The sequence below is a fragment of the Flavobacterium sp. N1736 genome (genome assembly GCF_025947065.1).
In the GTDB taxonomy this organism is placed as follows: Bacteria; Bacteroidota; Bacteroidia; order Flavobacteriales; family Flavobacteriaceae; genus Flavobacterium.
Window position 1 is genome coordinate 1 of record NZ_CP109994.1, and the last position, 57,671, is coordinate 57,671.

A 57,671-nucleotide genomic window follows, 5' to 3' on the forward strand; every position below is an offset into this window, starting at 1 on the left:
TTTTCATGATTAAATGGATGGAATAAATACTCTAGAAGATAATGCTAATAATCAGATTAATCCATTGTGGCATGCTCAAGCAGCAGTAAAGGGTAATTTTTTTGATCAAACATTTGTAGACAACAATTTTTCTACGTACAGTTCTGTAGTGATTAGTCAATCAGAGTTTGATACTTATAAATCAACAGGATCAGATTGGTGGATCGTTTGCTCATTTTACCTCCTTTCAGTAACTCAGGAATCTCAAACTTTAGAAAACGGCAATGTAGGTATAGGAATATTGAGCCCAAAAAATAAACTAGATGTAAAAGGTACGATCCATTCTCAAGAAGTAAAAGTTGATATGACAGGTTGGTCTGATTTTGTGTTTAAAAAAGAATATGATTTACCAACATTAGAAAAAGTAAAAAACATATTGCCGAAAAAGGACATTTGGAAAATATTCCTAGTGAAAAAGAAGTTCTCGAAAATGGAATTAATTTGGGTGAAATGAATGCGAAACTTTTACAGAAAATTGAGGAGTTAACACTTTATATTATTCAACAGGAAAACAATAATATAAACAATCAGAGGAGATTGATTTATTGAAAAAAGAAAATCAAAAATTCCAATCGATTCTGGAAAGAGTGGTTAAATTAGAAAATCAATCAAAATAAAAATCTGTTTTATATGAAAAATAAACTAACTTTTATTGCAATAATTGCTTTTTCATTTTCTATAAAAGCACAACTTTATACTCCAAGTGGAACAATCTATGGGACGTCTATTAATAATAATATAGGAATTGGGACTGGTAATACTGTAGCAAAACTTACTATTCAGGCAGGACCGGATGGTTATCCTACACCTTTAAAAGCTATTAGTATTTGTGGACCAAATTCACCGGAAAATGCAAATTCAGCTCAGGATGTAAGTTGGATTTTGCTGCTGCAGGTTCAGCTGTTATAAGAAGTTACAGAGGCGGCGGTTATGATACCTATTTACAATTTTTAACCAACAATGCCAATGATAATTCTTTAGGTAATTCACCTGAGGTTCGTATGCACATTAATGGAAATGGAAATGTTGGAATTGGGACAACAAATCCTTTAGCAAAATTGGCAATTTATAATGGAAATATATTAGTAAAAAATAGATAATGTTGATAATCTTTCTGCTGTAATGATCACGCACTCTGTTAAAGATGCCAATTATACTGAAGTTGGGACAAAAATTGCTACAATTGTACAAAACGCAGGAAGCAATGCTTATGGAATGCAATTTTTTACGATGGAGTCTCATTTAACAGGACAAACAGAGAAGCTTAGAATTTCAGGAAATGGCAATGTAGGTATTGGTACAATAAACCCATTAAACAAACTAGATGTAAATGGAACAATTCACTCCAAAGAAGTAAAAGTGGATATGTTAAACTGGTCAGATTTTGTGTTTAAAAAAGAATATGATTTACCAACATTGGAAGAAGTTGAAAAACATATTGCCAAAAAAGGACATTTAGAAAATATTCCAAGTGAAAAGGAGGTTCTTGAAAATGGAATTAATTTGGGAGAAATGAATGCTAAGTTGCTTCAAAAAATCGAGGAAATAACTTTGTATATGATTGAGATGAAAAAGGATATTACAATTTTAAAACAAGAGAATAAAGAACTGAAATCAGAAATTTGCAGGAAGTAAAAAAGAAAAATATTATTAAACTAAATACCATGAGAAATTTATATTGATTTTAATATTACTTTTTACAGCAATTAGTAATGCTCAAAACTATAATAATATTGTAAATTATTCCATATATGGTACTCCCAGTTATGGCGTAAAAATAAAAACGAATTTGCCGTTCCTTCCAGCAAATCAGATGCCTACTATAACGATAGTAGGTTATAATTATAATACAGCGGAACCTATAAACTTAACCCTTGTTTATTACATTTATTTTAATGTTCTTCATCCGATCCCTCAGCGTATTATTTTCATGAACCAAAAATTTCCTCGTCAGGAAGTTACACTCCGGAAATTTATCTATCTAATGAAAATGGAAAGGTCGTTATTTTTATAAATGATAAAGTTTATTTTCAAAGATTTACAGTTAGTGCTTATGCTACAGGATTAAGTGAGACTAGTGCCTGGTTTCAAGGATGGACAGCTGTTGATGAACCAATGACAGGGACTAAAACGGTCGAAGTTCCATATCAAAATAGATTTAAGGGTAACGTTTATCTCTCTGGAGGAAGTATCTGGAATGCTGCGGGTAATGTGGGGATAGGAACTGAACATCCGGATGCAAAATTAGCGGTTAATGGTACGATCCATTCTAAAGAGGTAAAAGTAGATTCAAATATTCCTGTACCCGATTATGTTTTTGCAAAAGATTATAAATTAAGAAGTCTGCAAGAAGTAGAAAACTATGTAAATCAAAATAGCCATTTACCTGAAATCCCGTCAGCAAAAGAATTCGAGAAAAACGGAATTCAATTAGCAGAAATGAATATGGCTTTGCTTAAAAAGGTAGAGGAATTGACTCTTTATGCGATAGAGCAGGAAAGAAAACGGAGAAACTATTAAAAGTTATTGAAGAGCAGAATAAAAGATTAGAAACCCTTGAAAAATCATCAAAAAAATAAAATTCTTTTCTAGAAAAAAAATTAAGCCACTTCGTTAAATTAGAGTGGCTTTTTTTTGTCTTTTTTGGAGATATTTTTTATTTTTTAGATTCAGTATATTTCCAATCGCTTTAATTCTGCTTCTACAATTTCAAAAAGTATAATTTTAAATTTCTGGTTGATACCTGCCCGAATAATTGTATTTTTGTTTAATACACAGCAAGTAAATAATAGATTAACCGTATCCTACAGTTCGGAACCTGTTTTTTACATTTCACTTAATTCTTTATTGGTAATTATTATCTTTGAACTATGAGCACATTAACAAAACCAAATCATATAGGGCGAAAAATCAGCCGTATTCGTGAACTGAAAGACATGAAGCAGGAAGCTTTGGCACAAGCTTTAGGAACAAACCAACAAGCTATATCTGCTATGGAAAATAGTGAAACCATAGATGAAGAAAAACTTATTGAGGTGGCGAAAGCTCTTGGAGTAAGTGTAGAAGCAATTAAAAATTTTTCAGAAGAAAGCGTATTTAATTATTTCAATAATTTTTACGATAATAGTCAGGGAACTGTAGGGAATTATCATTGTACATTTAATCCATTAGACAAACTAATTGAATCTTACGATGAAAATAAAAAACTTTACGAACGTTTATTGCAGGCTGAAAAAGATAAAGTTGAGTATTTAGAAAAATTAATGAAAGGGAAATAACCTTTAAAAGCAATAAAAAACTCCATTGAAATAATGGAGTTTTTTATTGAAGATTCCAGAGCTTTTTAGTTTGAAATTTCCTCAAAACAATCCGTTTAATGAAGTGGCTTTTGTTTGATTCAAATGGGTGCGAAGTTAGGAGACATTCAGCTTTTCATGAGAAATTTTTGGATAGCGGTAGTATTCTTTCAAAAAAAATGCGGATTTTAATTCGAATCATAGTTCTATAAATATTATAGTAAGCATCCTTGTCGTTATATTTATACGCCATAACTATTGAATATGGCAATGAAGATTCAAAGTCTCCTTTTTCATCGAAGTATATACATAGTCTGGTATATAAATCCTTATTCCCAGAATTTAAAATAATTTCTTTTGTTTCTCTTATTTCAGAATCTTTTAAAATTCCATCATTACATGAACTAAGTAAACAGTTTACGAAAAAACACAATTGTAAGTATTTTGCTTTCATTATTAATCATTAGTTTATTTATTAAAGCACACCAGCTGCGCAAATGTCTCTGACTTTGCGCCATTTGAAACAAATATAATTGAAAAAAATAAACCTCATAAAGTCTCCTGACTTTAAACTAGATTTTAATAAAAACTCAAATAAAATTCAATTACAATTTAATACTTTTTTAATCTTAGTCTTTTATAAATGCAATTAATTGACATCAGTATTATTTGAAAGCTAATTGTAAAAAGTTAAGAACTTTTATGAAATTCACGTTTTAAAGCAACAAAAAAAGCGCAAAGTCAGAGACTTTTGCGCAGCTTTTCCTTTGTATTGAGTTATTTATAATTACTTATTCTTCAACAATTCACCTTTACTGTTGTACAACAATAAGCTTTTTCTAGCTTTTGTATAGCCTCTACTTGCTGATTTTTCTAAATATTTGATGGCTAAATTTCTAGTCTCTGTATCCAATACATTTAAATCTTCAATTGTCTCTTCATCATTACCACTTATATAACTATTAGTTCGATACAAATCGTTATATACATCATAATACGCTTGAGCATATTGATATTTGTTTGCCATTATTAACGACACACGCAAATAATCAGACCTGTGACCGCTTAATGCATAAATCATAGATAGTTCCTTATAGGCTAATGTATCACCTTTATTTACTATTTTGTCCATTAAACTATCAACCTTCTTTTTATCATTAAAATAATCTTGATAAACTCCTAAAGTTGATTTCGAATTATCTTCAATCTTAGGCTTTACCTCTTTATTATCTTTACAATTACAAAAGATAAAACTAACAATAGCCAAAATTATTAAATTTGTTACTTTCATATTAAAACAATTTACCAGATGCCCTATATGTGCTATATAGCATCCTACTGATTTCTTTTCCATTTTGATAAACTACTCTATAACCTTTATTATCATTATATTTGATATTTGAACTTGCTCCATTAATTACAGACTTCCCACTTGCATCATTTCCATACATAACAAAACCATCAAATGCAACAACTGTTGCGTTTGGATGAGCTTTAGATATTTTTTTTGCCATAGATTTATTTCCGGAGCCTCCTTGACATATAAAAAGATTTATTGTAAAAGCCCCAAATCCGCCTTCTATTTGTTTTTTATATGCAGGACTTACCTTTGACATTCTTGTATCAAAATCTTGAGCATTATCAATAAAAGGACCACCCGTTTTATAATCAGCAAAAAAACCTTCGCCTTCTCCATCAACTCCTCCATGACCAAAGACGTCAAAAATCCCATCTCCAATTTGGTAATTTTCTGGTTTATTTTTTTCATCAAATGTTCCAGCGAAATTAGAATGATCACGTGCGAAAAAATTGACTGGTGGTTCACTACCATCATTTGATGTTTCATCGCTTTTATTTTCACTTCCGTTACTATTTAAACCAATACTACCCATGGCATCGCTAAAAGAAACAGTTTTATCACCATCATTATATACTCCTTTATTTCCTTTGTTATGTTCTTCCCAATTATATGTCGCCTGCATTCCATCAGGATCAATAAAAAAGACAGGATTATTAAGTGCGTATGTATAAGGACTAAATCTTCTGGATGTTTCAGCCAAAGGATCAATATTCATCCAGCGACCAATCGCTGGATCATAATTACGTGCCCCAAAGTCATAGAATCCAAGCCCCAGCTCGTCTTGGAGATCCTTGCCGTTGTACTTATACTTCTGAGCTGGATTTGATGAAACGATCATATTATTGTTATCCTTCTGTTTTAATCCAAAAGGATAATAATTGTTTTCTTCCACTATTTCGTTTTGCCCATTTTGTGTTATTTTTTCTATTTTTAACTCATCAAACCATGCACTTCCCTTTACAGTACCAGTGTTGTAATCAAGGGTTATTCTTGAATTTATCGTTTTAATATTGGCTGGTACCGTAACAATCTTTTCAACATATATCCATTCGCCTTTAGTAGTGATGTATTTATAATCATACAGTGTTGTATATTCAGTTTCTCCTTCTTTTTTTCCCATCAGTTCCAATCTGGCACGAGACCATTGTGTTATGTTTTCTAAAAGAACCCATCCTGAAATACGATATTGCGTATCTACAGTATTGTTTACGGCAATCCACTGTGTACTGTGCACAGATCTCGATACGTCTTCCACATGTACATCTATTCTTCCTGAGCGATTACCAGAATGTTTTACAGCTGTGTCAAATGCATCTAAAGCATGTCCCCAGCTGGCACCGGTACCATCCCAACCTGTTGGGTTTTCAAAACTGTCTTGCCATAAAGTCTGAGAATTTGTCTGGCTTGTAATTACACCATCATTGTTATTATCAGCATAACTCAATCTTATATTACCTAAATGATCTTTGTATTGATATACATATTTATAAGAACTGCCAATAGGCTCAATATAACCTTCTGGTTGGTTAATAAATTTTAAAACAGATCCGTTACCTTCTTCAAAATTTTGAACATATTGAAAAGCTCCGGCATAAATAGTTTCTGTTACGTCTCCCTCTTTGTTTACTCTTTTCTTTTGTTTTGTTCCTAAAGCATCATAAATATAATTAATTTTTGAATAATCATCATCTCTAAATTTTATTTCTACAGGAAGGTTCAAATAATTATATAGTATAGCAGTAATTTCTTTATTACTATCAGTACTCACGTTTCCATTATTATCATAAGTATACTCAACAGCAGTATTACTTCCATTATTGAATCCTTCGGTACTGCCTGATACATCTTCTACTTTGGTGAGCTTATTTCCAGTATCATAAGCATAAACCAGATTGTCCATAGTACCAAATAGAGTAGCGGTAGAATTGGTATTCCCTAATCTTAAAATACTCATAATGTTACCATTTTTATCATATTTGATACCTTCGTTATATCTTCCCGGGTTTATGGTTGAATTATCTGTAGCTTGTGTTAACCTGTTTAAATTATCATAATTATAAGTATAATTTCTTAAACTATTGTCAGTATTGGCTGTTCTCCAAAAGGTCTGGCTAATATTGCCATTAAACAATGGAGCTCCCGTTGTTGGAGTGTTATAGTTTATCTGAAAAGCAAATAAATTATTACTAATGTTATTTACATTATTAATACCTTTTAACCAGCCTCTAATATTGTAGCTGTAATCAACGTTTTGTAGTCGTGATTGTGTTGTTGCTTTACCGCCAACACCTTTCGCTATTAGCTGCCCTAAACTATCGTATGCATTATTTGCAATTATTTCCTCCGGCTGATTATTAATAGTTTGTTTTTGTGTTAATGCTCTGCCTGCATGATCATAAGAATAAGTATCAATGATAGTTATCATACCATCACTGTCTTTTTTATGTGTAGAGGTAGTCTGTAGTGTTTTACCAGCAAAATCTAACTGGGTTTTTACTGATGCAACTATATTTAAATAATTATTTTTATTATAATTATAAATAGATCTTCCTTTAGTATCATAATAGCTAACATTGGTTGTCCAGGCTGATGTTCCTAGAATACGTACTTTAGAACAGGTGGCTAGTCCTTTGGCATTGGTAGCAGGTGTAATGCCATATGATATAGCCGCTGTTCCCTGATCTAAATCTATATCAAGATAGTTATCATAATAAGTTATGGTAAAAAGGTCAATTCCTGTATTTGGAAAAACAATATTAGAATAATTTACACTTGTACCGTTAATATTTAAAGCGTCAGCCTGTTTGTTTTCAAATAAAGCTGAACTATCATTTGCCAAGGCTTGTACAGAAGGTCTGGTTATTTGTACGGAATTTATGTATTCACCTGTATATACAGGTCTGCCAAAAGCATCGTATTTAGTAAACATCCATTTGTTGCTGGCTTTTAAATTAGCATCTTGCGAAAGTATCGGTCTGTCTAATTTATCATAAATAATATATTCCCATTCTTTACCAGGCAATTTTTTTTCAACTAGCCTATTTCTTGTATCATATCTATATTGATAACACAATTCTTTTAAAGCAGAATCACTTATTGCTCCTTCGGCTTTAGGGGATAAAACATAAGTTAAGTTTCCATAAATATCATAAATGTAATAGGTATCGTGCTTAACTTCTGTTTGAGATGCATAGTTAGAATAAGTGCGTTTTAAAATAAGTTTTCCTTCTTTATTTTTAAATTCTTCTGTTGTATTATTTTTACCACTTACCCAATTTTCATCTTTAGTTATACTCTTATACAATTGATTATCAGAATAAGTTGTAGTAGTAGAAACAGCTGGAACATAAACACCATCAGAATTTAATGTTGTTGTAACCACATAAAGTTTAACTTCATCAGCTGCTGTTGCACTATTGGTTTGATAGTCTAGTTTTATTTCGTGACCAGAACCTAATGCCCAGTCTTTTCCGGAGAAGCTTGCAATAATACACGATTTAAAGGTGAGTTTTCAAACTTCTTTTGAGAAAATGGGTTAGGAAGCGCATTATCAATATCCTGAGGATAATTTAATTTATAGTAATCAATAGTTCCGGATTGTGCATCAACGCTTTTTCTGTATGATGCAACAGAACCCAAATTATCCATATACGGTAAATATTCTTTTTCTTGTCTACCAATATTATCATAAGCAGTATGTGTAATAATATCTGTTTTATTAGGCGAAGCCTTTATACCAATATTCTGAATTGGTCTGCCTAAGCCATCATAATATACAACACCTTCTATAACGTCAGAATTATTTGCTATGGCATCACTAGACTTTAAACCCGTTTGATATTTGCGCGTAAAAACGAAATTTTCATTGCTTAAAGCAAAAGGAGGAATGTATTCGTCGGCACTAATTTTTGCCCAAAATGTACTTCCGGCCAGTATATAAGTATTAGGGCTAAGTGTAATACTTTGTGTTGCAATAAGGGTTTCATTTCCTGTTACTGTATAAGGTGTATTTATGCTTCCTTTTGTTATTGTTGCCGGAGTTTGAGCTGTCGTATATATAGTAAATAACAACAAAATAATTTGTATGCTATATCGTTTGTTTTTTTTCATCGTAATCTTATGATTAGGTTTTTAAATCCTCTAAATTATAGTCCGTCTTCAGAAAGAAAGTCAGCTTGATAATTTAGATTGTCGCTACTTGATAATCCTTGTTGAAAAGTTATTATTTCACTTTCAAAAGACAAAGGCGGACCCGAATCAAATCTTTTTGTAGCAATACAAATTAATTTTCCTCTCTTTCCGTTTAGCGATGGCGGAATAAAGAAAAGATCTCTAGATTCTAAAGTTCTAATGATTGGAATTTGCTGTCCAGTGTTTTCAATTTTTAAATACCAATTAAAAGTATAACTAGAACTATTTTCTACTTTTTGAATTACAGATTCCCTATCAAATCTATATGCTCCTTTATTCACATAAAAACTAGTATAATATTCCAGCATATACGGAAAAGTTATGAAAGATGGAAAAGCTATAGGAGTAAATATATCTTCATTATGAATTCCGCCTGTTGGTCTAGGAAAATTAAATAAAGGATGTAAGCTAGGGTTAGTAACACCTGTCCAGGTAAAAGTTGTTGGAAGCCATGCCGGAACAGGAATGTCATAAAATTGAAAATTATCGACCCATATTTTAAAATCAGATGGCTCTGGGTTGCCATTATCAATTGTCCACGGAGAATCATTCCAATATCCGGGATCTGCAGGTGTTGTTCCCGAATTATTTCCAATTCCATATCCTGAAGTTTTGCTGCAAACATCACCAGAATAAAAATCAGAAATACTTAACTTATAAAAGGCAGGTAAATTATCATAATCATCCAGCCCGCTTTTAAATTGCATTAAATTGCTTTTTGCCAGATAAATGACAGTCTTTCTAATAGGATCCTCACGATCATAACCTGATGTTATTTTTGCAGAACAAACTATTCTGCCAAAAGTTCCTTCTAAACATTTTGGTATAAAAAAGATATTTGAATATTCCTGAGCTTGCGGAAGTTCTATTTTTTTTCCATCAATTTCCATCCACCACGTTAATTCAATAACTCTGTTTGGTCCAAGAAATTTAGGATTTTCTAATCCTGCAAGGCTAAAAGAATAACCAGACCTTTCGGCATAATAATTACACGTATATTCTTCCAAAGGATAAGGCAGATTTAGTTGTCTATAATCATCAGGTAATGGTGTATAACCCGGGGTATAATGTACACCTGTCTGAGAAGGATTGGGAAAGTAAAACTTATCATGAAGGCTTAAGATGTTTCTTCCTTTGTATGGAGCATCATCTGGTAATTTGTCTTCCCAGCTTACTCCTCTGCCACAAGCTACAGGTATTTTATATGATGTATAATCACCAACTATTACTTGTAAATCAGTATCATAAATTGAATTATCTTCTTCTGATGGAATTCTTATGCTGTTTTGACAATCATTAGGTACGCCATTATAACCATAACAATATTCTTCAATAATATTTTGATCCTGGTCTTTGATTTTTTTAAGGCGATTTAAATCATCATATTCATATGAAATTAAATTTCCTTTTGGATCCACAATTGTTGTAATACCTATTAAAGGTTTGTATATATAAGACGTAACCATTGCACTGCCTAAATTGGTTCTTATCTTTTCAATTTCATTTTTTAATTGTTCTTCTGTATAGCTTTGCAAATACTCAAGAGTTTCAGAATTACTTTTCCCCAATGAAGTCATCACTTGAGAATAAGTTGCATTTTCAATTTTAGCAATAGGTTTAGAGTAGTTATATCCCCATAAATATACGGAATGCGTGTCATTTTTTTTGGATGATTCTATTGAATTACCAAACTTGTCATAATCATGAAACTGGATTTTTTCTTCAAATTGATTAGTCGCTGTTTGTATTCCTTTAAGAGTTTGTATTGCTCTTGGCAGAATCAAAGTTTTGTTGCCTTTAGTAAAACTATTGTATAATACTTCTTGTGAAGTAAGATCTTCCTGGCTTTCGCCTGTTTTGCGTAAAGTTTTTAAAAGCACTGGTTCTGCAATACGATTAGCAGTGACAAGACTTGTCATTAAAGGAGTTGTAAAGTTATGCGGATAACTGGTTTCTTTTATTAAAGAAGTTGTAACTCCGGACTCATTAACGACACTTTCTACTGCTTTTGGCAATGAATATTTTAAATCATAAGTAGTTGTAGTAATATTTTGAACCTTGTTTTGATCGTATTTTGTTACTGTTTTAGTTTCATTAGTTAAATTTCTACTGGCATACACAGAAGGATAAAATGCAAAATCCGGTTCTATTGGTTCAGCATCAAAATGTTCAGAAGGAAAAACTTCTTTCCTCGAAATCCCAACTTTATCAGTAATTTGATCAAAAATATCATATTGATAGCTATTTTTGGTTTCTTCAACCAGAATATTGTTTTTGTCGTATTTTCTAATAAACTTTAGTTTACCAATTAATAATTCAGTATTATTAGTTGTAGGAAGCCTCCATCCATTATTTAAACCAAACTGAATCTTGTTTTTATCATAATCTCTGTATGTAAACAATGGTTGTTCGATTGGAAAATCCTTTCTTGTAGAAAATATCTTTTCCACATAACCGTTATCAGCATTTTCTTTAATCAAAACTCTAGAATATCCTACGTTTGATCCTTCCACTACGTCAAAATCAGTTCTTGAACTTGTAAAAGTATGCAGCACAAGCCCTGTTTGAAGTGAGTATGACCCTATACCTAAGTAAGTAGCTGCTAATGATTCGCTATAGGCATGAGAAATTCCAAGTGTAGGTAAATTATTTAGAATACCAGAAGAATTACCATTAATATCAAGGTAATTATACTTGTGTACTTGTATAGCTCCTTTCGTATCTACCAATTTATGAATTGAAATTCTTAAACCGCCAGATTGAACATTTTGTCCGGTTAAGGAAGAATAAAAATCATTTAATTCATATTCAAATTCCTCTCTGCCACCAGTTGGATATTGTACTTTATTTAAAACACCCGATTTTGTATAAGGTAAAGAAGGCTGTAACGACCTTCCTTGAGTAACAAAACTTGAAGGAAAAATAGGGAAGGGAGAAACTGATAAATCTTTTTTATTAGGGCTGTAATATAATTTAGGAGGAGGAATAAGGCAAGAAGCACAACTCACAGAAGTTACATTATTATATTCACTTGGTACAGGACCATTTGCATATCCTAAATAATCTGTAATAGTTGAACCTCTTTCCGGAAGTTTAATATCATCATTATAAAAAAATCGATATGGAGGTATAACTGCATTGTTTTTTCCTGTTTCCTGTACCGTTAATAGGCGTAGTCTTTTACAAGTAGGTTCAGCGCACTTGTTATTAGAAACCATATAGTCATATTCTAACTTTATCGTTTTTATAATATTGTTATTAATGTCCTTAATAATGATTTTTGATAAAGCATAATCTCCGGGCAAATCTTTTCTAGGCTCTTCATACTTAAATTCAACAGATCCTTCAGCATAATTTATTTTACTTATTCTGTTTAAATTTGGAAACCTAATTTCAGTAGAACTTAAATTTTGAGTCGATTGATTACCACTATTATTTGTTACTTCATAATCAGATGTTTTTCGATATTCAGGATAATTTATAGCATATTTTTCATAGGTAAACGTAACCTCATTGCCCTTGAAATCTTTTATCGAGCTTAACTTATAAGCCATTATTTCCTGAGATGTAAGATCTCTGCTAGATTCTATACTTGCATAGGTAGTAAAAACATCTCGGTTAACATATTGATTTACATCTAATTGATCAAATACATATTGAGTTCCGTTTATATTAGTTATCTCTATTTTATTAACTCCCAGTATTTTTCTTTGTGGCCCTCCATCGAAAAAGCTTAAATCTCCCTGAAATTTAATATTATCTCTAAATTCTGGAAAAAACGGAATAACTGGTGATTTGCCTATTGTAGTTGTAATTTTATTACCCTGATAAGCAATTTCCATTACCGAGGCATCTTTTCTATGGGTAAAGGATGTATTAAGCCCTGGTGCATTTACATAAAATAAATCAGGAGATAAATCTTTTTTTGTAGTTATGATTCCCATATCAAACAATGTGTAGACTTTATCAACACCAGAAGTTATATCGTAGTAATTATTTAAAGAAATGTTTTGATTTTGCAAAAGCCATCCAACTTCCTTGAGTCTCATTCCTAATACAGTACTTGTACCAAGTTGGGAAAATTTTAATCTATGACTGATAGGATCACCTAATGCTCCTTCAACACTAAGCTTAAAATCTTCTATTCCTTTTATTACTTTTGTTACAATTCCGCCTGCATTTAAAGACCAGTTTTGACCAACGTTAGAAGCGGTTTCATCGACTTTAACACCTGTTGAAGAGTAATTTAATTCAATTGGAATATTAATTTGTCCTATTTGAATTTGGTATATTGGAACATTTATACTTGCGGAACCGGTATATTCTCCAACACTTGAAAAATTCACCTGTTTAAAACCGGCTGCATTTGGAGCACCAATTTTTGGAGTAAAAATTTCACTATAAAGTAAATCGTTAAGATTTGTTGATTGAGTATCGGTGCCACCTCCAATTGGTCCCTGATCGATTGGTTCTGTGGGATTATCTCCTCCTGGAACCTGAGTTTGAGATCTAACATTAAAAAAGAAAAAAATAAGAACAAATAAATAATAGTAATGTTTTTTCATAAATTAATCTATAAATTGGTTTTTGGCTTTTAGTAAAATTTGGTTAAATATATATTATATTTCTTTAATTTTAACTTTTAAAATGAAAGAAAAGTTTTGATTATTGTATTTTTAAATAATGTGTTTTTTTTATTTGATTATTCAATAAAAATATAATTTTTAACCAATCTTACTGTTCAATTAAGTCAAAATGTAGAATTATTACTACTGATATGCAACTGGAATTAATATATTGAATGAGGATGAAAGAAGAATAATTATAATCGTTTTTAGTTAACTTTTTGCGTTCAAAAATACTCCGTTAGGCAAATACCTCTTACTTTTGAGAAACTAAAATGATTTAAAGTTTCCAATTTTTATCTTAGTAAATATCAAAGATTGCATCTCTAAAAGACCTTATCCTTGTAACGGCCAAATGAAAGGATTCGTGCGGGAGTGGTAATAATGATTCTGTCTGGAGTAAGACAGTTGTTTGCTAGAGAAACAGTTAAAACAAAAAAACGACTTATAAGTCAATTTTTTGTAAATATATCTACCTTGCTGTATTAACGATTTTAAATAAATAATAAGATGATTTTGGTATGTCTTTTGGATTTGAGTAAATTTCACCAACTTCATATTTAGCATGAATATTTCCTCTTTCATATGCTTTAAATAAATAATAATTCGCTAGATTATTTGATTTACTTGAACTGTCTTTCTCACGTAATGTTAATAGATAATATGTATCAAAATAAGCTTCGCTAAAATCATGTATTTGTGACATCTTTATAGCATAATATAAAAATTCCTCATAAGAATTTAATAAACCATATTGTTTAAAAGCTAACTTATATGAATTTGTATCTCCATAAGTCAAAGCGCTATCCGCAAGCTTTTTAGCTTTTTGTTTTAAATTATAGTATTTTTCATAATTCAATGAGGCTGTTACTTTTTTTAAATTATTCTTTTCCGATTGTTTATTGCACGAAAAAGATAATACAAGCAGTAAAAAAAAATAATATTTATTTTCATGATTTAAATTTTTTTAAATTTTGTTGTTCTAGATCCCGGAACCTCTTTTCTCCTCGCTGACCGAAGTGTTCTTGTTCACGCTGCGCAAAAATCTCTGACTTTGCGGCATTTCAAACAAATATAATTGAAAACATAAACCTCATAAAGTCTCCTTACTTTAAAACTAATTTTCTTAGAATGTTGTTTTCTGAATGTAAAAAATCAAAGCAATATAAGGCCTAAACGTAAAAAATTGAAAGACTTTTATTTATAAGAACATAAAAAAATTGCGCAAAGTCAGAGACATTTGCGCAGCTTTTCATAAGAAACTCTTCGTAGAGCGAGGGGTAATTTGACACTAAAAATCTCGGTTTCTCGTATCAAAATAGCCGATACAGGGAGGGAGTATGCTCTGAGTGCTATTTTTTAAATCTACTGAAATTACCTAGCATTTGCAGGCTAACATGGATTTTATTTTAACAGTTTGGTACACTTTAAAGTGCTATAAAATCAAAAGCCACTCCGTTATGGAATGGCTTTTTGATTCTAATTATTGGCAAGATTGCAAATCTGCAGTATCGTGGTCAAATAGAATACTTATTTAATTTCTATAATTACTGTTCCAATTTCATTTTTTTTGTCATTATCATAAAAATGGATTCTTGCCTTAGTTCCAAGCTTATAAAATCTTCCCGTCGTTGTAATTGGGTTTTCAATTTGACCGTTTTCTAATTTAAACCAAATAATATCGTCATAAGCTGTTGAGTATGTTTTTTTGGTATTCTTATACGCTATCCTTAGTGTCCTACTATTATCGTCAACTATATCATAAGAGAGAATTCCACTCATACCGAAATTCTTTTTAGTTATAGCTTTATCCAACCAAAACTCTAATTCTTCTATTTTCTGATTTATTTGCTTACTACCTGTTATTTGGATGTTTTCCTTAGAAATCTTATTAGAAAAAATATTTTTTTCCTTAGACTCACTAATAGAGGATGAAGGATAAAAATAATAGTTTATGAATTGACCACTATTATGAACAGAGACGCTTACCAAATAATACACTATACCAATTAAAACAATTATCGAGATATATTTAATACTTTTTTTCATTTAAACTTAATTTTTTGTAGGAATTAATTTTTTATCAACATCAGTACCTTTATTACTTTTTTCTATTTCTGCTTGTTTTGAACTAGGACTAAAGTTTAATATTGGTGTTCCAAAGAGACCTTCATTTTTACTAACTTCGCCATTCTTTAGACCTCCAGCATCTAGGGCTTTTTTGATTCTCTTTGTGTACACAGATTACAAATCTGTGCTATCGGGTACGTTACATAATCCAAACGTTACCAAAATTTGCTTTTTAAATAAAGGATTAATCCTATAAATACACTAAACAAGGCAATTCCTGCATAAACTTTTATTATTATAATTAGATTACCATCTATTATGCCCATAATGGTTATTGCAGAAAATATAACTAATAATATTATATTCTCTGGTTTTTTTATCCAACTAATTAATTTATTTTTCATAATATTTTTATTTCTTTATTGACCAGTAGTTTTCTTTTTTTCTGTTGCTTTTGATACAGCCGTAGACGCAGTTCCTGAAGCGGCTGTAGCAGCTGTACTAGCTCTCCTAGCAACATAATTTTCGAGCTTTTTGGTTGCTCCACTAACATTTGCTTTCGCTTTAGAAGCCACATTTGATTTTCCACGAGCTATATTTTTTTCAGTATTAACCGCAGCTGTTAATTTTTTACCAGTTGAAGAGTTTAACGCGCTTTTTTCTAGTTTTTTACCTATACCTGCTGCAAGTCTTCCAGCACCAACATCAATAAGTGTGCTTTTTAACGAAACCTTACCTTCTTTAATACCCTGACCTGCCGCACTTACTCCTGCATCAGTGGCAACATCAACGGCTAATTTTGCAACTCTAGATGCATTTTTATATTGATTTAATGATGATATTCCCCCACTTAATGCACCTGCTCCTGCTGAAACTGCTATTGAGGTCATGCTTACATCTGTCCATGCTTCCGAACCCCTCGCTGACCGAAGTGTTCTTGTTCACGCTGCGCAAATGTCTCTGACTTTGCACCATTTCAAACAAATATAATTGAAAACATAAACCTCATAAAGTCTCCTGACTTTAAAACTAATTTTCTTAGAATGTTGTTTTCTGAATGTAAAAAATCAAAGCAATATAAGGCCTAAACGTAAAAAATTGAAAGACTTTTATTTATAAGAACATAAAAAAATTGCGCAAAGTCAGAGACATTTGCGCAGCTTTTCATAAGAAACTCTTCGTAGAGCGAGGGTTTTATATTTCTTTAGAATTATCATCATTTGATAATTGCACTTTACTTTCTTTATTATACTTTTTAAGTAAAAATTTATAACACAAATACCAAAAAACAACAAACGTAATTAATTGAACAATTATCACTGCAGTGTAATATTTACCCGCAATTAATATTCCAAAACTTAGAATACTTACAGGAAACGTAATTAACAGCACTACTAAAACCCAATCTCCATAAAAAGGAGGATAAGAACACAAAACTGCTATTGTTCCCAAACCAACATATAATAGAGAAAGTAATAATGAACTTCTTTTTGCTTTTCTTTTTAAATTTTCCATAATTATTTACTAGATGGTTGATTATTTACTCCTTTATTGGCTACACTATCCCATAATAGAACTGTACCCAATCCTCCGTTGTAAGGACTACTTAACTGTATTACTGTCTTGCCTGTTGAAAACAAGCCTAAACCAACTCCTAACAGCCCAGCTTGTACTTTTGTTTTTAAATCTACTGGTAAAGTTAATATTGATAATTCTTGTCCCACGAATCTCCAATCTGCACCTATAGCTTTGGTGTCTCCAAAAAGTCCTCCTGCTCCTGCTGTTCCAATATTTGCATACCTCCTGTCATGTCCAATAGCAGGATATTCTGCAAGACTTGAAGGAACATAAGAGAAATCATCAGCCCCACTATATGTTTTTGGATTATTGCCTCCAGGATAAGTTAATCCTAATAGATTTTGTCCAATTGTTCTAGTATCTAAACCATTTGGAGTTAGGTTCTTTTGAATTCCATGCCAAAAATTACCAAATGACTTTTCATCTGCATAACCCTTAATTCCACCACCTTCTTGTTTATATGTAGTAACTGCAAATTCATCTGCTAATGTCGAGCCATCGCTTAATTTACCTTGACCTCCTTCTGACATCTCACCCTCAATGAAAGTACTTTGTTGTGCAAATGTAGGAGAATTGTTCAAAGCATTATTTTCAAATCCTAAATAAGACATAAAACGCTTTATATCCTCTGCTTTATTTGTAGTATATCCACCCGCAGTAGTTTCCCATAATCCGCTTGGGTCTATAAATCTCATAGGATTATTAAAGCAATAACGATTAGGAGTTAAGTCATAAGCTAACTCTGCCAATGGGTCAGGATTTTGCATTCTGCCAATTGCTGGGTCGTATAGTCTAAAACCATAATCGTAAACATTCAGTCCCAGCTCGTCTTGGAGCTCTTTTCCGTTGTACTTATATTTCTGTGCAGTAGCATTACCTTGGTTAGTTACAATATTAATATGGCTGCTCTGTTTTAAACCAAATGGATAATAATTGTTTTCCTCAATAATATTTAAATTTTTATTATAGCTTAAACGTACATTTCCTAAATGATCCTTATATTGGTAAATATACTCATAAACTCCTGAATTATAACGAACATAACCTTCCGGATGCGGAAAAAATTGTAAAACATTATTTTCATATTGAAAGCCTCCTGCATATTGGGTTGTAATACTACCGGCAATTTTTTGTTGTTTTAGACCTTGTGCATCATATTTATAATCTATGCTTCCTGAACTAAAAGATATATTTGTAGGTAGATTGAGGTAATTATAAGCTACAGCTACAATTTCTTTATTACCATCTGCTGTCATATTTCCATTAACATCATAGCCATAATCAATATTGGAACCGCTATTTCCGTTGTTAAATCCCTGAGTATTTCCTGAGCTATCTTCAACTTTCAGTAATTTATTACCATTGTCATAAGCATATGTCAAATTATCAATAGTACCGTAATTTGGAGTATTCAAAATGGTATTTCCATTCCTGAACATTGTCATAATATTTCCATTTTTATCATATGATTGTCTTTCATTATAGCGATCTAGATTGTCTTTTGCATCTATTAAACGATTAAGCGCATCATAGCTGTAAAGATAACTTCTTAAACTTGTATCTGTATGGGCTGTTTTCCATAGAGTCTGGCTTATGTTACCATTAAAAAAAGGAGTTCCAGCTGATGGGGTATTATAATTTATTTTAAAAGCAAACAAAGAACTTCCTATATTATTGACATCATTGATATCTTTAAGCCATCCCCTAGCATTATAATTATAATTGACGGTTTGTACTCCGCCAACAGATTTGGTAATCAGCTGACCCAAGTTATCGTAAGTATTAGAAACAATGATTTCCTGAGGCTGATTATTTATTTTTTGTTTTTGATTCAATGTTCTTCCGATATGATCATAAGTATAAGTGTCTACTATAGTAATATCTGGAGCGTTTGTTTTTTTGTGTGTACTTGTCGTTTCAAGTATTTTGCCTGTAAAATCGAGATTACTTTTGGCAGTATTTTCTGTAGCTAAAAAATTATTTTTATTATAGGTATATATGATTCTTCCTTTTGTGTCATAATAACTTACAGTGGTAATCCAGTTGTTAGTAGCTAAAACACGTACTTTTGAACAAACTGTCATTCCTTTTGCATTAGTTATAGGAGTAATGCCGTAAGATGTAATAGCTGTGCCACCATCTAAATTGATATTAGCATAATTATCATAATAAGTAATGGTAAGCAAATCAGTTCCTGTATTTGGAAAAGCATTGTTAGAATAATTTATACTAACAGTATTAATGTCTAATGGTGTTGTTAATCTGTTTTCAAACAAAACGACACTTCCATTGGCTAAAGTTTGTACCGCAGTACGTGAAGTTTGTGAAGAGTTTACATACTCACCAGTATATATAGGTCTGCTAAATGCATCATATTTAGTAAAAATCCATTTATTTGTAGTTTGTAAAATAGCATCTTGTGTTAAAATAGGTCTGTTCAGTTTGTCATAAACAATATATTCCCAACCTTTTCCCGGTAATTTTTTCTCAACAAGCCTATTACGGGAATCATATTTATATTGGTAACATAAGTTATCCAAAGTAGTCTGATTAGAATCTACAACAGCACTAAATGTACTTCCTGTCTGCGCGTGAAAACCGGGCATTAGCACAATTGAACTGGAAGCAATCAAATTTAGGGTACTGCCATAAGCCACTACTGCTGTTGATGTTAGACTGGCTTGCGCGCTTGAGCTAGCTATTAAATCAACAGCCTTTGGCGGAATTACAAAAGTTAAATTACCATAAGTATCATATACATAATAAGTATCGTGAGGAGTTTCAGTTGAAGTGATCTGCCCATTACTGTCTTTATAGTCAGAAAATGCTCTTTTTAATATAACGCGACCTTCTTTATCTTTAAATTCTTCTGTGGTATTGTTTTTTCCTGAAGTCCAGTTCTCATTTTTGGTAATTGTTTTATACAATTGTAAATCAGTATAGGATCCCTGAACTTCTAAATTTGGAACTTCTTTATTTCCGTTAATAAACGATACTGCAAAACGTTTTACTATATCATTTGAACCATTTGCATTATATTCAAATTTAATGGTATGATCATTATCATTAAATTTATCTAATTTCCATGTAACTCCCGGAGCACTTTGTTCTTTAATTCTGCTAAGAGCTGATGCTTCAAAATACTTTTCAGAAAATGGAGTTGCTTCTGAAGGGTCTATATTTTGAAAATCATCTGGATATTTTGCAGCATAAAAATAACTAAGTTCTAAAATATCACCATAATAATCGGGTACTAAGCTAGTTTCAAAATTCAAACTGCTTGCAGGTCTAGCATAAGAAAGATAATCTCTTTTTTGCCTGCCAAAATAATCATATCCAAACGGTGTAATAATATCTTGTTTATTTCCTCCTGACTGTTTTGCGATACGTTGCAATGGGCGTCCTAAACCGTCAAAATACGTAATTTCCTCAACTTTTTGATCATTCGAGACATTACCCGTTACAGTCTCTACCTGAAAGCTTGTCGATTTAATAAAATTCCTTGAAGTCGTTTGAGCCAAAACCAATAATGGTAATAATAAGGCTGATAAAATATATAGCAACTTTTTCATGTCCATTGGTTTTATTGTTTGTAATTATACTCGTTCTGGCTTAATATATGGCCTGTTGCATCAACTACTTGCTTTAATCTACTGAAGTTATCATACTGATAAAACATGGTATAACCTTTTGTGTCTGTTATGCTTGTTATACCTATCAAAGGATCATAAGTATAAGTAGTTACCATCGCATTTGGTGCCGCATTCCGTAAATTAGTCAAAGCAGTTCGTAAAGTATCTTCTAACGCTGGAGAACTATCAGTATTAGATGCGTCTATCGTAGCAGAAATAATACTTTGAATATTTAAAGCGTCAGCAGCAGTAAAATTTTCCAGTTTTGCTATAGGATATTGTTCATTATAACCCCACACATAATAAGTCGACGGACCATCAGTATAGTTTGATTCCAGTAACTTGCCCTTTGCCGTATAACTGTTAAAATTCATAACAGGCTTATAAAAAGAGCTGTAATTTGTTTCAGAAGCAGGAGAATTAAATTCAGTTTTAGAAATTGTTCTCGGCAAATAAAATCCTGAACTATTGAAATAATCTGTTTTTGTACCTTGCGTAACGATGTTGTTTTTTAAAATAATACTTTCGATTGGTATTCCAATCATATTTTTGTTTACCATAGTTAAACTTGTAGGGTCGGTAAAATCAAAAGCATACTTGAGTTTTTCAGTTATCTGAATATTATCATTGTTATATGAAGTAGACTGTAATAAATCTTTTGAATTATAACTGTAATTCGTCTCTGAAACTATACTTTTTCTATCATTAGTCATTAATGTATTTAATAATTTTGTTTTTAATGGCCATTCCACTATGTAATAATATTGTAAAATTTTTCTGCCCGTTTCAGCATCTCCTGAAGTAGGATCTGGAGTTCCCTTATCCTTAAAGGCTTTTATAATACTACTGCTAGTAGATGTATAATCCAATTCCTCTTTTTCTACTAAGATATTTGCACTACCACCATATGTTGCAAATTTTTCAACAGATTTAGGTAATCCATTTCTGTAATTGATAAAACGAGGAGAATCTGGAAATCTATCGTCAAAAAAATCAGACTCCGTATCATTGTAAAATGTATATCTTGTAGTAGAAGTATCATCTTCTTCATCTAATATATATTCTTCTACCCAATCATAACCAACAAAATTTCCATGATTAAATGAAGACAATGGAGTTTTGGATTCAGAAACTTGTGTACAATAAGCACCATCAATATAAATAGTTTCTGGTACTCCATACCTTTTAAGAGTATGATATAATACAGGTTCTACCAACATATTCCCGACCGGGTATGTGAACCTTCTAATTTTTGCATCCGTTTTTATTTCGCTTATTCTTATTCCGCCAGTTTTATATGGACCAATAGGAGTTCCTGGAGATGGCAAGGTAAATATATCCTGATATAATAATCTCCAAAATGCCAGTACATCCCTTGGGGGCGTATATGCTGTAAATTCATATATGCCTGAATCTACAGTAAATTCTTTATCATTCAATGTTATTTCATTTCCTTGAGCCTGCGGACCAGAACCAAAAACATATGGACATTCATAAGTAAAAAGTGTACTAGATGAGGGACTTATTTTTCTTAACCTGCCAAGAGGATTACCTGCAATGCTGTGATAATTGTAAGTTGGATCCATTAAACCAGTCGAATTTTCTAAACTACCGGTTATTTTTAATGTAGTTGGAGTATTAATTTGAAACGTATATACTTGAGAAGGAGGTATATCTTCATATGGATTTACACTATAATAATTATAAACAGGTAAATCTTTGATGATACTATTACTTGCAGATAGCGTTTCATAAGTGTGCGTTTCAAAATATGGGGAACTAATTGTATTTTGTTCATATTTAAACTCTGCAGCACCTCCGGTTGGATAGTTGATTTTTTTTAATGTTCCTATTATCGTTTTATCAAAATTAGCATCCTTTTTTACACCAGAGTAATTCACATTATTAAGTTTTAATCCTATATAATAATTTTCTCCATATGTTCTTCCATTTTGAAATCCCCAATAATCAACATTTTTAGAATTTTTGGGAGGAAAATCACCTTGATAATATTCAAAGTTATATCCATTATTCAAAGGTATATTTGCATAATATGCTGTATTATATCCGTTTGTTGATGGAGTAGTTGAAGTATATTCAGTAAGTTTATTTAATTTCAGCCTTTTAAAAACATGAGTGTATAGAGAATTTTCTGCATAATCATTATTAAAATAACTATAATCAAATTTGTAACATTTTATTAAAGTATTAGTGCTATTATATATACAAACTGCATCTAATTTCTCGCTATCACCTTTTATATCATATCTCGAAGAAGTAGTAAAATCAATACGTCCAAAATCACCTTCGATTTTCTTTAAACGTAAAGCAGTATTAACTATTTTTGATTTATAATAATATAGATAACTAGAATGATTACGTAAATAGTTTTCACAAGATTCCTGTACTGGAAGATTTTGTGTTTCTACATCATAAGTAAAGTTAATTTCTTTGCCATGGTTTGTAATTATTTTAGTCAAACACCAGCTTGTTATCATTGGATAAGGGCTTTGAGGTCCTGATACGATACCAGTATCGTCTTCCCTGTCGAAAGCTACAAAACTCATTGTTTCATTATCGTATACGGGGTTAGCTACTGTATGTATGTTTTTATTTAGGAATCCGGTTTGTGAATAATTTTTGGTAATCTCCCATCTATTATAAAAATATTGATTTCCTTGAGCATCTGTAATTTTAAATGCAATTGTATTTGTACCAACAGCGTTTTTAACTACTTCTATTTTTAAATTATGAGATTTATCAAATAAAACGGCTCCCCTCGATTTATCTAATATAAATTTACCGTTCATACCAGGTAAATTATAATAAAAAATATCTGGTTCAGAATCGTAAATTAAACGATATCCAGAAGAAGCCTGCCATGGACTGATAATTGGAGGATCAAAATGTGTTTGTAGTATTGAGTTTTGTTCAGGGGCATCATAGTATCCCATTGATATAGGGACGTAATTAGGGTCTGGTTGGGTAATCAAAAAATCATCTGTGCAATTTACACTTCTTGAAATTCTGCTTCCTACATCAAGCGACCAGCCTAAACCAACCCATGTAGCTTCTTGATCTACCCTAATTCCCGATGCATGATAGGTCAGGTTAATAGGCAGCTTAAAATCATCTACGTCTATTTCGTAGAGGGGTATATTAGTGCTAGGCGTTCCGGTATAATAAGATACAGGGTAATCTGCATATTTTGCAAGTTCAGCCGCATTTGGAGTCATTGGAACGACATGTGGATAAGCAATGTCTTGATTTTGAGAATAGGAATTTATTATGGAAATGATTGAAATAAATAAGATTACAATTTTCTTCATAATTTAATTTGAAATATTTATTAATAATGAGGTTTGGTTTGAAATTTGAAAATGTTTAAGATATAGCTTTGGTACAATAGATTCTGATAATAAAATTTAATGAATAATTTTGTGACGAAACAAGTTTAGGTAATAAAATCCAAATTACAACTATAACGATTGAAAAATATATTAACACAATAAATCTTACTTGTCAATAAGTCTTTTATTAAATATTATTTTTGTTTATGCAATAGCACTACTAAGTTGAAACATAGGTAAATACATCGCAACCAATAAAACAGCAACCAAAACCCCAACAAAAAGAATAATGAAAGGCTCTAAAACCGTAGTCATAATTTTAGATTGCTGTACAACTTCCTGATTGTATTGTTCACTGAGCTGTTTGAAAACATATTCGGTTTGGTTGGTTTCCTCGGCTACTTTTACAAGCGATATGATTCTGTTATCAAAAAGAGAATTGTTTTTCAAGCTTGCGCTCAGGCTGTTTCCTTTTAATATACTTTCTTCCACTTTTTCTAAAGCATCTTGAAGGGGAACAAAACGTATCATTTTTTTAACCATTTGAATACTATTTAAAAGCGGCACTTTTGCCGTTGTTAATAAAGTAACTGCTTGTGTAAATTGTGCTAAATATACTTTTGTCATAAAAGGACCAATCACGGGAATTTTGATTAAAAAATAATGCAGTGTTTTTTTGTATTTGGCATTGTCCTTAAAAAATTGAGTTGAGAAAACAAAAAGCACAATTGCAATCAAAAAATAAACACCGTATGTTTTAGTTAAACCCGAAAGTTTGACGATTATTTGAGTCAGAAAAGGCAATTCCATATTGTTTTGTTTGAAAATCCCCTCAAACATCGGCACAACATAACTTAACATAAAAACAACAACCAAAACAGCTGTACTTAATACGATAGAAGGGTAGGTAAGAGCAGCAATTATAATACGTTTTTGTTCATTTTTGCGTTCAAAAAAATGACCAAGTTCCTGACATACTTGTGCTGTTGTTCCTGTTTCTTCACCAATTTGAATAGAATAATATTCGTATTCCGTAAATAATTTTGAGGTTTGTAAAGCATCTGAAAATGGTTTTCCATTTACAACATCGTTCAATATTGACTGAATTAGCTCTTTATCAGCATTCTTTTTTAGTGATTCAGCAATTAGAGATAATCCTTCTTTAAAACTAACTCCCGCTTTTAACAGAACCGATAATTCCTGATAAAAAGCTTGTTTCTTTTTATTGTTAAAACTGTCGCCAAAAAGAGTGATTTCCTTTTTCAACAGGCTTTCTATACTACTCGAATTGTTAGACTGAATAGTTTTTTTGTTTGGGGTATTTTCTATTTTAAAGGCCATCCTGATTCATAAAAAAGGTTACATCATTTTTTTTCGAAACAAATATTTCATAGTCTGGCAGAGTAGTGTTAGCCAACAAACTTAATGCGTCGATGCATCCGTTATTAATTTCTTTTCCTCGAAAAAAGACTTTGCCGGGGATAATTTTTAATTTAATAGTGTCTAGGTTTCTCATGGTAAATTCTTCTTTAAATGAGTACGTTACAGTATCTATTTCAGAAGTCATTATTAAAATTTGTTTTTGATTGTCATACAGTATAGTGTGCGGTTCGTTGAAATCCTGCCATAGTTTTTGTTCAAAAAGAGCAAGTGTGCTTGTTTTATCAAAATTTGTCTGAATTGCATGAATTTGTTTTTGCACAATACGCAAAACACTAAATGCCATACCAACTACAATAGCAGTTATAATCATAACAACTAATAATTCGGCCAGAGTAAATGATTTTAATTTTTTTGTTGCCATATTGTTTGCTGCTTTGAAATTTCTTTTTTAGAAATATTATTTATAGCCGAAATAGAAATTATTTTTTTTGCAGATACAGTTTCTAATTCAATACTAATATCCCAGTCTTTATAATTTTCCTGATATGGTAATTTTATAATCCCATTCTCAATTTCATATTCAATTTCATTGATTCTGGTTTCTATAGCATGCGTGTTTTTAGAGAAAGTATTTAAAACCAGATTATTAAGCACCAAACTTGCAATTACAAATATGATTACGATTAAAACTGTTGCAACCAAAGCTTCAATTAATGTTGCCGACTTTATCTTTTTTAGTATAACCATTGCAAAACTGTTTTTGGTTGCTGGTCTAAAATGATTCCACCATAAATAGCCGGAATATTTTCGTTTTCAATAGTTCCGTTATAAATGTGGTTCACAAAAATAGATCCCGATTGATTGGCTGTAAATTGTTTCGTATAAACACATCCGGATACCGTTCCTCGTAACTCAAAATTACCGTTACAATATACTTGCCCTTTAATTTTCGCATCTTTTTCCAAAACAATTTGCGTTTGAAAATCTGGAACAGTCTTCGTTTGCAAGTAGCATATAACTCCCTTTATGGCGCTATTAGAATCTATAAAAATTTTATTATCCAAAGAATTATTTGAAACTTCATTAGGGCTGCTTTTGTTATCCTGATACAAAACTAAAGCCGAAGGATAATTTAATTGACACGCTTTTCCAACGGAAATTCTTTTTGAAGCAATAGCCTGAAAATTCCCGATAGTTTCGTCTTCAATTTCAATTATGGGAGCAATTAAGATCACATCTTTTAGTAAAGCCGATTTCTTAACCTTAATTCCGGTTTCCGATTTTATAATAATGTTTCCGCTAATATGATTATCCAGAATAATCTCGTTTGCAGAATAATAACTTTTTGTTGACGATTTAAATGAATTTATAATTCTTAAACTGCCTTCTAAACGAATATAATCCTTTTCATTCTCAGGCTTATATGATTTTAAATAGTTTTCAATGTTATCTAAAACAGATTTATTGATTTTTGGCAATTCAGGACCACTCTTCTTAATTGTGCCATAAATAAGCTGAGAACCATAATAACTATTTCCGGCTATATAGCCAGAGTTAACCCCCTGGGTTGGTAAATAAGCAACACCCTTAACTTTTGTATTACCAACAACAGTTAGAGCATTATATGTTTCCTGCAAAAATAGAGTAGGAGATTCTGCTGCTTTAATAAGTGAACCAATAATAGCGGCTTTGGTGAATTTCTTTTTTCGATATTGTGTAATAGTAATTGCTTTTTCAAAAACTCCCCATTGAGATAAATGAGTTTTAATGATTTGATTTTCTTTTTTAATAAAATCAATCTGAACAGTGTCAATGCTTAATTCTTGTTGTTCTAATAAACTCTGTATGCCGATATCCGAAAATTGAATATTTTCAATTGCGCCTTTCGATTGCTCTTTCATATAAACAAAAGTATAAGCATACAAAATGAGCCCGGCTAAAAGTAAAGCGATTAATACTGCTACGAAAACAGTAAATTGTAAAGCACCCGATTTAATTTTTAGTCTCAATCCTGTAGCATTATAAGGTTGAGGTTTCCTTTGTATTTTACATAAACAGATTCTTTATCGCCGCTTTTTAAAAATATCTCATTTTCTGTATCACCAATTTTCATATAATAATTCTTATTGTCGATAATAAGCATGAAAATCTTGGTTTTATCTTTAGTATCAGATATCATTCCTTTATAAAGAATCGTTGGCCAAACTAATGTTTCTTTTGGTTTAGCAGGCTGAGATGATTTCGAGTTATTCTTTTTTAATGAAATAGCAGTTTGTGGTGCATAAGCTTTTCCTAAAAAAGGATCCCTGTAATTAACATTTATGGCAAAAGATTGTCTTTGATTTATTTTAAGCGGTTTTATTGTGAATTCTGAATTGCTTAAAGGAATTGTTTCATCTGATTTTGCAAATGAAAAAACCTGAAATAAAACGGCGCCCCAAACAAATAATACCAGAGGTAAAAGAATGTATATGTTTTTTTTATTTTTCATCGCCACACTATTTTTGACTTAATTCTTTCTCAATTTTTGCAACTCTCAAAACTAAATCCTTTAAGGACTCAATTTCTTTAGTTTGTTCTGCGATTTTTTTGTTTTGTTGAATACTATATAATGTCAGCTCTTCAATTTTTTGAAGAAGTTTGGCATTCATCTCACCCAAATTAATTCCATTTTCAAGAACTTCTTTTTCACTCGGAATATTTTCTAAATGACCTTTTTCATTAATATGTTTTTCAACTTCTTGAAGTGTTGGTAGATTATATTCTTTTTTGAATACAAAATCAGACCAGCCTAGCAGATCAACTTTTACTTCTTTAGAATGGATTGTACCATTTACGGCTAGTTTAGCGTCTGGAGATTTCGTTCCTATTCCTACATTACCACCTACAGGAGCAATAAGTATGTTTTGCTGGTCTGTTCCAGGTTTAACGCTTTGAATATATCCTGCGGAAAACTGATCATCATAACCAAAATACATAAATTGATTTAATGTAGAACTTTTTAATTTTAATGTTCCAATTTCATATCCTATCTGAGAAGATCCAATTATTTCCAGCTTACTATTGGGATTATTTGTACCAATTCCTAAATTTCCATTTAAAATAAAACTGTTTCCAGCTCCCGCTATTTTTAAATTCCCAATTGATTCAACATCACTTTTAGAATCTAAAAGATATCGCCAGCTTTCCCAGGTATCTTGGCTGTAAAAAGCACTTCTGTATTGTATTCTTCCACCTACCCAAGTATTATCGAAGTAAAGTTGAGAAACTAAATGGTTTGTTCTTCCATTTATTTCAAGAAGTGAACCAAATTGAGAAGGTGCATTTAAACCATTATAATTGTCCCATAATTTGATAGACATAGGAGCTATTCCAACCCTTGGAAGGCTATTAAAATCTTTTTGATCCATAGACCAACTTAGACTTTGTGAGTCGAGATAACCATTAAAAGTTTGACTGTGAATTGTTAGATTGTATAGAATTATAATAAGGAGTAATACTTTTTTCATTTAATTATTATTTTAATTTTTCTTCAATTTTAGCCAATCTTTCAAAAATAGATTTAAAAGTTTCGTTTTCTTTTTTCAATAATTCAATTTCTTTTTTAGATTGCTCGATTTCTAAAGATTGGTTATTATTCCTTTTTTCTTGTCCAATTATATAAAGCGTCAATTCCTCAATTTTCTGAAGCAATTTTGCATTCATCTCACCCAAATTAATTCCATTTTCAAGAACTTCTTTTTCACTAGGAATATTTTCTAAATGACCTTTTTCATTAATATGTTTTTCTACTTCGTCAAGAGTGAGCAAATTATATTCTTTTTTAAATACAAAATCTGACCAGCCAATCATATCGACTTTTACTTCTTTAGAATGGATTGTACCATTTACTGCTAGTTTAGCGTCTGGAGATTTCGTTCCTATTCCTACATTACCACCTACAGGGGCAATAAGTATGTTTTGCTGGTCTGTTCCAGGTTTAACGCTTTGAATATATCCTGCGGAAAACTGATCATCATAACCAAAATACATAAATTGATTTAATGTCGAACTTTTTAATTTTAATGTTCCAATTTCATATCCTATCTGAGAAGATCCCATTATTTCCAGCTTACTATTGGGATTATTTGTACCAATTCCTATATTTCCATTAGTGTCTATGGTTAAAGCCTGTTTGTCTACAGCTCCGGATGTAACAACATTAAAGGACATTGAGGCATCTAACAATCTAATATAAGATCCTCCTCTTGCTGGATTTAATAATTTTAAGAGTCCATTTGTTGTGGTATAGTTACTAATATTGTTTCCAATTCCAACTCCTGTGTAAGTTAATCCAGGTTCGCTGGCCCAAAGCATTAGATCAGCTTGGTTTACGTCATATCCTCCTCCTAAGGAATGTAGTAAAATTCTTGAATCATTATGTGTGCCATATACATCTAATTTGTGTAATGGAGCATTGATCCCAATCCCTACATTATTATTTCCAGATGAACCTTGAATCGTACCACTAGGAGTATAGATTTGAGCATTTACAAATACAGTTGAAATTAAAATCACCAAAAATATTAATTTGATTTTCATATTTTTTTATTTTAATTGATTTTCAAGTTTAGAAAGTCTTTGTTGTAATACCTCTATCTCTTGAGATTGTTTGTTATTTTTCTTTTCTTGCTCAATCATATATAAAGTCATTTCCTCCATTTTCTGCAAAAGTTTAATATTCATTTCAGATAAATTGATGCCGTCTTTTTTCATTTCTTCAGCAGAAGCAATTTCAGGCAGATGTTTATTCTCTTTAATAAATTTATCTACAGAATCTAATGAAGGTAAATTATAATCTTTTTCAAAAACAAAATCAGCACCGGCATCAACCGTTACTTTTACTTCGCGTGAATTTATATTTCCTGCAACAGTCAACAATGAAGTTGGATTTGTTGTGCCAATACCTACATAACCATTTCCTTTTATAATAAAAGGAATGCCATAACCAGCACCAACATCCCTAACTCTAAAATAAGTACTTCTCGCAGCATTTTCTGCAGTTCCAAATGAACCCACGTCAATAGTAAAAGCATCTATTAAGTCTTGGCCACCTGAAACAACTAAATTAATTTTTGAGCTATTTATTGTTTTAGCAGTAAAATCAGTAGTTGCATTATTTAGATTTCCGGAGTGCCATATTTTACTCCATCCTTTCCATGCATAATCCCATCTTCCAAAATATAAGTCATTTGTTCCAATTGCATTTACTAAACTTGCATAATTGTTAACATCAAAACCAAAGTTTAGACCTTGATAATAGTTGCCTGTTAAGTGGTTGTTTGTTGGGGTAACTGCAATCCATTGTCCATTTATTCCGGAAAAAGATTCCAGATTTGTTTCTACATTTCGCAATGGAAAATAAGTTTGAGCATTTGCAATAGAAGTAAATAGAATTACAAATAGAAGTATTGACTTTTTCATTTAGATTCTATTTTGAATTATTTTCAATTTTTGCCAAGCGGTTTTCTAGATCAGCAAATTTTTTATTTTGTTGTTCAAGTTCATTTATTTTTTTATTCTGTTCAATCATGTAAAGTGTCATTTCCTCCATTTTCTTCAACAAACTCATATTCATCTCCGCCAGCATTAAACCATTTTTCTCAATTTCCTGAGCAGATGGAATTTCCGGTAAATGTTTATTTTGTTTAATGAACTCTTCAACTTCTTGTAGTGTTTTGAGTTTATAATCTTCGGTAAAAACATAGTCTGGCACAAGTGGTCCCAGCATATCTACACGTACTTCTTGAGTATGGATTTTTCCTTTAACGGTTAATTTTTCGTCTGGTATAGCCGTTCCAATACCAACATTTCCATTCTGAATTGCTTTGATAGCAAGAGAAGCACCGTTTGCAGTAAAGACATCACCTACATATAAATCCCAGTCTGATGTCATTGGAAGAAATCTTGATACGGTTAAATCATTTCCGGTAATATTTGAAGCCGTATATGTGCTGTTTATGTTTATTGAAGTTACTTTTATATAAACAGTAAGACTACTTGTTGTGGTTCCGAAAGTGTTTATTGCTCTAATTCTAAATCTAGGATTTGCATATTCAGTATTACAGTCTACTGTAAAGTTAAGCATAGTTCCCACATATGGGTTATTATTAATGCGTCCGGTTTCCCTCCATATTGCTGGATTTGCATGAGAGATTGATGCAAGATGTGTGGCACCTGATGCAATACTATTTCTTGTATAACTGATAGATATTTGATAATAACCGCTTGCAGAAGCAGATATTGGAGCAACTTTTAAAAATTCAATATAATCGCCAATGACATATCCTGCAGGAAAAGTTACACTGGTTTCATATTCAGTAACATTTAAGCTGCTGGAAGTATAATTTTTAGAAGAGTTTGCTAAAAGCGCCGTAAAACTGAAACAAACTAAAAAGGTAAAAAGTATTGTTTTTTTCATTTATTTAAATAGTTATAAGTTTATTTTTTTAAGATTTCGCCAACTTTTTTTTCGAGAATTTCAATCTTTTTATTTTGCTCAATCATATATAGCGTCATTTCCTCCATTTTCTGCAAGAGTTTAATATTCATTTCAGATAAATTAATTCCGTCTTTCTTCATTTCTTCAGCAGAAGCAATTTCCGGTAAATGTTTATTTTCTTTGATAAATTTATCTACAGAATCCAGAGAAGGTAAATCATAATCATTTTCAAAAACAAAATCAGCTCCGGCATCAACCGTTACTTTTACTTCGCGCGAAGCAATATTTCCTGCAACCGTAAGTTTTGAGGTTGGGTTTAGAGTACCAATACCTACGTTACCATTTGTAAGCACTGACATTTTAACATTATAATTTGTTATTAGATGTAAAGGATGATCACTTTCTGTACCAACAAAACCGCCGCCGCCATACCATTCTTGATTGTGTGAAAAAATACCAACCTTATATAAAGCATTTTCTGCAGTTGCCAGAATTTTTGAATGATGATCACCTGCAACATCTAGCACTTTACCCCAGCCTTGAAGATTTGATGGGGTTATAGTACCAATACCAACATTTCCACTTATATTTTGATCACCAATAAAATTATTAGTTCCTCGAGTTGCCAATTCATTCCAATTGGGGTTAATTGGGTTTAATTCATAACTTGCTGATTTTCTAAAAAATAATCTGTCGTTATCAGAAAAACTTGAAGCAATTTGTAATTCGTGGTTATTTACATCGTTAGAATGCCGAATGACAAATAAATGCTGATAACCACCATAAGTTAAGTCAGGAATTGTTCCTACTGGACTTTGTGCTTCATACAATCCTGCTTTAAGAGGCACCGTAAAATCATTTATACGTAATGACCTTCCGTCTCCAATTTGTTGGGAAAAGGCTGTAATTGTAATCAATAAAGTTGAGGTAATTGTGATTATTTTAGTTTTCATGCCTACTATTTTGAAAGTTTGCTTTTTAATATTTTTATTTCTTTATTTTGCTTTTCATTCTCTTTCTTCATTTCAATCATATAAAGCGTCATTTCTTCCATTTTCTTCAACAAACTCATATTCATTTCCGCCAGCATCAAACCGTTTTTTTCAATTTCTTGTGCAGACGGAATTTCAGGTAAATGTTTGTTTTCCTTAATATAATCCTCAACTTCTTGTAATGATTTTAGTTTGTAATCATTCGCAAAAACATAATCAGGAACTAACGGTCCAGCCATATCAACTCGTACTTCTTGCGTATGGATTTTTCCTTTAACGGTTAATTTTTCATCAGGAACAATTGTGCCAATACCAACATTCCCATTCAAAATAACAGCTAATCGGGTAGTATAAGTTAAACCAGCTGCAGAATTTGAAGGATCGGCAGTCTGAATTTGTAAACCATCCATTCCCGTATCAGTCCCGGCAAATAGTCTTACCCCAAATGAGCTGGCAGTATTTGTATGAGTTATCATTTCTAATCCAGTCCTGCCATTTCCATATTGACCTAGTTTTATTTCTTCAAAATTATATGATCCCGGAAGACTTATTTTGTAGTTTAAATTATTGACAAAATCACCTATTTGTAATACATTTTGTGGATTACTAGCTCCAATTCCGATATTTTTATTAGGTAAAAATGTCATGTATTGATTGTTATAATCAGTACCAATAAAACTGTTTGTAACAGTTGCCACTCCATTTGTGGTAGATCCCAAAGATCCCAATGAAATGTATTTTTGAGTATCATTTTCATTTGTTACATAAAAACCTCTGGCCCAACCTCCGGTTACACCTGGAAAATTAGCCTTAATTTTTATACCATACGCTGGATTATCCGTGCCAATTGAAACGTTATTAAATGTAGTATTTTGTGCTTTTGATGAAATACTTATGCAAAAAAAAACAAGAGTTAATGAAATTAATTTTTTCATAGAAATTTATAGTAAAAGTTAAAAAGTAAGTATAAACAATAGTTGATTTTCTAAAATTAATTAATGGTAAAATTAAAAACGGTACTTCTTGCGCTTTCATTTCCGGCTTCATCAAATGATTTTACAAGCCAGTAATAAGTTCCCACAATAAGAGTTTTATTGTATGGACTTGTAGCCTTGTCCTTAAAATTTAAATTTATTAAAGCGCTCTCTTTATACACATAAATACTATCTCTTTCAGTACTACCGGCAATAGGTGTTCTGCTCCATTGAAAGTTTATATCCGTGCTGGTTGTAGAACTCGCATTTGCAGGACTTGAAAGGGTAGGAGTGTTTGGCGCTTTGCTATCTATCAAAATCGATCTAGAAGTATATAATGTTTGGGCAGTTCCATTACTAGCCCTTACTTTCCAGGTATATTTTCCTTCATCAAAAGTAAAATTCAGCAAAGTTGCCGCAGTACTTTGTTCTTTTACGAGAGTATTGTTTTCATCTAATATTTGAAGTTGATAATCTGCAGCACCAATAATAGGATCCCAAGATAATTTTTGTAAAGCTGTTTTGGTAATTGTATTGTTCGAAGGAGTTAATAAGATCACAGTATTGTTTTGAAAATCATCATTGTTTAAAATCTCAAAACTTCTTTTAGTGTAAGCCGTTTCATAGGCACTATTTACAGCTTTTACCCTCCATTCATATTTTCCAATATTTAATTGTTGAGTAAAAGAGTTTTTTGTAACCAAAGAATCAAGTACTAATTGCTGCGGCGCATCAAAATTTGGAATTGCAATTTGAAGTTGGTATTTGTCTGCACCTTCAACAGCATTCCATGATAAAGTCACACCGGTTGATGAAAGAGCGACATTGTTTCCGGGAGCAACAAGAACAACTTCTTCTTTAGAGATATCATCAACCAATAATATTTCTTCGCAGGAAATAAAACCTAGCATTATTAAAAAAGAAAAATATTTATATAAGGAAATTTTGTTCATAATAAAATTGGATTGTTTTTTAGATTCAAAAACCTATTTGTTAAATGATAAAGACTTACATGTCAAATAAGTCTTTGTTTTTTTTCTTTTTACTTATTTTAGATTGAGTAGTTCCGGCACATTTGCTTCCTTCATTAACAATATCGGCAACATACCAGTTTCCTCTGTCAGAATTCGCCCAGCAAAAAGAACTCAATTGATAAGCTACAATAGTTTCCGGATTTATATCTATGGTATTTACTTTTTTCCCTGATTTAAATAAAGCAACCGCATATTTTTTATACTGATTATTAATTAGATAAAAAGCATCAGCCTGTCTGATTTTTGCAATTTCATCAGTAGATAAACTAATTGCTAAACTTGAGACTATTTTCGATTTTTGAGTATTTATCAAAAGCTTTAAAATATCAGCATTATAATCTGCATTTATTTCATTTACCAATCCTGCAACATCCAGGATTTTTATAGTAACCAATTCAGGTTTAATAGGCAAACTGTCAATAAAAGCAACCTTAGTTTGGTTTTGATTGTATTTGGCTTTTGATTTATATATTTTATTTAATTTTTTATTGTAAGGTACAATACCAATTTCTACACGAATATTATTTTCTAGTTTTGGTAATCCTTTAGTTTCAAATTTATTTTGATTATATGATAACTTAGCTGTTCCAATACTTCCTAATTCAACAACAGAAGATGAAAATTTATACGCTTCATTTTTAATTTGGGTCGTTTGACATGCACTACAAATTAACACTGCCAGAACAACAATTTTTTTTAACATAACGCTGATTTTTAATTAGATAACTTTAATTTCTTTCAATTGAAATAATATAGATTATCGTGTGAATTTTATTATTATAATTTTAATCAATTTTTAACAAATCTAATAAAATAGATGTAATTGATTGTTAAAATTTTAGCTTTCTTTTAAGAGAATTTATTAACTAATAAAAACCTTAAATTTCTTGTTTTTTAAGTCCTTCACTTTGATAATTAACAATGAAATCTATTTTAGGACTAATTTATTAGTGGTATTTTTCTGTTAATTTATTTAAGATAAATAATGGTAAAATCATATATTAGCCGTAAAACTTTTAAAAAAACCAACTGAATTTAACATGAAAAAAATCATTCCATTATTATTTGCGATATTATTATCACAAAGTATCCAAAGCCAAACATTTTCAACCAATGTAACCCCAGTTGGCTGGGAACATAATATTTTGTTTAATGCAACAACCAGGTTTACTGTTACACAACAAGGTCCAACTCAAAATTTAGCAGCGATGTTTGATGGAGGTATGATGCCAAGTTATGTTCCAGGTATTTCAACAGCAAATCCTATGGTAATTCTTATTGAAGGATTACCGGGTTATCACACACAGGCTGGGGCATGGGTTGGCTGGACGACTCGTTATCTGCCGGCAAGCAGGTTTAAGATAGAAGGATATGATACCTATAACGGTGCAAATACATGGAGGGTAATGGCTGATTATTCAGTTGTTGATTATGATAATTACAACTTTTCAACAAAAATTCCAGTTGGAGGCGCTTATACTAAATTAAAATTTACATTCTATGAGGGACAGGGAGGTATTGTAGGTCTTTCAGAATTATTTTTCATACATCCGGAAGCCACATCTCCCTATGCTGGTTTGTTGTCTAGTTCTCTAGGTAATTGGCAAAATAATGGTACAAGCGTTACTTATAATACAGGCAATGTAGGTATTGGTGTTGCGTCGCCAAATAACAAACTTGATGTAAAAGGAACAATCCATTCTCAGGAAGTAAAAGTTGATGCGAATGGATGGTCAGATTTTGTTTTTAAGAAAGAATATGATTTGCCAACACTTGAAGAAGTCGAAAAACACATCAATAAAAAAGGGCACTTAGAAAATATTCCAAGCGAAAAAGAGGTTCTCGAAAACGGAATTAATTTAGGAGAAATGAATGCTAAACTGCTTCAAAAAATTGAAGAACTAACACTTTATGTAATCGACATAAATAAAAAAGTAACGAATCTTGAAAGCAATAATTCAAAACTAACCGAAGAAAATAAAATTTTGACTGGAAAGATTAAGACTTTAGAAAAAGATAAATAATTTTCATTCTTAAAGAAAAACCAAAAAAGCAACTTCATCGGAGTTGCTTTTTTATTTTAATAATTTTCCCAATGCTATCTAAAAAATGTCATTGGTCGAAATAGTATCAATTAAAATGCTCATTTACTTTAAATTTATGTTTTCAATTAGCTAATCACCAAAATTTTAATTCCAATCGTGATGAAAAACCTTTTTCTTTTGCTGAGTTTTTTTTGCATAATAACAACTGTTAATAGTCAGGAATTAGTGAAATCTCCTGAACCATTTGGACCACTTCCAACGCAAAAACAGCTTGATTGGCATGAAATGGAGTTTTATGCTTTTGTGCATTTCTCATTAAATACTTTTACAAATAAAGAATGGGGTTATGGCGATGAATCTCCACAGCTTTTTAATCCAACAAATTTAGATGTTCGTCAGTGGGCTCGTGTTGTGAAAGCTGCCGGAATGAAAGGAATTATTCTAGTTGCAAAACATCATGATGGCTTTTGTTTGTGGCCATCGGCTTATACAGAACGGTCTGTGAAGAACTCTCCGTGGGAAAATGGCAAAGGTGATCTTATAAAAGAGTTAGCAGCTGCTTGCAAAGAATACGATTTAAAGTTGGGTTTATATCTTTCACCTTGGGACAGAAATCATCCTGAATACGGAAAACCAGGCTATATTACCTATTTCAGGAATCAATTAAAAGAATTACTAACTAATTACGGCGATATTTTCGAAATGTGGTTTGATGGTGCCAACGGTGGCGATGGTTATTATGGAGGTGCAAATGAAACCAGAAAAATAAACACGCTAGAATATTATAACTGGGATGAAACGTATAAAATGATTTATGAATTAGCTCCAAAAACTTTAGTTTGGGGAGTTGGACCAGCAGAAGCAAGATGGATTGGAAATGAAGAAGGTCGTGCCGGAAAAACAAATTGGTCGCTTTTGCGTCAGAAAGATGAATTGGCGGGGAAGGTTCATTATACAGAGTTTATGTCGGGGCATGAAGATGGGGAAAAATGGGTTCCCGGAGAAGCAGATGTTTCAATAAGACCGGGATGGTTTTATCATAGTGTTGAAGATGACAAAGTTCGCCCTTTGGATGAAATGGTCGACATTTATTATGAATCTATTGGTCGAAATGCAACTTTATTACTTAATCTTCCTGTCGACAAAAGAGGTTTGGTGCATGAAAATGATGAAGCAAGATTAAAAGAATTGGTTGCCACTATAAAAGAAGATTTTAAAACAGAATTATTGGCAGGAAGTAAAATTACTGCCGATAATGTTAGAGGAAACAGTAATGAATTTGCTGCCAAAAATGTTACGGATAATAATAAAAACACGTATTGGGCAACAGATGACAATATAGAAACGGCATCTATTGTATTTGAATTCGATAAACCCACAGTAATTGATCGTATTCTGCTTCAGGAATATATAAAATTGGGACAACGTGTTAAAGCTTTTACTGTTGAAGCCAAAGTTGACGGACAATGGAAAAATATTACCAGCGAAACAACCATTGGTTACAAAAGAATTTTAAGAATAGACAGAGTCACTGCTTCGGCACTTAGAATAAATATTACTGATTCAAAAGCTAGTATTGTAATATCTAATATTCAGGCTTATAATGCGCCAACTTTTGTTCGTATGCCTGAAATTCAACGTGACAAAAACGGAAATGTTACAATGAAATCTGATGAAGAAAATAGTATTTATTATACCGTTAACGGAAGTAATCCAACCGAAAAAAGTACCTTATATAAAGGAGTATTTAAATACAACAAAGCAGTTCAGATAAAAGCAGTTTCATTCAATAAAGAAGAAAAAATATACAGTGCTATAAAAACGGCAAAGTATGGAATTTCAAAAGAAAAATGGAAAATTGTTGCTGTTTCAAGTGGAGATTTAAATTCGGCCGTTAAAATAATTGATGGAAATCCAAATACTGATTGGGGCTTCGGAAATGAAACCAATAAACTTCCGCAAGAGGTGTCTATTGATATGGGAACTGTTCTTAAAATTAGCGGATTTACTTATGTTCCGCAGCAAGTAGGAAACAATCTTAACTTAATTTCAAATTATGAATTCTACACCAGTTTAGATAATGTAAAATGGACATTACAATCTGAAGGTGAGTTTTCGAACATTAAAAATAATCCAATCGAACAAATAAAAACATTTGTCGAAACGAAAGCAAGATACCTGCGTTTTGTTGCAAAATCTTCTGAAGGAAAAGGACAAACAGTTTCTATAAGTGAAATAAATGTAGTTGAAAAATAAAATAGTAAGTCATAATTGAAGATGAAATTTTTTAAAGTTTCTAATTATGTCTTTTGCCGAAGCTAACGGGTCATTAGTCGAATTTTTAATTTTATCGGCAGACTAATTCTTAATTTTATACTATAAATTAAATGAAACAGGCAAATGATTAAAGAAGGCATAAATTTTAAAGAAGCTGGAAAATTTGAAGAAACGCGTTTTGAGAAGATTCACAACGTTATTTTCGAATCATCAAAAGAGGCTTCAATATTAGTTGCTCAGGAAATAGCAAACATAATTCAAAGAAAAGATGAACTAAACGAACCTTGCGTTTTAGGATTAGCAACGGGATCTTCGCCAGTAAAAGTTTACGAAGAATTAGTTCGATTACATAAAGAAGAAGGTTTGAGTTTTGCAAATGTGGTGACCTTTAATTTAGATGAATATTATCCAATGGATAAAAATAGTATTCAAAGTTATTATCATTTCATGCATGAGCATCTTTTTGATCATGTTGACATTCACCCGGAAAATATAAATATTCCGGACGGAAAAATAAGTAATGAAGATTTACAACAATATTGTATCGATTATGAAATGAAAATTAAAGCCTATGGAGGTTTAGATTTTCAACTTTTAGGAATTGGAAGAACAGGTCACATTGGTTTTAATGAACCGGGATCACACGTTAATTCAGGAACCAGAAGCATCACACTTGATCATTTAACCCGTACAGATGCTGCTTCATCATTTTTAGGTATAGACAATGTGCCTAGAAAAGCAATTACAATGGGAATTGGCACGGTAAAAAATGCTAAAAGAATTGTACTGCTTGGATGGGGAATCAGCAAGGCTGAAATTATTAAAAAAACAATTGAAGGGAATATTTCTTCGCAAGTACCGGCAACGTATTTACAACAGCACAACAACACAACTTTTGTTTTAGATACCGAAGCTTCATCAGAATTAACACGTGTAAAAACGCCTTGGTTAGTAAAATCAGTGGTTTGGGACGAAGAGTTAAAACTGAAAGCGGTTGCATGGTTAAGCGAATTGACTAAAAAACCTTTCTTGAAATTAACAGACAAAGATTATAACGATAACGGCATGTCTAGTGTGTTAACGGAAGAAGGAACTGCATATGATTTGAACATTAAAATGTTTAATAAAATGCAGCAAACCATTACCGGTTGGCCAGGCGGAAAACCGAATGCAGATGATACGTACAGACCGGAACGCGCAACACCGGAAAGAAAAAGAATTATCATTTTTAGTCCACATCCTGACGATGATGTTATTTCGATGGGAGGAACTTTTGACAGATTGGTAGAGCAGGGTCACGATGTGCATATTGCGTATCAAACCTCAGGAAATATCGCTGTTTCGAATGAAGAAGCTTTAAAATTTGCTGAAATTTCGATGGCATTGAATAAAAATTCTGTTGAATCTGAAAATATCATCAACTTTTTAAAGAATAAAAAGGAAAATGATATTGATTCATTAGAAGTTAGAAAATTAAAAGGATTGATTAGAAGAAGTGAGTCTGTTGCAGCCACCAGATATTTAGGTGTGCCGGATTCTAATGTTAACTTTTTAGATTTACCGTTTTATGAAACTGGAACAGTTAAGAAAAATAACCTTGGAGAGGCTGATATTCAAATTATGTGTGATATTATCGAAAGGATAAAACCACATCAAATTTATGCAGCAGGAGATTTAGCAGACCCTCATGGAACCCATAAAGTTTGTTTAGATAGTTTGTTTGAAGCTTTAAAAAGATTAAAGCACAAAAAATTTATGGACGATTGCTGGGTCTGGTTATATAGAGGAGCATGGCATGAGTGGGAATCATACCAAATTGAGATGGCGGTTCCAATGAGTCCTGATCAGGTACTTAAAAAACGTCATGCCATTTTCTATCACCAGTCTCAAAAAGACGGAGTTATGTTTCAGGGAGATGACAGTAGAGAATTCTGGGTAAGAGTTGAAGACAGAAACAGATTAACAGCAGAAAAATATCATGCTTTAGGTTTAGCAGATTATTCAGCTATTGAAGCGTTCAAGAGATATTATTTTTAGTTAGTTTTTTTTACAATACAATAAATTATTTTTTAAATGGTTTATTTTGGTTAGTTACCTGTATGAAAATGCGGCCTTATGGTCGCATTTTTTTTGTATTATTTTACCGCAAAATCTTCAAACACAAAACCCGACAGGTTTTTAAAACATGTCGGGTTTGGAAAATCAAAAAGTTACTTCTTTTAAATCGAAGAATTCAAAATTCTTTGTTTTACATGATCAATATACGATCTTCCAATAACATATCTAAGGCCCTCAATTTCGATACTATTTCCTTCAACAGCATCAATTTTATCAATTGCAATGGTGTAAGATCGATGTATTCTTAAAAAATTTCTTTCAGGTAATAAATCTGTAAAATCAGATAATGTGCTGTGTATTATATATTTTCCTGTAAGCGTATTTATCTTCAGATAATCTTTTAAACTTTCAATAACCAGAATTTCATTAAAAAAGATTTTCTTCATTCTCTTTTTATCAATCTTAACAAAAATAAAAGGGCTTTCAGCGTTGCTGGTTTCCTGCGAATTATTATTAGTAGTGTTGTTAAGTCTTTTGCTAATTTTATTCAGCGTTTTCATCAACCTTGGAAATTCAATAGGTTTTACCAAATAATCCAAAACATCCAACTCGTAAGTTTCTATTGCAAACTGACTGTAAGCACTCGTTATAACAAGTATTGGCGGATTGTCCAGACTTTTTATAAAATTTATACCATCAAGAACCGGCATATTAATGTCCAGGAAAATCACATCAACCTTATTGTTTTTTAAAAAATTCAGACCTTCAATTGGATTGCTAAAAGTATTTACAACCTCAAAATTTTCAATAGGCTCCAGATAGTTTTTGATAACATTAATTGCTAATGGCTCATCATCTATGATCAAACAGTTTATTTTCATTTCGATTATTTTTGTGAGAGAAATAATTTTAGTAGGTATAGTTGTAAAAAAGAAGAAAATAGTCTCTAAGACACCTTAATTACAAGCTTTACGACAAAAATATCCTTTTTATTTTTAAATGAAAGCTTATAGTCACTTTTATTATAACCTAATTCGAGTCTTTTTTGGACATTTTCTAAACCTATGCCACTAGACTTGTTAAAATTGTCCTTATGTGGCGTAATTTCGGGCATTGGATTAGTAATAGTGAAATGCAAAAAATCTCCTTTAACCTTAAAATTGATATTGATTACTACTTTTCCCGTATTTTTATTTACACCATGCTTAAATGCGTTTTCAAGAAATGTCAATAATATAATAGGACTAATTTCTTTATCGTGAATATCTCCGGAAACTTCCATATTTACTTCCAGTCGGTCATCATTTCTAATTCTTTCCAAATCCAGATAATTCTGAATACAAAGTATTTCGTTTTCTAAACTCTGTCTCGTACTTTTTGTATCATACAGCATATAGCGCATCAATTCAGATAGTTTAAGAACGATCTTTGGTGTTTTATTCGATTTTTCTACAGATAAAGAATAAATATTATTAAGCGTATTAAAGAAGAAATGCGGAGAAATTTGAGATTTCAAAAAAAGCAATTCAGTTTCAAGTTGTGATTTCTCAAGATCCGTAACCCTTTTTTGTTCCTTCAAAAAGTCGAAAGTAATCTTAATTGCCGTAACAAAAGTCATCACATATAATTCACCCATCATCATATCAATCGTATAATTGAGCGTTAATTTATCTATAGTTTCCGGACCTTCAGGCCAAACGTCATGCGTTATTAATAAAAAGGTAAGATTGAATTTTAAAACTACCATAATAAATATGGCACATAAAATAACGATAACGTATTGCAGGTATTTCTTTTTATAAACCAAATTAGGCATCAAAACCAGAATATTCAAATAGCATAAAGCCATGTGAATAGGAAACCCCAAAAGATTTGTTTTTAACGAATACCAATAATCATTAAAATAACTTCCCCATCGAAAAGTATTAAATATAAAATAAGTTAACCAAAATATAATATGGTATTGCAATTGAATGCGATATAATTTGCTTGAATTTAAAATCATAATATATGTTACGTTTTGTGACTTTTTTTGATGTTTATCTAAGTTTATACGTCATCCGTCTAAATTAGTTTTAATAAAAGTCGTATTTGTTTAAATTTAAAGTTAAATTAAGATTGTATTATATGAAGAATTCTACGCTGCTTATTTTGTTTGTTATTTTGGTCACAAGTTGCAAAATAAATGTAGACAAAAATACACAACAAGATAAATTTTTTACCAGTCATGTAAATCCTTTTATAGGTACAGGTGGTCACGGACATACTTATCCGGGTGCAACCGTTCCTTTTGGGATGCTTCAGGTAAGTCCGGATAATGGAATTTCGAGCTGGGATTGGTGTTCCGGTTACCATTATTCAGATTCTATCGTAGCTGGTTTCAGTCATTTACATTTAAGCGGAACGGGAATTGGAGATTTGGCAGACATCTTATTTATGCCAACCAATAAAAAACTTGATTTAACAACCAAAACAACTTCACGCGATCAATTACCTTATAAATCAAAATATAGTCATGTTAACGAAAAAGCAACACCAGGCTCTTACCAGGTTTTTCTTGAAGATCCTAAAATCAATGTAGAATTAACTTCTTCACAACGCACCGCTTACCATAAATATACATTTGCCAAAAACGATAAACAATCCGTTGTAATCGATCTTGGTTTTGCTATTAATTGGGATAAAACATTAAAAACAGCCCTGACAATCGAAGATCAGTTCACGATAAGCGGATACCGTAACAGTATGGGCTGGGCAAAAAACCAAAAAGTATTTTTTGTCGCTAAATTTTCAAAACCAATATCTCAATCTGAATTATTGGCTAATAAACAAATCGTTACAGGTAAAACTGCCGAAGGAGAAAATACAGCAGCACAATTATTTTTTGATGCCAATAATAATGAAGAATTATTTGTAAAAGTCGCTTTATCATCTGTAAGTGTGGCTAATGCCAAAGACAATCTGGATAGCGAAAGTTCTAATTTTGAAAAAACAAAAGCGAAGGCAGCCAATATCTGGAATTCTGCTTTAAGCAAAATAGAAGTCGAAACGCCGGTCGACTCCTTAAAAACGATTTTTTACACCGCAATGTTCCACACCCAAGTTGCCCCTGTAACCTATAGTGATAAAAACGGTCAATTTAGAAGAGAGGATGATCAAATTGTTACAGCAAAAGATTATACCGCTTATTCGACCTTATCACTATGGGATACTTTTAGGGCAGAAAATCCCCTATTGACATTGTTGGCTCCAAAGCAAACTGCAGACATTGTAAACTCAATGTTAGCCTATTACGATACAAAAAAAATATTACCGGTCTGGACACTTTACGCCAACGAAACAAATACAATGACAGGATATCATTCCATTCCGGTAATTGTTGATGCTTACCAAAAAGGAATAAAAGGTTTTGATGCCCAAAAAGCATACGAAGCCATGAAAACAACCATGATGCAGGACGAACGCGGATTGAATTTCTACAAAAAATACGGTTACATTCCGTACAATTTACTGGATGAATCCGTTACAATTACGTTGGAATATGCTTATGATGATTGGTGTGTGGCGCAAATGGCAAAAGCATTGGGTAAAAATGAAGATTATCAGTTTTTCTTAAACCGATCAAAAGCCTATCAGCATTTATTTGATCCGACAACCGGATTTATGCGCGGAAAATCAGAAGATGGAAAATCATGGAACGAACCTTTCGACCCAAAACATTCCAACCACAGAGAACATACCGATTATACCGAAGGAAACGCATGGCAGCACAGTTGGTTTGTGCCACATAATGTAGATGATTTTATTTCGTTACACGGAAGCAATGAAGTATTTGCAAAACGTTTAGAACAGCTTTTTACAGAAAGTTCAGAAATTACAGGAAGCAATGTTTCTGCCGATATTTCAGGATTAATTGGACAATATGCACACGGAAACGAGCCAAGCCATCATATTGCTTACATGTTTAACCACGCTAATCAGCCGTGGAGAACACAATATTGGGTACGTCATATTTTAGATACGCAATATAATACAACACCAAACGGATTAAGCGGAAACGAAGATTGCGGACAAATGTCGGCGTGGTATGTTTTTAGTTCAATGGGATTATACCCAATGAATCCCGCTTCTGGCGAATACGAAATTGGAAGTCCGATTTTCGAAAAAGCAAAAATCAATCTCGAAGGAGGAAAAACCTTTGTAATCGAAGCCGAAAATGTTTCAGACAAAAACTTCTACATACAATCCGCAACACTTAATGGTGTTCCATTTAATAAAACAGTCATCACCCATCAACAAATACTACAAGGCGGAATTCTGCATTTTGTAATGGGAGCTGAACCCAATAAAAACTGGGGAATAAAAAACTAAAACCACGTAACTAACTAAAAAACAAATAAAATTAATGGACATTATTGACGTATCAATCATCGTAGCCTATATCCTGCTCTCCGTAGGAATAGGAATTTGGATTTCAAGAAAAGCATCAAAAGGATTAGATGATTATTTCCTTGGCGGGAAAACAATTAAATGGTATTTCCTTGGTTTAAGCAACGGATCAGGAATGTTTGATGTTTCAGGAACTTCCTGGATGATTGGCGTACTGTTTTTATATGGCGTAAAAAGTTTCATGTTTATGTGGCTTTGGCCAATATGGAATCAGATATTTGTCATGATGTTTCTTGCAGTCTGGATCAGAAAATCAAAAGTAATGACAGGTTCTGAGTGGATTTTAACCCGTTTTGGAAGCGACAGAGCCGGAAAAGCATCGCATATTATCGTAGCTATTTTTGCCATTATTTCCACAATTGGTTTCATCGCTTACTTTTTTGAAGGAATCGGAAAATTCGTTACCATTATTCTTCCATGGGATTTAACGCTTCATTATGGAGATTTAATTCTGCTAACTTCAGAAAGATCTTATGCCTTAATAATCATTTTATTAACGACAATTTATACCGTAAAAGGCGGAATGTTTTCTGTAGTAGCGACAGAAGTTGTACAATATTTAATCATGATTGTTGCCGGAGTTTTAATTGCCGGTTACGCTTTTATCAACTATTCAGATTTACAAATCAATTCTGTTATAACCGAAGAATGGAAAAATGTTTTCTTCGGATGGCAGTTTGAAACGCAATGGAGTGATAAATTTCAGACATTCAATAACTTAATTGATTCTGAAGGATACAAAATGTTTGGCGCTTTTATCGGAATGACATTATTTAAAGGATTTTTTGCCAGTGTCGCAGGTCCAACGCCAAGTTATGATTTACAAAGAATACTTTCGACAAAATCAGTCAAAGAAGCCGCTTATATGAGTGGTTTTACCAACCTTATTTTATTTATTCCCAGATATTTATTAATTACCGGAATCGTAGTAATTGCATTGGTAAATCTGGCGCCTGAATTAAATGCAAACACAGGTTTAACCGGAGCCGACTTAGAATTATTAATGCCAAAAGTGGTGAATTTATACATTCCTGTTGGAATAAAAGGAATTTTATTGGCAGGTTTATTAGCCGCATTTATGTCCGGATTCTCTGCTTTTGTAAATGCAGGACCGGCTTATATTGTAAATGATATTTATAAAAAATACTTCAAACCCGTTGCAACAAATGCACATTATATTAAGGTAAGCCAGATTTCTTCTTTTCTTGTTGTTGGTTTAGGTGTTTTCATGGGATTTTTTGCAGACTCTATAAACTCGCTTACTTTATGGATTACCAGCGCTTTATATGGTGGTTATGTAGCAGCCAATTTCTTAAAATGGATTTGGTGGCGTTTTAACGGCTGGGGTTATTTCTGGGGAATGTTCGCCGGATTGATCGTTGCTTCATTGCAATTTGCTTTAGGTCAGGCAAAAGGAAGCCTATCCGAAGGAACACTTTTATACGACTTAGCACAAGTGCAGGCCATTTATTTATTTCCGATAATATTTGGTTTCTCTATTTTAGGTTGTCTTTTGGGAACTTTTTTAAGCAAACCAACAGATATGGAAGTTTTAAGATCTTTTTACAAAAACGTAAGACCTTGGGGTTTCTGGAATCCGGTTTATAAAACATTAAAAATTGAAGATCAGACTTTCGAAAAAAACAATGATTTCTGGACCGATATGCTTAATTGCGCCATCGGAATTGTATGGCAATCGAGTATGATTTTATTACCGATATTTTTCATTATCAGAGATTATCCAAAAGCAATTACAGCTTTAGTAGTCTTTTTAGTGACAACAACAATTTTGAAATTTACATGGCTGGATAAAGTGAGAAAAATAGAGGATTAGATAATTTAGATAATTAGATAATTAGTCAATTAGATAATTTTAAACACATAGAAACATAGGTTTAAATGTGTATAAAAAGAATACAAAAAGAAACAAGTTTCTCACACATAGATAGCTATGCTATATTTGTTAATGCAAGTGAAACGCCTTTTATGCGGCTCCAAAAACTATGTTTCTATGTGTTTAAAAATGATAAAGCTTAGACAAAAACAAAAAAAACAAACTATAATAAAAAAACAAAAAATGAGTACTATTCCCTGGCAAGACAGACCCGAAAACAATAATGATGTAATGTGGAGATATTCTGAAAATCCAATTATTGACAGATACGCAATCCCAACATCAAATAGTATTTTTAACAGTGCAGTTGTTCCTTATGGAGACGGATTTGCAGGTGTTTTCAGATGCGATAACAAAGCGGTTCAAATGAATATTTTTGCCGGTTTTAGTAAAAACGGAATCGATTGGGATATTAACCACGAACCAATCGTAATGCAATCCGGTAATACAGAAATGATCGAATCTGCTTATAAATATGACCCACGCGTGGTTTTTATCGAAGATCGTTATTGGATTACATGGTGTAACGGTTACAACGGACCAACAATTGGAATTGGGTACACATTCGACTTCAAAGAATTTTTTCAATGTGAAAATGCCTTTTTACCATTCAACAGAAATGGCGTTTTATTTCCACAAAAAATAAACGGCAAATACGCCATGTTAAGCCGTCCAAGTGACAACGGACATACACCTTTTGGAGACATCTGGATTAGTTACAGTCCTGATATGAAATATTGGGGAGAACACCGTTTGGTGATGAAACCATCTCCTTTTGAGCAAAGCGCCTGGCAATGTACCAAAGTAGGAGCAGGACCAATTCCAATTCTTACCGAAGAAGGCTGGCTAATGATTTATCACGGCGTTATCAATACCTGCAACGGTTTTCGTTATGCAATGGGATCAGCGCTTTTAGAGGTTGATTCACCGGATAAAGTAAAATACAGAACACAGCCGTATTTATTAGGACCGGCAGAAATTTATGAAATGGTAGGAGATGTACCAAATGTAGTTTTCCCTTGTGCCGCTTTGTATGATAAAGAAGAAGATAAATTAGCCGTATATTATGGTGCAGCAGACACCGCTGTAGCAATAGCATTTGGTAAATTAAGTGAAGTAATTCAGTTTACAAAAGATAATAGTTTATAAAAAGAAGCATGCGTTTAAAATTGAAATGGTTAACAGTTGTTTTAGGTTTTGTTTCGGTAATTGGTAATTCACAATCGAAAAACAAAGTTGTGCCTAAAACGTATCTAGCCGCAAAAACCACTGCTCCAATCGTAATTGATGGAGATGAATCCGATGCTTCATGGAATAAAGTAAATTGGACAGACCTTTTTGAAGATATAGAGAATAACGTAAAACCAAAATATGGAACAAAAGTTAAAATGCTCTGGGATGATACCAATTTTTATATATTAGCAAAGCTTGATGAGCCGCATGTTTGGGCAAATTTAAAACAACGTGACACCATTATTTTTTACAACAACGATTTTGAAGTTTTCATTGATCCCGATAGCGACACTTTTAACTATTATGAATTAGAAATTAATGCTTTAAATACAGCTTGGGATCTGTTTCTGTCAAAACCATATAGAGAAAATGATAACGTAGTATTAAATGACTGGAATATTCCGGGCCTGAAATCGGCAGTAAAAATCAACGGAACGCTTAATAACCCAAACGATACAGATCAAGGTTGGGTATTAGAAATGGCAATTCCCTGGGCATCTTATAGAAAATCCTATAATGAAAAAAATGTGCCCGAAGATAAATTTTGGAGAGTCAATTTCTCAAGAGTCAATTGGCAGCATACCATAAAAGACGGGAATTACGAAAGAAAAAAAGATGCTGAAGGTAAATTTTTGCCTGAATACAATTGGGTTTGGTCGCCAATGGGCGTGATCAATATGCATGAACCGGAAAAATGGGGTTACGTTTATTTTTCTTCAAAAGAGGAAAAAGAAACCTTCACAATTCCGCAGGAAGAAAAAGTGCGATGGGAATTATATGGATTATTCAGAGCGGAGAAAGAATATTATCAGAAGAATAAAACATGGGCAAAATCAATACAAAATCTTACCAAAGAAACCATTAGTGTCGACGGTAAAATTTTAAAACCAGTATTAGAAAATCATGCGTCAGGATATAATATTTCAGTAAAAAGCCCTTTTTCGAATCAAACATTGATTATTAGGGAAGATGGCAAGATAATATCAAAATAAACCAACTATGAAACTACCAAAACTAATACTTCTTTTACTAACGCTGAGCCTTTTTTCATGTGTTACAAAAGATGAACCAACCACTTTTAAATTTGGAGTATGGACAACTGCCGATGCCAAAAAATCAGACGCAGAGTATACAAAAGAATTTAAAAAATATAAAGATGGCGGAATCGACGAAGTATTAATCAATACAGCAACAGACCCAAAACTCTTAAAAAGATTAGTGCCTTTGGCGACAAAAGAAGGCTTAAAAGTACACGCCTGGATTATGGCCATGAACAGACCCGGAGACTCAATCGCTTTACAGCATCCGGATTGGTATCAGGTAAGTAAAGACGGAAAATCTTGTTTTGATAATCGCCCGTATGTCGATTATTACCAATGGTTATGCCCAACAAGACAAGAATCCAGAAATCACGTTTTAGGCTTGGTAGAAGAATTGGCAAAAGTAGACGGAATCGAAAGTGTTCATCTGGATTATATTCGTTTTCCGGACATCTTTTTACCAATAAGTTTATTGCCAAAATACAATTTAGTTCAGGACGAAGAATTGCCTCAGTTTGATTTTTGTTACTGTGATGAATGTATCAAAGCATTTGAAAAAATCCATCATAAAAATCCTAAAAACAGCCACAATACGTCGATTGATATGGAGTGGAAAAATTTTAGACTAAACGCTATAAAAGCAGTTGTTGACGATGCGTATAAAATTGCTCATAAACACAATAAAAATTTAACAGCGGCCGTATTTCCTTATCCTGAAATGGCAGATCACATGGTACGCCAGCGTTGGGATAAATGGAATATTGACGAAGTTTATCCAATGATTTACCATAGTTTTTATAACGAAGAAATTGATTGGGTTGGATACGCAACAAAACAAGGCGCAGCTGATTTAGAAGATAAAAAAACAAAAATCAACACAGGAATTTATATTCCGGGATTAAAATCTGATAAAGAACTAAAAGAAGCTATTTTACTGGCAAAAGATAATGGCGCAGTTGGAGTTTCTTTCTTTGATGGAAATGCTTTAACAGCAAGTAATTTAAAAACCATCAAAGAAACAAAAGACGGTTTAAGATAAAAAGCAAAATAATTGTTTAACATATAGAAACATAGATTTAAATTTAAAGTCATTTTATAAATCCTATTTTTTTTCGCATACAACTATGAGATTTATTTTAATTAAAAAGACTTTTTTTATATTTTGAAAACTATGTTTCTATATGTTAAAATATAATTAGACAAGAATATAATCTCAGGATTTTTAGAATAAATTTAAACACATAGAAACATATTAATATGTGTATAAAAAGAATACAAAAGAAACAAGTTTCCACACATAGCAATTCTATGTTTGTTAATGTAAGTTAAACGCCTTTTATGCGGTTTCAAAAACTATGTTTCTATGTGTTTAAATATAATTAAGAATAAAACAATACAGGATTTTCAACTAAAAAATAAGCATATGTCAAATAGAAGAGATTTTATCAAAAAAACAACTTTAGGTACACTAGCCGTAAGTTCCGTTTTGGGCTATAGCGGTTTTGCAAATAGCAGGGAAGATGAAAAAGAGGAAATAGAAAATCCTTTGAAAAAGACAATAAAGCCAATCGTAATTTCGACATGGAATCACGGTTTGCCTGCTAATCAGGAAACCTGGAAAGAATTAAAAGCCGGAAAATCAGCCTTAGACGCCCTTGAAGCCGGTATGAAAATTCCTGAAGCAGATCCGAATGTCCGCAGTGTTGGTTATGGAGGATATCCGGATCGCGAGGGAAAAGTCACTTTAGACGCCTGTATTATGGACCACAATAGTAATTGTGGTTCAGTATGTTTTCTACAGGGAATTATGCATCCAATTTCGGTTGCAAAAAGAGTATTACAAAACACACCTCACGTTATGTTAGCCGGACAAGGCGCCTTGCAATTTGCCTTATCAGAAGGATTTAAAGTAGAAAATTTATTAACTCCGGAGTCTGAAAAAGACTGGAAAAAATGGTTAGAAGATTCAAAATATAAACCCGTGATCAACATAGAAAATCACGACACGATAAGCATGCTAATGTTAGACCAAGATGGAAATCTTGCTGGAGGCTGTACAACAAGTGGCGCCGCCTGGAAAATGCACGGACGCGTTGGTGATTCCCCAATAATCGGCGCGGGTCTTTTTCTGGACAATGAAGTTGGCGCCGCTGCGGCAACCGGTTTAGGCGAAGCAGTAATCAGAACCGCAGGAAGTGCGATGGTAGTAGAATTAATGCGTCAGGGAAAATCGCCTTTTGACGCCTGTAAAGAAATTACAGAACGCATATACAATAAACATAAAAACCATAAAGACATGGAATATCTTCAGGTAGGTTTTATTGCTTTAAATAAAAACGGAGAACACGCAGGTTACAGTTTAAGATCCGGTTTTAACTACGCCGTTTCGGATGATGAAAAAGGACACAGAATGGAAGATGCAAAATTTAAAATGTCGTGGGATAAGTAAACGAAATGACAAACAAAAATTAAAATTTTGAACACATAGAAACATAGATTTTACACTCTCATAAGATTAAAATAAAAGCCCCACACCTTTTGTATTAAACTTTAAAGTCTATGTTTCTAAGTGTCTGAAATTAAATTTTGCACAAAAGTAAAAAACAAAAGAATGAAAAAAACAGTATTCATAATAACATTAATAGTTTCCATATTTTCGGTTAAAGCGCAGGAAAAAGTTCCCTTTTGGCAAAATGAAAAAATCAATGAAGATAACAGAGAGCCCATGCACGCCGCTTATTATGTTTTTGAAAATGAAACAGTAGCAGCCAAAAACGAATGGAGACAATCTAAAAATTATCTGGATATAAACGGAGCCTGGAAATTTAAATATGTTGACAATCCGGGAGCGCTTCCAAAAGATTTTGAAAAAAGCAGTTTTGACGATACAGCATGGGACAATTTCAGAATTCCTGCAAGTTGGGATGTTAATGGTTACGGATATCCTGTTTATGTAAATACGACTTACGATTTTGATTATTTAATGGCGCCAAATCCGCCGTTTGTTCCAACAAAATATAATCCAACGGGAGTTTACAGACGCGACATTACAATTGATAAATCGTGGGAAGGAAAAGATATTTTTCTGCATATTGGTACCGCAAAATCAAATCTTACGGTTTGGGTAAACGGCGTTTATGTAGGGTATGGCGAAGATGGAAAATTACCATCAGAATTTAACCTGAATAAATATGTAAAAAGCGGAAAAAACACAATCGTTTTGCAGGTTATGAAATGGAATGACGGTTCGTATTTAGAATGTCAGGATATGTGGCGAATGAGCGGAATTACCAGAGACAGTTATTTAGTTGCCAGAAATAAAGCGCACTTAAAAGACTACGAAATTATCCCTGATTTAGACGCTTCTTACGTAAATGGAACTTTAAAAATCTCGACTGAATTTTCAAACTTAAATACAAAAGACAGTTACACTTTAGAAGCTCAGCTTAAAGATGGTACATCAATAGTTACGTCTAAAATTATTTCCGCTTTAAGCGAAAAACAAACTTTTGATTTTGCTGTAAATAATCCGAAGAAATGGAGTGCAGAAATTCCGAATCTCTATCAGGTTTCATTCCTTTTAAAAGATAAAAAAGGAACTGTTATAGAAGTGATCAATCAGAATGTTGGTTTTAGAAAAATAGAAATTAAAGGCGGACAGCTTTTATTAAACGGAAAAGCGATTTACATAAAAGGCGTAAACCGACATGAAGTTGATCCCGTTACCGGACAAACGATTTCAAGAGAACGCATGGAGCAGGATATTAAACTCATGAAAGAATTTAATATCAATGCAGTAAGAATGTCGCATTATCCAAACGATGAATATTTTTATGAATTATGCGATAAATACGGCATTTATGTGGTGGATGAAGCTAACATAGAATCGCACGGAATGGGTTACGATATTACCAAAACTCTGGGTAATAAACCTGATTGGGAGTTGGCGCACATTCAGCGTATGCAGCGTATGATTGAAAGAGATAAAAATCATACATCGGTGATTATCTGGAGTATGGGGAACGAAGCCGGAAATGGTTACAATTTTTACCGAGGTTATTTGTGGATAAAAAACCGTGATAAATCAAGACCAATTCAATACGAAAGAGCAACCGCCGGAGCGTGGGACGGTAAAGATTTAAAATTTGAATGGGATTCGGATATTATTGACCCAATGTACAGTTCTCCAAACAAAATGGAAGAATATATTTTGGCAAACCCAAATCCGTCAAGACCTTATATTCAGTGTGAATATGCACATGCCATGGGGAATTCGATGGGAAATTTTAAAGATTATTGGGATGTATATAGAAAGTATCCAAACTTTCAGGGTGGTTTTATTTGGGATATGATCGATCAATCGGTATATAAAAAACTGGATAACGGAACTACTATTTTAGCTTATGGAGGAGATTTTGGTCCAAAAGATGTAAAAAGCGACAACAACTTCGTCAATAATGGAGTTTTTACGGTTGACAGAAAACCAAATCCCCATGCATTGGAAATGCGAAATGTGCTGCAAAATATTTTGACTTCATGGCAGGATAAAACAACAGCAACAATTAAAGTTTACAACGAATTTTCGTTTAAAGATTTAAGCAACGTGAGTTTACATTGGAAATTAGTTCTCGATGGAAAAGATGATGCAGAAGGAACTATTGATAATTTGGATATAAATCCGAGAGAAACTAAAACGTACCAACTTCCAATAAATATAGTGCAAAAAGAATTTCAGGAAGCTTTTGTAGTCGTAACCTATCACCTTAAACAAGACGAACCATTTTTGCCAAAAGGTTTTCAAATTGCAACAGATCAATTGCCTCTTAACGGAACGTGGAAAAACAATATTAAAATTGAAGGTTCGGGAAAAATAACGGTCGAGAAACAAGCAAATGCTACCGTATTTAAAAGTGATAAAACGACTATAACTTTCGATAAAAAAACAGGATTTATCAGCGGATATACTTTCAATAATCTGCCAATTATAAAAGACGGATATCAGTTGCGTCCAAATCTTTGGAGAGCGCCAAATGATAATGATTTTGGAGCTAATTTTCAGGTATATTTAAAGGCATGGAAAGAAGCAACAGAAAACCCTGCACTTGTAAACTGGGTATATTCTGTTACCAAAGACAATAAAATTTTAGTAACAGCAACATATGATTTACCTTCAGTTTCTGCTAAATTAGCACTGAATTATGAATTTAACAGCAACGGAGAATTAAACGTAAAAGAACAATTGAATATTGATAAAAATAAAGAAGTTCCGATGTTGCCAAGATTTGGTATGGAAATGATTTTGCCAAAAGATTTCAGCTCAATAACTTATTACGGAAAAGGGCCTCACGAAAATTACATCGACAGAAATTACAGTTCGCAAGTTGGGCTTTACAATCAAACGGTTTCAGAGCAATATTATCCATACATCCGCCCGCAGGAAACCGGAAATAAAACAGAAGTTCGCTGGCTGGAATTATCAAATGATAAATTGAAAATAAAAGTTACATCAGATGAATTATTGGCGACAACGGCTTTGCACTTTTTAAATGAAGATTTAGATGATGGATTGCAAAAAGACCAAAGACACGCCGCCGAATTGAAAGAGAGAGATTTAACAAGTTTAAAAATCGATTATAAACAAATGGGAGTTGGTGGAATTGACAGCTGGCAAGCCTGGCCAATGAAAAAATATCTGCTTGAAGACAAAACATATCAGTACCAATTTAATATAACACCATCAATAAAATAATTCATTATGAGGATATTAAAACCATTCCTTATCGTAATCTTTCTTACTGTCTTTAATTTCGGCTACAGCCAAAAAATATATACAGAAAAGGATATTCAAATTATTCCAAAGCCAGCACAATTAGTTATTAATAAAGGTGTTTTTGAATTTTCGGCAGCTACAAAATTTGTGGCAACTACTGATTCTCAAAAAGAAATTTCAAATGCTTTAATAAGCAAATTTGAAAAAGCGGCAGGATTTCGTCCGGAGATTACTGCAGCAGTTCCGCAAAGCAATTTTGTACAATTTAAAGTTGATCAGAATTTAGAAAAAGAGGCGTATATAGTAGATGTAAATTCTAAGAACATTACGGTTACGGCAAAAGGAAATGCAGGTTTTATTTATGCTTTAGAAAGTATTCGACAATTGCTTCCGGTTGTTATTGAAAGTAAAAATGTTTTGCCAAACCAAAAATGGCAAATTCCAAATGTGGTCATTAATGATAAACCCCGTTTTCAATGGAGAGGTTTAATGCTTGATTTATCACGTCATTTCTTTGATAAAAATTATGTCATGGAAACCATAGATCGTTTGGCGATGCACAAAATGAACGTTTTGCATTTGCATTTAGTAGATGATCAGGGTTGGAGAATTGAAATAAAAAAATATCCAAAATTAACCGAAATAGGAGCGTGGAGAGTTGATCAGGAAAACAGAAGCTGGAATGCCAGACTTACTGTAAATCCGGATGAAAAAGGAACTTACGGAGGATTTTTAACTCAGGAAGAATTAAAAGAAATTGTAAAATATGCGGCAGCAAAAAACATCGAAATAATTCCGGAGATCGAAATGCCGGCACACGTAAGCAGCGCCATAGCATCATATCCTGAACTGGCTTGTTTTGATCAGCATATTGGCGTTCCGTCTGGCGGATTATGGCCTATTACGGATATTTATTGTGCAGGAAAAGAATCGACATTTGAATTTTTACAAAATGTAATTGATGAAGTAATTACCATTTTTCCATCAAAATATATTCATATTGGCGGAGACGAAGCGACAAAAACCAATTGGGAAAAATGTCCGAATTGCCAAAAAAGAATGGCAGATAATGGTTTGAAAAATACCCACGAATTACAGAGTTATTTTGTAAAAAGAATGGAGAAATACATCAATTCTAAAGGTAAAAAAATCATTGGCTGGGATGAAATCTTAGAAGGCGGTCTTGCTCCTGAGGCAACAGTTATGAGCTGGAGAGGAACGCAAGGCGGAATCGACGCAACAAAACAAGGGCACGATGTGATTATGACACCGGAATCTCCTTGCTATTTTAATTTTTACCAAGGTCCGCAAAACGAAGAACCATTAGCTTTTGATGCTTATAATCCCCTAAATGAAGTTTACAAATTTGATCCGGTTGTACCAACAATGACGCCGGAAGAAGCGAAACATGTTTTAGGCGGACAAGCGAATTTATGGGCAGAACATTTAGCGGGTCCAAAAGATTCAGAATACATGATTTTTCCACGATTAGCCGCATTATCAGAAGTTTTATGGAGCACAAAAGAAAGCCGTAACTGGAACGATTTTACACCAAGATTATTTTCTTTAATGCAGCGTTACAATTACTTAGGAATCAATTATGCGAAAAGTGCTTATTTGGTTACCGCTTCTTCAACGGCTGATTTGGCTAAAAAACAGATTAATGTAACATTGAAAAATGAATTTCCAAATCCGGATATTCGTTATGTTTTAGGCGATAAAAATATCGAACATAACCCAATAAAATATACAACTCCAATTGAGTTTGCAGGAACTACAATTTTAAAAGCGTCTTTATTTCAGGATGATAAACCAGTTGGAAAAACATTTACAGATACCATTGTTTTTCATAAAGCAGTGGCGCATAAAGTAAGTTACTTAACGCCTTTTAATGAAAATT

Annotated in this window: 44 protein-coding genes (1 of these 44 running past the window's edge); 17 read left to right on the forward strand and 27 right to left on the reverse strand. The window is 32.4% G+C overall.

Going from position 1 to position 57,671, the window contains the following annotated elements:
* The first annotated feature begins 13 nt into the window (after positions 1-13).
* From OLM54_RS00005 to OLM54_RS00030, 6 genes are all read left to right on the forward strand, one after another.
* Complete coding sequence (locus OLM54_RS00005) at positions 14-493, forward strand: hypothetical protein (protein WP_264536574.1); 480 nt, start codon at positions 14-16, stop codon at positions 491-493.
* Between the two features lie 176 nt (positions 494-669).
* Complete coding sequence (locus OLM54_RS00010; protein WP_264536575.1) at positions 670-948, forward strand: hypothetical protein; 279 nt, start codon at positions 670-672, stop codon at positions 946-948.
* Positions 915-1,139, forward strand: coding sequence for a hypothetical protein (locus tag OLM54_RS00015; protein WP_264536576.1), 225 nt, complete (start codon positions 915-917; stop codon positions 1,137-1,139). The genes OLM54_RS00010 and OLM54_RS00015 overlap by 34 nt, the downstream gene beginning before the upstream one ends.
* Before the next feature lie 22 nt (positions 1,140-1,161).
* A complete protein-coding gene (locus OLM54_RS00020) occupies positions 1,162-1,674 on the forward strand; it encodes a hypothetical protein (RefSeq protein WP_264536577.1) in 513 nt (170 codons plus the stop codon).
* Between the two features lie 480 nt (positions 1,675-2,154).
* Positions 2,155-2,559, forward strand: a complete 405-nt coding sequence (locus OLM54_RS00025) for a hypothetical protein (protein WP_264536578.1) — start codon at positions 2,155-2,157, stop codon at positions 2,557-2,559.
* Between the two features lie 350 nt (positions 2,560-2,909).
* Positions 2,910-3,317 carry a helix-turn-helix domain-containing protein gene (locus OLM54_RS00030; RefSeq protein WP_264536560.1) on the forward strand — a complete coding sequence of 136 codons (408 nt, stop codon included), beginning with the start codon at positions 2,910-2,912 and terminating at the stop codon, positions 3,315-3,317.
* Positions 3,318-4,122: 805 nt separating this feature from the next.
* Here OLM54_RS00030 and OLM54_RS00035 read toward each other — a convergent pair.
* The 25 genes from OLM54_RS00035 to OLM54_RS00155 all read right to left on the reverse strand — a co-directional run bounded on the left by OLM54_RS00035 (position 4,123) and on the right by OLM54_RS00155 (position 35,708).
* A complete protein-coding gene (locus tag OLM54_RS00035; protein WP_264536561.1) occupies positions 4,123-4,626 on the reverse strand; it encodes a hypothetical protein in 504 nt (167 codons plus the stop codon).
* A 1-nt stretch (position 4,627) separates the two neighbouring features.
* Positions 4,628-8,077: an RHS repeat-associated core domain-containing protein gene (locus OLM54_RS00040; RefSeq protein ID WP_264536579.1), complete on the reverse strand. Its 3,450-nt coding sequence runs from the start codon at positions 8,075-8,077 to the stop codon at positions 4,628-4,630.
* A gap of 71 nt (positions 8,078-8,148) precedes the next feature.
* Positions 8,149-8,805 carry a DUF6443 domain-containing protein gene (locus OLM54_RS00045; RefSeq protein ID WP_264536580.1) on the reverse strand — a complete coding sequence of 219 codons (657 nt, stop codon included), beginning with the start codon at positions 8,803-8,805 and terminating at the stop codon, positions 8,149-8,151.
* A gap of 35 nt (positions 8,806-8,840) precedes the next feature.
* Entirely contained in the window at positions 8,841-13,451 is a 4,611-nt protein-coding gene (locus tag OLM54_RS00050) for a hypothetical protein (protein ID WP_264536581.1), read from the reverse strand.
* Between the two features lie 532 nt (positions 13,452-13,983).
* Positions 13,984-14,370 (reverse strand): hypothetical protein, encoded by a 387-nt coding sequence (locus OLM54_RS00055; RefSeq protein WP_264536582.1) that lies wholly within the window; start codon positions 14,368-14,370, stop codon positions 13,984-13,986.
* Between the two features lie 671 nt (positions 14,371-15,041).
* Positions 15,042-15,560 carry a hypothetical protein gene (locus OLM54_RS00060; protein WP_264536583.1) on the reverse strand — a complete coding sequence of 173 codons (519 nt, stop codon included), beginning with the start codon at positions 15,558-15,560 and terminating at the stop codon, positions 15,042-15,044.
* Positions 15,561-15,566: 6 nt separating this feature from the next.
* Entirely contained in the window at positions 15,567-15,752 is a 186-nt protein-coding gene (locus OLM54_RS00065; RefSeq protein WP_264536566.1) for a hypothetical protein, read from the reverse strand.
* Positions 15,753-15,796: 44 nt separating this feature from the next.
* A complete protein-coding gene (locus tag OLM54_RS00070) occupies positions 15,797-15,985 on the reverse strand; it encodes a hypothetical protein (protein WP_264536584.1) in 189 nt (62 codons plus the stop codon).
* Positions 15,986-16,000: 15 nt separating this feature from the next.
* Entirely contained in the window at positions 16,001-16,471 is a 471-nt protein-coding gene (locus OLM54_RS00075; RefSeq protein WP_264536585.1) for a hypothetical protein, read from the reverse strand.
* A 304-nt stretch (positions 16,472-16,775) separates the two neighbouring features.
* Positions 16,776-17,096: a hypothetical protein gene (locus tag OLM54_RS00080; protein WP_264536586.1), complete on the reverse strand. Its 321-nt coding sequence runs from the start codon at positions 17,094-17,096 to the stop codon at positions 16,776-16,778.
* A gap of 2 nt (positions 17,097-17,098) precedes the next feature.
* On the reverse strand, positions 17,099-20,731 hold the full coding sequence (locus tag OLM54_RS00085) for an RHS repeat-associated core domain-containing protein (protein ID WP_264536587.1): 3,633 nt from the start codon (positions 20,729-20,731) through the stop codon (positions 17,099-17,101).
* A gap of 11 nt (positions 20,732-20,742) precedes the next feature.
* Positions 20,743-24,120 carry a hypothetical protein gene (locus OLM54_RS00090; RefSeq protein WP_264536588.1) on the reverse strand — a complete coding sequence of 1,126 codons (3,378 nt, stop codon included), beginning with the start codon at positions 24,118-24,120 and terminating at the stop codon, positions 20,743-20,745.
* 225 nt (positions 24,121-24,345) lie between these two features.
* Positions 24,346-25,482, reverse strand: coding sequence for a type II secretion system F family protein (locus tag OLM54_RS00095; protein ID WP_264536589.1), 1,137 nt, complete (start codon positions 25,480-25,482; stop codon positions 24,346-24,348).
* A complete protein-coding gene (locus tag OLM54_RS00100) occupies positions 25,472-25,945 on the reverse strand; it encodes a type II secretion system protein J (protein WP_264536590.1) in 474 nt (157 codons plus the stop codon). The genes OLM54_RS00095 and OLM54_RS00100 overlap by 11 nt, the downstream gene beginning before the upstream one ends.
* On the reverse strand, positions 25,927-26,271 hold the full coding sequence (locus OLM54_RS00105) for a hypothetical protein (protein WP_264536591.1): 345 nt from the start codon (positions 26,269-26,271) through the stop codon (positions 25,927-25,929). Before OLM54_RS00105 ends, OLM54_RS00100 begins: the two co-directional genes overlap by 19 nt.
* A complete protein-coding gene (locus OLM54_RS00110; RefSeq protein WP_264536592.1) occupies positions 26,259-27,533 on the reverse strand; it encodes a hypothetical protein in 1,275 nt (424 codons plus the stop codon). Before OLM54_RS00110 ends, OLM54_RS00105 begins: the two co-directional genes overlap by 13 nt.
* Positions 27,530-28,015, reverse strand: a complete 486-nt coding sequence (locus OLM54_RS00115) for a hypothetical protein (protein ID WP_264536593.1) — start codon at positions 28,013-28,015, stop codon at positions 27,530-27,532. Before OLM54_RS00115 ends, OLM54_RS00110 begins: the two co-directional genes overlap by 4 nt.
* 7 nt (positions 28,016-28,022) lie before the next feature.
* Complete coding sequence (locus OLM54_RS00120) at positions 28,023-29,033, reverse strand: hypothetical protein (RefSeq protein WP_264536594.1); 1,011 nt, start codon at positions 29,031-29,033, stop codon at positions 28,023-28,025.
* Between the two features lie 7 nt (positions 29,034-29,040).
* Positions 29,041-30,105, reverse strand: coding sequence for a hypothetical protein (locus OLM54_RS00125; protein WP_264536595.1), 1,065 nt, complete (start codon positions 30,103-30,105; stop codon positions 29,041-29,043).
* Positions 30,106-30,111: 6 nt separating this feature from the next.
* A complete protein-coding gene (locus OLM54_RS00130) occupies positions 30,112-30,987 on the reverse strand; it encodes a tail fiber protein (protein ID WP_264536596.1) in 876 nt (291 codons plus the stop codon).
* A 7-nt stretch (positions 30,988-30,994) separates the two neighbouring features.
* On the reverse strand, positions 30,995-31,984 hold the full coding sequence (locus OLM54_RS00135) for a tail fiber protein (protein WP_264536597.1): 990 nt from the start codon (positions 31,982-31,984) through the stop codon (positions 30,995-30,997).
* 20 nt (positions 31,985-32,004) lie between these two features.
* A complete protein-coding gene (locus OLM54_RS00140) occupies positions 32,005-32,958 on the reverse strand; it encodes a hypothetical protein (RefSeq protein ID WP_264536598.1) in 954 nt (317 codons plus the stop codon).
* A 5-nt stretch (positions 32,959-32,963) separates the two neighbouring features.
* Positions 32,964-33,932: a tail fiber protein gene (locus OLM54_RS00145; protein WP_264536599.1), complete on the reverse strand. Its 969-nt coding sequence runs from the start codon at positions 33,930-33,932 to the stop codon at positions 32,964-32,966.
* Positions 33,933-33,988: 56 nt separating this feature from the next.
* The gene (locus tag OLM54_RS00150; protein WP_264536600.1) at positions 33,989-34,882 is read right to left on the reverse strand and encodes a hypothetical protein; all 894 of its coding nucleotides are present in this window, start codon (positions 34,880-34,882) and stop codon (positions 33,989-33,991) included.
* Positions 34,883-34,979: 97 nt separating this feature from the next.
* Positions 34,980-35,708, reverse strand: a complete 729-nt coding sequence (locus OLM54_RS00155; RefSeq protein WP_264536601.1) for a hypothetical protein — start codon at positions 35,706-35,708, stop codon at positions 34,980-34,982.
* Positions 35,709-36,045: 337 nt separating this feature from the next.
* On the opposite strand from OLM54_RS00155, the gene OLM54_RS00160 reads away from it, so the two are divergent.
* The 3 genes from OLM54_RS00160 to nagB all read left to right on the forward strand — a co-directional run bounded on the left by OLM54_RS00160 (position 36,046) and on the right by nagB (position 41,364).
* Positions 36,046-37,029 carry a hypothetical protein gene (locus tag OLM54_RS00160; RefSeq protein ID WP_264536602.1) on the forward strand — a complete coding sequence of 328 codons (984 nt, stop codon included), beginning with the start codon at positions 36,046-36,048 and terminating at the stop codon, positions 37,027-37,029.
* 180 nt (positions 37,030-37,209) lie between these two features.
* Entirely contained in the window at positions 37,210-39,306 is a 2,097-nt protein-coding gene (locus OLM54_RS00165) for an alpha-L-fucosidase (RefSeq protein WP_264536603.1), read from the forward strand.
* 144 nt (positions 39,307-39,450) lie between these two features.
* Positions 39,451-41,364, forward strand: coding sequence for a glucosamine-6-phosphate deaminase (gene nagB / locus OLM54_RS00170; protein ID WP_264536604.1), 1,914 nt, complete (start codon positions 39,451-39,453; stop codon positions 41,362-41,364).
* Positions 41,365-41,546: 182 nt separating this feature from the next.
* On the opposite strand, the gene OLM54_RS00175 is transcribed toward nagB, so the two are convergent.
* Together OLM54_RS00175 and OLM54_RS00180 are read right to left on the reverse strand one after the other, a co-directional pair.
* Complete coding sequence (locus OLM54_RS00175; RefSeq protein WP_264536605.1) at positions 41,547-42,266, reverse strand: LytR/AlgR family response regulator transcription factor; 720 nt, start codon at positions 42,264-42,266, stop codon at positions 41,547-41,549.
* A 65-nt stretch (positions 42,267-42,331) separates the two neighbouring features.
* The gene (locus tag OLM54_RS00180) at positions 42,332-43,390 is read right to left on the reverse strand and encodes a sensor histidine kinase (protein WP_264536606.1); all 1,059 of its coding nucleotides are present in this window, start codon (positions 43,388-43,390) and stop codon (positions 42,332-42,334) included.
* A 122-nt stretch (positions 43,391-43,512) separates the two neighbouring features.
* On the opposite strand from OLM54_RS00180, the gene OLM54_RS00185 reads away from it, so the two are divergent.
* The 8 genes from OLM54_RS00185 to OLM54_RS00220 form a co-directional block, all read left to right on the forward strand.
* Positions 43,513-45,756, forward strand: coding sequence for a GH92 family glycosyl hydrolase (locus OLM54_RS00185; protein WP_264536607.1), 2,244 nt, complete (start codon positions 43,513-43,515; stop codon positions 45,754-45,756).
* A 34-nt stretch (positions 45,757-45,790) separates the two neighbouring features.
* Positions 45,791-47,668, forward strand: coding sequence for a sodium:solute symporter family protein (locus OLM54_RS00190; protein ID WP_264536608.1), 1,878 nt, complete (start codon positions 45,791-45,793; stop codon positions 47,666-47,668).
* Between the two features lie 243 nt (positions 47,669-47,911).
* Positions 47,912-48,877: a glycoside hydrolase family 130 protein gene (locus OLM54_RS00195; protein WP_264536609.1), complete on the forward strand. Its 966-nt coding sequence runs from the start codon at positions 47,912-47,914 to the stop codon at positions 48,875-48,877.
* Between the two features lie 8 nt (positions 48,878-48,885).
* Complete coding sequence (locus OLM54_RS00200; RefSeq protein ID WP_264536610.1) at positions 48,886-49,953, forward strand: carbohydrate-binding family 9-like protein; 1,068 nt, start codon at positions 48,886-48,888, stop codon at positions 49,951-49,953.
* 7 nt (positions 49,954-49,960) lie between these two features.
* Entirely contained in the window at positions 49,961-51,040 is a 1,080-nt protein-coding gene (locus OLM54_RS00205) for a putative glycoside hydrolase (protein WP_264536611.1), read from the forward strand.
* A gap of 384 nt (positions 51,041-51,424) precedes the next feature.
* A complete protein-coding gene (locus OLM54_RS00210; protein WP_264536612.1) occupies positions 51,425-52,450 on the forward strand; it encodes an isoaspartyl peptidase/L-asparaginase family protein in 1,026 nt (341 codons plus the stop codon).
* 162 nt (positions 52,451-52,612) lie between these two features.
* Entirely contained in the window at positions 52,613-55,750 is a 3,138-nt protein-coding gene (locus OLM54_RS00215; protein WP_264536613.1) for a glycoside hydrolase family 2 TIM barrel-domain containing protein, read from the forward strand.
* A gap of 6 nt (positions 55,751-55,756) precedes the next feature.
* Positions 55,757-57,671 carry the 5' portion of a glycoside hydrolase family 20 protein gene (locus OLM54_RS00220; RefSeq protein ID WP_264536614.1) on the forward strand. It continues 407 nt past the right edge of the window, so 1,915 of the gene's 2,322 nt are visible here — the first part of the coding sequence; the start codon lies at positions 55,757-55,759; its stop codon lies beyond the right edge, outside the window.

What these genes read in the sequence shown, in the direction of transcription:
- OLM54_RS00005 (WP_264536574.1), top strand. Translation starts at nt 14, where the DNA reads ATGGATGGAATAAATACTCTAGAAGATAATGCTAATAATCAGATTAAT.
- OLM54_RS00010 (WP_264536575.1), top strand. Translation starts at nt 670, where the DNA reads ATGAAAAATAAACTAACTTTTATTGCAATAATTGCTTTTTCATTTTCT.
- OLM54_RS00020 (WP_264536577.1), top strand. Translation starts at nt 1,162, where the DNA reads ATGATCACGCACTCTGTTAAAGATGCCAATTATACTGAAGTTGGGACA.
- OLM54_RS00025 (WP_264536578.1), top strand. Translation starts at nt 2,155, where the DNA reads ATGACAGGGACTAAAACGGTCGAAGTTCCATATCAAAATAGATTTAAG.
- OLM54_RS00030 (WP_264536560.1), top strand. Translation starts at nt 2,910, where the DNA reads ATGAGCACATTAACAAAACCAAATCATATAGGGCGAAAAATCAGCCGT.
- OLM54_RS00035 (WP_264536561.1), bottom strand. Translation starts at nt 4,626, where the DNA reads ATGAAAGTAACAAATTTAATAATTTTGGCTATTGTTAGTTTTATCTTT.
- OLM54_RS00045 (WP_264536580.1), bottom strand. Translation starts at nt 8,805, where the DNA reads ATGAAAAAAAACAAACGATATAGCATACAAATTATTTTGTTGTTATTT.
- OLM54_RS00050 (WP_264536581.1), bottom strand. Translation starts at nt 13,451, where the DNA reads ATGAAAAAACATTACTATTATTTATTTGTTCTTATTTTTTTCTTTTTT.
- OLM54_RS00060 (WP_264536583.1), bottom strand. Translation starts at nt 15,560, where the DNA reads ATGAAAAAAAGTATTAAATATATCTCGATAATTGTTTTAATTGGTATA.
- OLM54_RS00070 (WP_264536584.1), bottom strand. Translation starts at nt 15,985, where the DNA reads ATGAAAAATAAATTAATTAGTTGGATAAAAAAACCAGAGAATATAATA.
- OLM54_RS00075 (WP_264536585.1), bottom strand. Translation starts at nt 16,471, where the DNA reads ATGACCTCAATAGCAGTTTCAGCAGGAGCAGGTGCATTAAGTGGGGGA.
- OLM54_RS00080 (WP_264536586.1), bottom strand. Translation starts at nt 17,096, where the DNA reads ATGGAAAATTTAAAAAGAAAAGCAAAAAGAAGTTCATTATTACTTTCT.
- OLM54_RS00085 (WP_264536587.1), bottom strand. Translation starts at nt 20,731, where the DNA reads ATGAAAAAGTTGCTATATATTTTATCAGCCTTATTATTACCATTATTG.
- OLM54_RS00090 (WP_264536588.1), bottom strand. Translation starts at nt 24,120, where the DNA reads ATGAAGAAAATTGTAATCTTATTTATTTCAATCATTTCCATAATAAAT.
- OLM54_RS00095 (WP_264536589.1), bottom strand. Translation starts at nt 25,482, where the DNA reads ATGGCCTTTAAAATAGAAAATACCCCAAACAAAAAAACTATTCAGTCT.
- OLM54_RS00100 (WP_264536590.1), bottom strand. Translation starts at nt 25,945, where the DNA reads ATGGCAACAAAAAAATTAAAATCATTTACTCTGGCCGAATTATTAGTT.
- OLM54_RS00105 (WP_264536591.1), bottom strand. Translation starts at nt 26,271, where the DNA reads ATGGTTATACTAAAAAAGATAAAGTCGGCAACATTAATTGAAGCTTTG.
- OLM54_RS00115 (WP_264536593.1), bottom strand. Translation starts at nt 28,015, where the DNA reads ATGAAAAATAAAAAAAACATATACATTCTTTTACCTCTGGTATTATTT.
- OLM54_RS00120 (WP_264536594.1), bottom strand. Translation starts at nt 29,033, where the DNA reads ATGAAAAAAGTATTACTCCTTATTATAATTCTATACAATCTAACAATT.
- OLM54_RS00125 (WP_264536595.1), bottom strand. Translation starts at nt 30,105, where the DNA reads ATGAAAATCAAATTAATATTTTTGGTGATTTTAATTTCAACTGTATTT.
- OLM54_RS00130 (WP_264536596.1), bottom strand. Translation starts at nt 30,987, where the DNA reads ATGAAAAAGTCAATACTTCTATTTGTAATTCTATTTACTTCTATTGCA.
- OLM54_RS00135 (WP_264536597.1), bottom strand. Translation starts at nt 31,984, where the DNA reads ATGAAAAAAACAATACTTTTTACCTTTTTAGTTTGTTTCAGTTTTACG.
- OLM54_RS00140 (WP_264536598.1), bottom strand. Translation starts at nt 32,958, where the DNA reads ATGAAAACTAAAATAATCACAATTACCTCAACTTTATTGATTACAATT.
- OLM54_RS00145 (WP_264536599.1), bottom strand. Translation starts at nt 33,932, where the DNA reads ATGAAAAAATTAATTTCATTAACTCTTGTTTTTTTTTGCATAAGTATT.
- OLM54_RS00150 (WP_264536600.1), bottom strand. Translation starts at nt 34,882, where the DNA reads ATGCTAGGTTTTATTTCCTGCGAAGAAATATTATTGGTTGATGATATC.
- OLM54_RS00155 (WP_264536601.1), bottom strand. Translation starts at nt 35,708, where the DNA reads ATGTTAAAAAAAATTGTTGTTCTGGCAGTGTTAATTTGTAGTGCATGT.
- OLM54_RS00160 (WP_264536602.1), top strand. Translation starts at nt 36,046, where the DNA reads ATGAAAAAAATCATTCCATTATTATTTGCGATATTATTATCACAAAGT.
- OLM54_RS00165 (WP_264536603.1), top strand. Translation starts at nt 37,210, where the DNA reads ATGAAAAACCTTTTTCTTTTGCTGAGTTTTTTTTGCATAATAACAACT.
- nagB (WP_264536604.1), top strand. Translation starts at nt 39,451, where the DNA reads ATGATTAAAGAAGGCATAAATTTTAAAGAAGCTGGAAAATTTGAAGAA.
- OLM54_RS00175 (WP_264536605.1), bottom strand. Translation starts at nt 42,266, where the DNA reads ATGAAAATAAACTGTTTGATCATAGATGATGAGCCATTAGCAATTAAT.
- OLM54_RS00180 (WP_264536606.1), bottom strand. Translation starts at nt 43,390, where the DNA reads ATGATTTTAAATTCAAGCAAATTATATCGCATTCAATTGCAATACCAT.
- OLM54_RS00185 (WP_264536607.1), top strand. Translation starts at nt 43,513, where the DNA reads ATGAAGAATTCTACGCTGCTTATTTTGTTTGTTATTTTGGTCACAAGT.
- OLM54_RS00190 (WP_264536608.1), top strand. Translation starts at nt 45,791, where the DNA reads ATGGACATTATTGACGTATCAATCATCGTAGCCTATATCCTGCTCTCC.
- OLM54_RS00195 (WP_264536609.1), top strand. Translation starts at nt 47,912, where the DNA reads ATGAGTACTATTCCCTGGCAAGACAGACCCGAAAACAATAATGATGTA.
- OLM54_RS00200 (WP_264536610.1), top strand. Translation starts at nt 48,886, where the DNA reads ATGCGTTTAAAATTGAAATGGTTAACAGTTGTTTTAGGTTTTGTTTCG.
- OLM54_RS00205 (WP_264536611.1), top strand. Translation starts at nt 49,961, where the DNA reads ATGAAACTACCAAAACTAATACTTCTTTTACTAACGCTGAGCCTTTTT.
- OLM54_RS00210 (WP_264536612.1), top strand. Translation starts at nt 51,425, where the DNA reads ATGTCAAATAGAAGAGATTTTATCAAAAAAACAACTTTAGGTACACTA.
- OLM54_RS00215 (WP_264536613.1), top strand. Translation starts at nt 52,613, where the DNA reads ATGAAAAAAACAGTATTCATAATAACATTAATAGTTTCCATATTTTCG.